The organism is Ketogulonicigenium vulgare WSH-001 (assembly GCF_000223375.1).
GTDB lineage: Bacteria > Pseudomonadota > Alphaproteobacteria > Rhodobacterales > Rhodobacteraceae > Ketogulonicigenium > Ketogulonicigenium vulgare.
Genome location: NC_017384.1, coordinates 1018680 through 1074275, shown reverse-complemented (window position 1 = coordinate 1074275; position 55596 = coordinate 1018680). Strand labels below are relative to the sequence as shown.

Genomic DNA, 55596 nt, shown 5'->3' with positions numbered 1-55596 from the left:
AGTATGCACCTGAGATGTGTAGGATCTTGCCCACAGGGGGGCAGCATCATGTGCGGGCGCCTTGCAGATGCCAATATGCGCATCGAGGGCACGGACACAGCAGCTCTGGCCGCTGCACCCTTCGCCAGCTTCGACCGACTGGTGTTGTGGTCGCTGCGCCGGGGGGGGCAGGGCAACAATTGGTCGTGGTTCGGGGGCATTTACGAGGTGCTGGCGCCAGCATCCGAACCCGATGATATGACCCGCTAAATGATCAAGGGCTGTCTCACCCGTCGCAACGGCTTGGCGGCGCAGCTGCCCCACATGCCCTTACAAAGTCCTTGGGCCGAGGAAACAATGATGCCGACATATTGGACGGGCGCAGCCGCTGCCGCCGCGCTGGTGACGGGCCTGCCGGAATACCGTGACGGGCATAGGTCGCGCCCGAGGCCCGCGTCACCGCCCGCTGGGCCGAGCCGCGCGAAACCGCGGACGCCGGCGCCTTCGCGATCCCCGCCTATCCGGGCATGGATGTGCTCGAAGGGTATGAGGCGGTTGAGGTTGTGGCATGGCCCGAGGTTGAAAACTACGATGAGACGCTTTGAACCCGAAGCTGCCCGTCGGACAGCGTAGACCTCAGCGCGCTTGCACTGGTAACATTTACCAGTGGCCCAAATCCCTCCTGCATCGTTTCAGGTAGGTGATTTTTAACCTCGAGCTGGGCGGTGGCTAAAGGGCCGTCGGGAACGAAGGCAACGTAGGGGCCTTTACTCAGGAGTAAGAAAATCTCCGAATAGAGGCGGTCATTATCAGTGGGTCTATCAATGCAAAGCGTTGTTAGACAATTGTCTTCTATCCATGTGCTCATCTCGAGCGTGACGTCGCATGGAAGCAGATATGCTCCCTTGCTCTCATCCGCCTCGGTCAGTCCGAAGACTGCAAGCGCATCTGCTACGGGCAGTCCGGCAGCCTTTCCGCGATGAAAGCCTGCGACAAATAGTTGGCTGCCCATTGCATACTCCTTGAAGGGGGGATTCACCGCCAGATCACTATTGGTACCAGCGTTAGATACATCCGCACATATGTTGCAAAGAGCTCATTGCCGACTGTGCCGCCATCAGAGGCTCATCAGTTACGCGTAACAAGACACAAGCAGTAGAGGAGGATCGCCCCTCTCAGCGCGGCGCCAATTACAGAAGGCTGTCATCTCTAAGGTCGCCGTCAAAATATCCGGGGCGATGCGCTTCAGTTCGTTTGCATTTGACAGTTCAAGGATCACGATCTCATCTGGCAAGGCCTTGAAATCTGACATGCCATCTTCATCCAGATGGGTCATGCAGTCGATCCACGCATTTAGGTTCCGACCATACCACCCCGGGAACCCAAATGCCTGCTCGAACGCATCATGGAATGTTTCCCAATCTTGGATTGCGAGGCAGTCGATTGCGACTTTCCTTAACAACTAGCACCCCTCCAGAGCCATCTTCGTCAGTACGAGAATAATGCTCTGCCCACAGCTTCGTCCACATAGCTGACAGTCATCCAAGCATTAATTCAACCTCAACCCGCTCTTTGAGGCGGGTTTTCTTTTGCTCCATGCTCATGTGAGGAGTCACCACGGAAGGCGCCTTTCAGAACCATGCCATTGGCATGGTCAGCCCGGCATCCAATGCCGCCAGCATCACGCCCTCGCCACAGATGATCTGCCGCATGTCCCGCGTGCGCTCTATGCGGCTGGGGCAGGGTAATGTGCGGGTGACGATGCGGGACGGTGGTGATCCGGTGGTGCTGCCCATTCTGGCAGGGAGCCCGGCTGGTTGCGCGTGATGCGTCGCCTGATTGGATGCATGCGACGACCGAAGATCCCACGGTGATCGAGGCGGTCGCGCAGGGAGTCGGAGCGCTACCGCTCGCGTTGCAGGTGGTGCGGTAGCACATCGCCCGCCGCAGGCGCTGGGCCACCCGGTGGATTGGCTGATCGGGATGGTCATCGGCGCGCGGGGCGTGTGGAGGAGCGGGCGAAGCAGGCAGAAGCCGATGACCAAACACGCAAGCGCATGGATGACGTGGACATCCCTCGGGATGCTGACCGTGGATGACGCGCCACACCTGATCATGGGCCAGTCGAAAAAAGGGGAGGGGAGGGTTAGTCTGCCGAGCGCGCAAAAGCTGCGGGCGCGGCGGGCGGCAAAATGCGCAGGTCCTGTTCGTCATTGTAACCTGCGGTACGTGCCGCAGTGATAAATGCGTGACGGGCGCCGATAATGCTGCCGATACAATCGAGGGCCGATGAAATAACGGATACCGCATTCGCGCGGTTAAAGTCGTTATTTGGCCATTTTCGTTCAAGCAAATATAGCGCCTGCTCGAATGTCGTGACTTTTATTCTGCTTCCCGAAGTCGGGTGCTGAAGTGTGATGGGTGAACCCATGTGAATTTCTATCATACGATACTTTGCTCCTGTAAAATAAATAGTGGGGGCGAACCACCATTCGCCCCCACTCATTGCTCTCGATTAAAATGAATTAAGCGAGAGTAATGTTGATCGCGTTTTCGCGGCCGTCACGGCCTTCTTCGATGTCGAACGAGACTTTCTGACCATCAGCAAGGTCGGAAATGCCCGAGCGCTGCATGGAAGAAATGTGCACGAATACATCTTTCGAGCCGCTTTCGGGCGCGATAAAGCCGAAACCTTTGGTTGCGTTAAACCATTTAACGGTGCCGTTAGCCATTTTGATGTTCCTGAGAGATATGTCGCCCACGTGGTGCAGCGACCTGGCAAAGCTGAGAAGAGGAGCTGAGCCAGAAGCAACAGGCCGACCAACAGATAATGCTCCGCCAATATATTGTATATATTTGAAGAAGCGAGCGCTAAATATTGGGTTCTCGTGAAATCGTGCTAACAGCATGATAACTATAGGATTATTTATTCCTTAACATCATCATTTGCCGGGGCATCCGCCACGGTTTCGGTGGTTTCGTCGGTTTCAACGCGTTGATTCGTTCTGGTATAGCTTGTCCAGATACGCTTGCGTTTCATGGACTTTTTCGCGGGTTCATTCAGAAATGCAGTCAAATCGAATGGCTTCTTAGGGGTCGAGTATCCCATGGAGGATCCTTTCTTCCGAATTTATAATCAAGCCAAATTGCCCGTTCCCATCACATCATTGCGCGGCAAGAACAGGTCATGAATAAGTTCACATATCTACGATTTAGACGGATTAAGCAGCCGTTTCGCTGACTGATATGGCCCGAATGGATCTTTATGCAGATGCGGCCTAACAGTTAGATGGGGGCTGTATGTGTCAAAGTCAAAGGAATAATGCGAATTAATGTCGTTTGGGCGTGATCGAGCGGACAATAGGCGGTGATTTTGTCAGTGCTGCGGATGCGGATTCCACGGATTTGGCCAATATCCAGTGCCATAATGGACGGCACAGCCCCGGCACTTTGGACCATTATTCTGAGGGTGCGGCAAGATCAGTCAAACGGGGGATGAAACCCGCGTAGGGCATCGCGTCGCCGCATCCACACGCGTTTGCAATGCGATCGTTGCGGGCAAAGCGCTTGGCTGCGCCAATGCGGCGTGGTTTTCGGCGCGGCAGTTCTCCGCGCCGAAAACGGGCGTGTTACATTGCCGGCAAAATGGCGATGTCGCGCACATTCGCGCCCTCGATCATGCCGACTTCGGTGGTCTCGCCGGTCTCGAGGTTCACCGAATGGAAGCCGCCATCAACGACCAGCCAGGCCTCGTTGCCGCCCATGCCGTCGGACATGATGTCGAAACCGGCTTCGGTCGGCATGACGCCGATGCTGCCGATTGCGGTCAGCGTGCCGTCATTCGGCGGGTCCTGCAGCACCAGCCAGCCCGCCGCGCCGTCGATATTGAACAGCTGCGTCGCCTCGGTGCCCGCGTAAGAGTTGGTATAAGCACCTGCGATGATATTTGGCGTGGTGCCGTCGGCATAGGCATGGCTGCCGTCAACCGTGACTTCGCCGGTTTCGACATTGACGCGCAGGCTGGTGCCGTCGCTGCCCATGACGCGCAGGCGGTCGGCGACCGGGTTAAAATCGACCGTGGCCGACACACCTTCGGCCAGCGTGGTCGTCATCGTGCTGACCGGGGTTGCAACGCCGGTCTCAGCATCGATCGTCGCCAGCGTGCCGTCGGCAAAGGCGCCATAGAGCATGCCATCCGCCGGACGCACATCAATGCCCAGCAAGCGGCCCTCGACACCCGAGACCGTCACGCTGCCGGTATGGGTCCAGCTTTCGGTATCCAGCCAATGCAGTTCATTCTCGTCCGAAAGGCCAACAACAGTGGCCGCCATCGCGGGCAGGGCGAAGGCCGAGAGCATCAGCGCGGCTGCCGTGGATTTCATCGCAAACATGGGAATTTCCTTCTTTGATTGGGGTTTGCCGTGACCGGCGTTTAAAGCCGGACCCACGCGGGAGGGACAAAGACCGCGCAGGTCCGGTTCGTCATGATGCGTGCCTAGGCGGCGGGCATCAGAACTTTGTCGATGACGTGGATGACGCCATTCGATTGCACGACATCGGCGATGGTCACATGTGCGACACCGCCGGTCTCATCTGTCAGGGTGATCATGTCGCCATCAACGCGTGCCGTCAGCTTGCAGCCGCCCAGCGTGTCGATGACATGTTCGCCGCTGCCGTCCGCGATCATCTGCGAGACATCTGCGGCCATTGCGGCAGCGCCGACGACATGACAGGTCAGGATCTGGACCAGCATATCTTTGTTTTCAGGCATCAGCAGCGTGTCGACCGTGCCAGCGGGCAGGGCGGCAAAGGCTTCGTTTGTCGGTGCAAAGACGGTGAACGGCCCGTCGCCCTGTAGCGTCTCGACCAGACCAGCGGCCTGAACGGCGGCAACCAGCGTGGTATGATCGGCAGAGTTCACCGCGTTTTCAACGATGTTCTTGTCGGCGAACATCGCCGCGCCGCCAACCATGGGATTATCTTGAGCCGAGGCTGCACCCGCTGTTGCCAGCGCAAAGCATCCTGCGAAGACGGCTTTGGTAAACATCTTCATCTGACTTCCTCCCAGAAGTTCGCCCGATTGTCGGGGAACATGGGAAGACACGATGGCGGCGCGGGAAAGTTTCAGCGCGCCGCAAATATTTTCAAATTAAATGTCCAGCAGGTCGCCGACCGCCAGCACCGGGCCGGTCGGCAGGCCCGTGGGTGATCCGCCCGGCGGCTCGAGACTGATGGCCATATGCGCCGCGCTGGTCATCAGGGCGCGCGTCGCCGCATCCACCGCCACACGGGTCGAGACCGCCGCCGGAATAACGCCAAGCGAGGTCGGCGCCTCGTCGCCGCGCGCGACCCAGAGTTGAAAGGCATGTCCCTCGACCGCATCGCCGCTGAGGTGCGCAAGGCTGACCTCGCCCGTCGCGGAATCATAGACGGCCAGATAGGTGACGCTAGTGCCCTCTGCCGTCAGCGATCCGGCCAGCCGTTCGGGGACAGGTTGTAGGGCTGGCAGCGCCAGCGCAACGATGAACGCGGCGGTTGCCGCGCCCGCAAGCCCGCGCCACAACAGCAAGCTATCCCAAAATCCACGCCGCGCGGGTCGCGCACCAAACAGCCGCTGATCAATGGCGCGTTTGACCGCAGGCGGCAGATGTTCCGGCGCAAATTCGGTTGAGAGCGGGTCAAGCCGCTCCTCCCACTGCGCCACAAGCCGTGCAAAGGGCAGGTCGATTTCCACGCGCCGCGCCAGTTCGGCCCGCTGATCATCAGGCAAAACGCCCAAAGCAAATTCTGCGGCGAGGATGTCGTCGCTGTCCTCATGAATGATGTCGGTGCCGCTCATCGCTGCATGCACTCCTTCAGTCGCATCAGGCTGCGCCGCAGCCATGTTCGCATCGTATTGAGAGGGACAGAATGGCGCGCGGCAAGATCGGCATAGCTGTCGCCATCCAGATAGGCGGCGCGCACCGCATTGGCGCGATCCGTCTCCAGCTCATCCAGACAGCCGTAAAGCTGTCGCCGCTCGCCCGCGGCAACCGTTGCAGCCTCGGGACCTTTGGCGGGGTCGCGCACATCCATTGCGGCATCATCCAGCGCACCGGTGGCATCGCGCCGCAACCGCAGGCGGTCAATCGCGTGATAGCGCGCAACCGCGATCAGCCAAGACATCGGGCTTTGCTGTGTCACAGCAAAGCGATCCGCTTTCAGCCAGATTTTCACATAAATTTCCTGCACGGCATCCTCGGCCTCTGACCTGCTTTTCAAGACACGCAGGCAAGTGCCAAAAAGTTTCGCCGAGGTTGCTGCATAAAGCCTGTCAAACGCATCACGATCGCGCAAAGCGACGTTCATGATCAGCTTTTCAATATCCGCCTGCGCGTCTGCCTGTGCTTGCGTGCGTGGCATGAACCCTCCCGAGGTGCTGTGATCAGCATGCGGGCAAGCGACAAATGAAGCAACCCATCCTATCGCGTATCATAGGGTTTGAGCGGCCCTTATTTGGGTGCTGGCGCTGATCAGCACCTTTGCGTCATGACGGGGCACAGGATCAGCAATTGCAGCTCAGCTCGATCGCGATATCATCCAAAAGCAGTTTCTTTGCCATCGGATGCGACAGGACCAGGGCCTGTCGTAAAATGAACGCTGTTTCATTCACGCCGTCGCCAAGCGCGTCATCAATCACGCCCTCGTCCAGCAAGGTCCCATCCACACGACTGTGCGCCTTAAAGCGATACCTGAGCATGATTTAACTCCAGTTGCTTTGATTTCAGGCTAGCACGGCTGACCTCATTCGCATCATAAAATTTTCTAGATGTTGTGCTGCGCAGTGAAAATGGTCAGAAAACAGGCCATTTGTGGTGTTTTCCAATGCGCGCCGTGGGAAAAGCCACAAAAGACTTTGCGCAGGTCCTGATAACCGTCAGTCAGGGCGCTGCGGGGTCGCCGCGATGGGGGGCCTTGCCGCACCGCGTTTCATTTGCAACAGCGCAGCGTCAGCCTCGGCGATCATGTCTGTAAGCGTTTTGGCAGTCTGCATATCCCAGGCGCTAAAGCCGAAAGTCATGCGCAGATAGATCACATTTTCATTCCAGATCAACGGGTTTTGCGCAACAGCTTGCGCAATCCTATCCGCGACGGCCCGGGCCTCGTCGCGTGATCGGCCGGGCAGCAGGATGCAGAATTCGTCACCGCCAAAGCGGGCGATAATATCCTCGCGCCGCAAAACTTTACGGATAACCGCGCTGATATGGGCCAGGGCGGCGTCTCCGGCGGCATGGCTATAGGTATCGTTGATCGCTTTGAACTTATCCAAATCGGCCATCATGATCGCCATTTTCTGATGCGCGCGCGGGCTGGCGTCGAATGCAGCCATAATCTCGCGCAGGGCGCGGCGATTAAGCAGGCCTGTCAGCTCATCCGTTTTGGCGATCGCGTCTAGATCGCTGCGGAAACGATCCGTCACCATCAGCACAAAGCCAAGATTCCAGATCGTGCCCCCAATGATAGTCGCGACAAGGAACAGCGGTGCGGCCGTATAATAGGCCGCATCCTCAAGATGGCCTGTCAGTCGCAGCAGGTTTGAGAGCGCCTCGCTGCCCTGACCTGCAAGGATCAGATAGCCGGCGCCATTGCTGGTCAGCGCCCCGCTGGTCCGTTGGCCCGATTTGGAGATTGTCATGATGGCGGCTGAAACCGGCATCACCTGCGAGATCGCCGAGATCACGTTCACCGCGCGTTGCTGTCCGGAAAAAACAATCAGGAACAAGAGCGTCGTCACGACAATTCCTGCGGCCTGTGTCCAGCGCGGCGGCAGCCCCAAAAACACGCGCATCCCCAGCCACATCATGCAAAACCCGGCGCAGACCATGGTCAAGGCGAGTGTGCCCAGCGGCGCAAAGGCATCGCTTGCCATCAGCGCCAGACCGCTTGCGCCGGTAAGTGTTAAGGCAAGCAGCCAGTATCGCGCGGCGACCATTGTCGGGTAAGAGGTGACAAAAATCGCCCACACAAAAATAAAACTAAGTGAATTCAGTAGTATGATTGCATAAAGGGTGGCGAAATCCAGCACTTTGATCGTCCGGTTTTTAAGATGCGCAACTATGACTGCGCTGATCGCTGTGCTGTACTCTCTTAGGAATTAAAAGGCACGATTTGCTTGCAGCGCGGCGAAAAAGCCACAAATCCTGCGATGGATTGACCCCGATACCAATGTGGCAGGCTCAGGCGTCGGCATCTTGTGCGGCAAACTTGCGGCGGCTTGCCTCGATCTCATCCACATGATGCGCCGACCAGTGACACAATGTGTAAAGCGGCTGCACCAGTGAGTGCCCCAGCGGCGTCAGCCCATATTCCACCTGCGGCAGGTTGCGATCGCCCGTGACGCGGCGCCAGACCATGCCGTCGCGTTCCAGCCCGCGCAACGTCACCGTCAGCATCCGCTGCGAGATCGACTCAATCTCGCGCCGCATCTGGTTATAGCGCAGCGGGCCGGCGGATAGCACCAGCACCACCAAAACCGTCCATTTATTGCCAACGATGCCCAGAATCGGGGAAATCCGTTCGCAATCACCGGGCACAGACATGTTCCCTAGCTTCATAAATGTGCCTCCTTGAGGTGTTTTTCGCATCCTTTATGTAACCAAGGAACGAAAAGTTCGTTAAGGAGATAACTGAATGTGTGAGCTTTGCAAAGGCGGGTTGAACCTGCATCCGCAGACCCGCAAAATGACCCCCTCGCGCCGTAGCTTTTTGCGTGGCGCAATGGCGTCAGCGGCGGGCGCGGCGTTCCTGCCGGCCTTTATGACGCGTGCCGCAAAGGCGCAGGCCCTGCCTGTTGGCGTGGGCGAGGCGGGCCGCAAGACACTGATCAAGGGCGGCTATATCCTCAGCCAGGACGCGTCAGTCGGCGATTTCATCGGTGACGTGCTGATCGAGGGCAGCAAGATCTTGCAAGTCGCGCCCCAGATCGACGCGCCTGATGCCACCGTGATCGAGGCTGCGGGCCGTGTGGTCATGCCCGGATTCATTGACACGCACCACCACCAGTTTGAAACTAGCCTGCGTTCCTATCTGCCCAACGGCATCATGTTCGCCGACCCCACGCGCGAGGGCGAGCCGAACTATCTTGATGACATCCTTGGCAAATTCTCGATGGTTTACCGTCCGCAAGATGTCTATATCGCGCAGTTGTTCGGCGGCCTCAGCCAGCTTGATGCGGGTGTCACAACCGTTCTTGACGTCTCGCAAATTCACCACTCGCCCGAACATTCCAACGCGGTGATCGAGGGGATGCGCGCGGTTGGCCGCCGCGGCGTGTTCGGCTATTTCGAGGGCTACGGCGATGATCTGCAATATCCGCAGGACGCCCGCCGTATTCGCAACGAATATTTCGGCTCGGACGACCAACTGTTGACCATGCTGATGGGCGGCGAGGCCTATTTGCCGAACGTCAATCCGCTTGATCTGTGGAACATGGGCAAAGAGCTGGATCTGATGGTCGGCCTGCATGTCGTGGGCAGCCTTGGGATGCGCGAGGTGATGGACAACCTGATCCCGCATTACACCGATAAACATTTGTTCATCCATATGACCGGCATGTCGGATGCGGCATGGGAGCGGGCGCGCGATGTGGGGGCGCATATCTCGCTGTCGGTGCCGATTGAAATGCAGATGCGCCACGGCCAGCCGCCCATTCAAAAGGCGATTGATATGGGGATGGCACCCTCGCTGTCGGTCGATGTGGAATGCACGATGACCGCCGATTTCTTTACCCAAATGCGCAGCGCGATCACATGGCAGCGGGCGCTGGCGAACCAAGCGGCGCTGGAAAACGGCCCTGAAAATGCTCCGGCCCTGCTGTCGGTGCGCGAAGTGCTGGAATTTGCGACGATCAATGGCGCGAAAGGCCTGCGTCTGGATCACAAAACCGGCTCGCTGACCCCCGGCAAAGAGGCGGATATCATCCTGCTGGACGCCACCGCCTTGAACGTCGCACCGCTGAACAACGCCCCCGGCGCCGTCGTGACGCTGATGGAGCGTTCGAACGTGGAAACCGTGCTGGTCGCCGGCCAGATCAAGAAATGGCAAGGCGCATTGATCGGTCAGGATATCGCGGCGCTGCGCGATCAGATCATCGCTTCGCGCGATTACCTGTTCGAGGCAGCGGGCGTAGAGGTGCCGCTGTTCGACTAACGGCTGGTCGCAGCCGAAAAAGGGGCGGCCTTCGCGCCGCCCCTTGCTATTGCCGCGCAATCCGCGCCTGATCGGTGCAGGTTTACTGCGGAGATACATATGACCCGTCTGATCTCTACGCTCGCGCTTTGCGCCCTGATCCCCTTTGCCGCCAGCGCCGCGACCGAGGAGGCGTGGGACCAGTTCCGCGCCGATGTCCAAACGGCTTGCGCGGCGCTTGCGCCCGAGGATGGCCAGATCCTGGTCGAGGTGAACCCCTTTGGTTCGGAAAAATATGGCGCGGCGATTGTCTATCAGCAGACCGATGCAGGGCTAGACCGCTATGTCTGCATCTATGACAAACAAGCGCAAACCGCTGAAATCACGCTGGCTTTTCCTGCGGCAGGGAATTGATCGCGATCTGATCATCTGCCCGCAGCGCCGCCAAAAAGGACGGATCGTGGCTGGTTGCAATGATCGCGCCGTCATAATCCGCCAAGGCCTGTTCCAGCGCCGCGATACCGTCCAGATCGAGGTGATTGGTCGGCTCATCCAAGATCAGCAATTGAGGCACCGGACGGCCGCCCATGGCGCAGGCGAGCGCGGCGCGCAGACGCTCTCCGCCGCTGAGATCACGTGCGCGGCGCTGGGACGCGCTTCCGCGAAAGCCGAACCGGGCGAGGGCGCTGTGACGCCCCTCGGCATCGACCGCCGGGTTCAGCCGGGCGAAATTTTCAGCAAGGGTCTGGTCGGGCTGCAAGGCATAGGCGTGCTGATCGAGGTAAGCAAAGGGCACCATCCGCTCGATTTGACCCGATTGCGGCGCGATTGCCCCGGTGATCAGTTTTAGTAATGTCGTCTTGCCGCTGCCATTTGGTCCTGTAATCGCGATACGTTGCGGGCCGGTCAAGGTCAGGGAAAAGCTGCGAATGATCGGGGCGGCGCCATAGCCGCCGGTCACATCCGCCAGACGCAACACCACTTTACCCGCGGCAAGACCGGTGCGCGGGATGTCCATCGCGATGGGTTGCAGCACTTCGATCACGCTGCGCGCTGCAGTTAATGCCTCATCTGCAGCGGCGGCGCGGGCCTCGCGCAGACGGGCACCCGCACCGCCCGAGGCCTCAGAACGGCCTTTGGCGGCGTCCAGCATGATCTTTGGCGCATCACCCTTGCCGCGCGCCGCGCGACCCGCGCTATCCTTGCGGGCCTTCCGCTCGGCCGCTTGCTGGGCGCGTTGGGCGGCTTCGTCCTGGGCCTTTTCGGCATGGGCAAGGCCGCGCGCGGCGGCGGCGAGGGCATGGTCCTTCATCGCGCGGTAAGCGCTGTAATTGCCGCCAAATGTGGTCGCGCCGAGGCTGGAGAGTTCGACAATCGCGTCCATTTCCTCCAGCAGCAGCCGGTCATGGCTGACCACGATCGCGCCGCCGGACCAGTGGCGCAGCATCTGCACGACCGCCGCACGACCATCGGTATCGAGGTTGTTGGTCGGCTCATCCAGCAGCAGCATATCGGGCGCGGCAAAGATCTGTGCCGCCAGCGCCGCGCGGGTGCGCTGCCCGCCTGAAAGCGCAGCCAGAGGCGTCATTGGCGCGCAATCCAGACCCGCTTGCGCCAGCGCATCCGCCAGCCGATCCTCTTGCGTCCAATCAATCTCGGTCAGATCCTCAAGCGTCGCAAGGCCCGCTGCCGCACGATCCAGCCGTGCCAGCATATCGCGCGCGCCAAAGAGGTCCGCGATGGTTTGACCGGGGGTCTCAGCGACTTCTTGGCGCAGATAGCCAATGGTGCGCGGGCGTTGGATCTGTCCGGATTTGGGTGCAACCTCGCCCGCGATCAGGCGCAGCAGCGTCGTCTTGCCGGTGCCATTGCGCCCGACAAGTCCGGTGCGATGCGCGCCGAATTGCAGGTTCAGATTGTCGAAAAGCGCTTGGCCGTCAGGCTTGGCAAAGGACAGATGGGAAAGGGTGATGGATGCAAACATGGGTCAACTCGTCTCGCAGCGAAGCCAAAGGGTTCAGATATGCGAGGGTGAAATCCATGTTTTGCGATACTCCTGTCAGATCAACTTACTATAAGTGCCACGCAGCGCGCGATCAAGTGTCGCCTTTGCCGCTTCGCGATCAAAGCTGTCCGCATCTCCGATCATCACCAACTGGCAACCCGCGGTGGGCGCGCTGAACGGGGTCAGGCTGGCGCGCGGCCCTGCCAGTTGCAGCAACAGCGCGCGGTCGGGGCGGTCGGTAAAGTGCAAGATGCCCTTGGCGCGCAGCAATTGCGGTGCGGTGCGGGTCAGGATTTCCATGAAAGCGGCGCGATCAATCGGATGCTCGGCCGCCCATTCCAAGGCGGTGAATCGTGCGCCGTGGTCGGATTTGGGTTGCGGCACCTTTGCCCGGCGCGGTTGCGCCAGCAGCAAGTCGAACGGCAGCGGGTCGCGTGCATCCAGGACCGGCAGGCGCGCCATCAGCGCGAGCTTTTCGCGCATGTCATCCACGGCCAGATCGGCCTTGGTCACCACCAGCAGATCGGATTGCGCCACCTGCGCCTGCCACAGCGGATCGTGCATCTGCGCGGGCGCAGCGCCGTCAACCACCCCCAGCACCAGATCGAGCGAGACCGCCCCCCAAAGCATCGGGTCCTGCACGACCTCGACAATGCCCTGCGGCTCGGCCACGCCGCTGGCCTCGACGATGATCAGATCGGGTGCGGGGTCTTGGGCCAGCATCAGACGCAGCCCGCGCAGGAAATCACCCTGCAACGCACAGCAGATACAGCCGTTTTTCAGGCCCAGCACCTCGTCCGCCGCATCGCCGAGGATTTCGGCGTCAATATTGATCGCGCCGAAATCATTGACGATCGCCGCGATGCGCAAGCCGTGATCGCCGCGCAGCAGGCTGTTGATCAGCGTGGTTTTGCCCGCCCCCAGAAATCCTGTGACGACGATAACGGGGGTGGGGGCCATTACGCGCTGACCTTGCCGCGCACGGGGCGGCCGGGCGCCGCATCCACGTCCAGCGCACCATCGCGGATCAGCGACACGCCGTTCACCAGCAGCGTTTTCACGCCTGACGCGGGCCGCGTCATATCGGTGAATGTCGCACCATCCGTGATGGTCGCGGGATCAAAGACCACGATATCGGCGCATTTTCCAACCTGCAAACGGCCTTTCAGATGGCCATCCGGTGTCATCTTTTCCAGCAGTTGCGCGGGATATAGCGCGCATTTCGCAATCGCCTCGGGCCAATCGACGGCGCCGCGCTCGCGCGCCCAGATGCGCAAGAAACGCGTGAACGTGCCGGACGAGCGCGGATGCGCCGACAGATCGCGCGGCAAAGGCCAAGCGTCGCCGTCATAGAATGTGCCATCGGGCGCAATCCATGGCATCGCATCCGAGGCGATCAACCCGCCCGGATACAGCACCGAAGCATCCATCATCGCGGAATGGTCGGGGTTCTCGTCCACATCCAGATATTCGGTCAGGATGAACTGGCGCGGGTCGCGTTGCCGCTCTGCGATCAGCGCCTCTTGCGTGCCGAAACGCTTGCCTTCCAGGTTCATGATCGAGCTGTAACCTTTTGGATTACGGCGCATATATTGCGGATCAGTCAGGAATGCAGCGGTGATGGTGGTCGAGGAAATCCCGTAAGGATAGGCCTCGGTCGTGATGGGCAGGCCCGCCGCTTGGGCGCGCTTCAATATCTCGACCGCTTGCAAGATATCTGTGCCCGATGACGAATTCAGGTGGCAGATATGCATATGCGCGCCGGTCGCGGCGGCATAGCCGATGATGCGGATATAGGCCTCGATCGCGCTGCGGGGGTCGTGGACGGCGGTAAAGGCGACATGGGTAAAGGTCGGCGCGCCATGCGCGCCTGCCATTTCGCACAGGGCGACCATTTCCTTGACGCCGCTGCCGGGGGCATAGCCGTTTGGCACGCCGATCCCCAGCGCGCCCTCATGGATACCGGCCTCTACCATGTCAACGATGGCGGTGACCTCATCCCCCTCGGCGGTGCTTTGTTGCCAGCGGTCATTGGGCAGGTTGCGGCCCATGATATTGGGGCCTTCCAGCGTCGCGCCCGACAGCACGACCTGACGCGCCAGCAGCCATGCCGCGCCTGCGCCATAGTTCAGCGCACGGGGACGCTGCGCCTGTTCATCGTACCAACGCGCCACGGGCAGCACGCCGACCTCGAGTTCCAGCGAAGTTGTCACCCCATCAAAGGCCTGCATCCGGTCTGCGGCGAGGGACTGGCCATGGGCGTGAATGTCGATAAAGCCCGGGGCGACGATACAGCCACTGGCGTCCACCGCCTCGCGCCCCGGCGGCAGGCCGGGGGCGATGGCGGCGATCCGATCGCCCGTGATCCCGACATCGGCGATGCCGTCAAAGCCGGTTTCAGGGTCGATCACGCGACCGCCGTGCAGGGTGATATCATACATCAGGCGGCATCCTCGGGTTTGAAATCGCCAATCGCATGGCGGGCGACACGGTGGCCATCGCCGATATCGACCAACGGTGCCATTGGAACCGTTTCCCCAACCGGCAGGATCGCGCCTTTGGGTTCGGACATGTCCAGATTGAACGGCTTGCGCTTGCCCGGCTCGGCAATCGGCACGGCCGACAGCAGGCGGCGGGTATAGGGGTGCTGCGGGTTCTCGAACACCTGACGGCGGGTGCCGATTTCGACGATCTGCCCCAGATAAAGCACCGCAACACGGTGGCTGACCCGTTCGACCACCGCCATGTCATGGCTGATGAACAGCATGGCAATGCCGGTTTCCTTTTGCAGATCCAGCAGCAGGTTCACCACCTGCGCCTGTACCGATACATCCAGCGCCGAGACGCTTTCATCCGCGATGATGATCTTTGGCTCGGCCGCAAGCGCCCGCGCGATACAGATACGCTGGCGCTGCCCGCCCGAGAATTGATGCGGAAAGCGGTCGAACATATCGGCTTGCAGGCCCACGCGTTCCAGCAGCGCCTCGGCGCGTTTGCGGGCCTCGGCACCACTGGCCAAACCGTTGATTTCCATCGGTTCGGTGATCGACTTGCCGATCCGCATCCGCGGGTTCAGCGAGGCATAGGGGTCCTGAAAGATGAACTGGATATGGCGCTGCAGCAGGGCCATGCCAGCGGTATTGCCCGGCAGGATCGCCTGGCCATCGAACAGGATCTGGCCGCCCGTGCGCGGCGCCAGCGACAAAAGCGAGCGACCGGTTGTCGTCTTGCCCGAGCCGCTTTCGCCCACCAGCGCCAGCGTCTCGCCGGGGAACAGATCGAACGAGACCTTTTCGACCGCATGAACCTCGCGCTGGACGCGGCCCATCAGGCCCCCCTTGATCGGGAAGCGGACCTCCAATTCGCGGGCGGACAGGATCGGCGCGCCCTCGTGCTGCGGCGCAGAGACCTCGGCCACTGGCGCGTCGGCCTTTTCCTCGATCAGGTCAAAGCGCAGCGGCAGGTCGGTGCCGCGCGTTGCGCCAAGACGCGGAACGGCGGACAGCAGGCGGCGGGTGTAGTCGGCCTTTGGCGCCTCGAACAACTCGGCAATGCCGGCCTGTTCGACCAACTCGCCGCGGCGCATCACGACGACGCGGTCGGCGACCTCGGCCACAACGCCCAGGTCATGGGTGATGAACATCATGCCCATGCCCATTTCCTTTTGCAGATCGCGCATCAGGCCCAGAATCTGCGCCTGAATGGTCACGTCCAGCGCGGTCGTCGGCTCGTCCGCGATCAGCAGGCTAGGGCGGCAGGACAGCGCGATCGAGATCATCGCCCGCTGCCGCATCCCGCCCGAAAACTCGTGCGGATAACGGGCCAGCGCCGCGCGCGCACCGGGGATGCGCACCAGATCCAAAAGGCGCGCGGCCTCGGTGCGGGCCTCGGCCACCGATTTGTCCTGATGCAGGCGGATTGCCTCGACCAATTGATCGCCAATGGTCATCACCGGGTTCAGCGATGTCATCGGCTCTTGAAAGATCATGGCGATATCTTGGCCGCGCACTTTGCGCATCACCGATTGTTCGGCGCTATCGATATCCAGCACCGATCCGTCGCGGCGGCGCAGTTTGATCGTGCCGCTTTCAATATGGCCACCGGCGAAATCATTCAGGCGCATGACCGCCATCGAGGTCACCGATTTGCCCGAGCCGCTTTCACCCACGATGGCCAGCGTCTCGCCCGCATCCACATGCAGGGAAATGTCGCGTACGGCGGGGCTGGGCGATCCGTCAAAGCGGACGGTCAGGTTCTGCACCTGAAGAAGGGGGAAAGTTGTGGTCATATCAGGCCCTCTTCTTCATGCGCGGATCGAATGTGTCGCGCAAGCCGTCACCGATCAGGTTGATGGCAAGGATGGTCACACTCAGGAATACGGCGGGGATCATCACCAGATGCGGTTTCACCAGCCACAGGGCGCGCCCCTCGGACATCATATTGCCCCAGGTCGGCGTGGTCGGCGGGATGCCGACACCCAGGAACGACAGGCCCGCCTCGAACAGGATCGCCAGCGCGATCTGATAGGTCACGGTGACGATGATCGGCGCGGTGGCGTTCGGCAGCAGGTGTTTGAAGATGATCCGCGTCTTGCTGGCACCCGATGCGGCGGCCACCTCGACATAGGGCTGTTCACGCAGCGACAGTACCGAGGCGCGCACAAGGCGGACAAGGCGCGGCACTTCGGCCAGCGTGATCGAGATGATGACATTGGTTAGCGAGACGCCCGCAACCGCGATCATGGCGATGGCGATCAGAATGGTCGGAATGGCCATCAACCCGTCCATCACGCGCATGATCAGCGGATCAGCCCAGCGGACAAAGCCCGCGATCAGTCCCAGCGCGACGCCGACGACGGTCGACAGAAACGCCACGCCAAAGCCGACGATCAGCGAGACACGCGCGCCATAGATCGCCCGCGAATAGATATCGCGGCCCAGCATATCGCCGCCCAGCCAATGTTCGGCCGAGGGGTTCGCGCCGCGCATTTCCGCGCGGATCAATGAGGGATCAACCGTGCCAAGGAAAGGCGCGAAGATCGCCATCAGCACGATCAGCAGCAGCATGATCGTTCCGATTGTCAGGGTCAGATTACCCCGAAAGACAGAGAGAAACCCGGCCATCAGTATTTGATCCTTGGGTCGAAGAAAGTGTAGGCGATATCAACCGCAAGGTTCACCAGCACATAAAGTGCGCCGAACAGCAGGATAACACCTTGAATAACGGGGTAATCATGGCGCAAGACGGAATCGACCGTCAGGCGGCCAAGGCCCGGAATGGCAAAGACGTTCTCGGTGACGACCGATCCGCTCATTAATACGCCGACACCGCTGCCGATGATCGTGACGATCGGCACAGCCGCGTTTTTCAGCGTGTGGCGGAACAGAACTACGCCCTCGGACACGCCCTTGGCGCGGGCGGTGCGCACGAAATCAAGGCGCAGGTTCTCGAGGATGGACGAGCGGGTGATCCGACCAATCAGCGCGATATAGACCGACGATAGCGCAAGTGCAGGCAACGTCAGGCTGCGCACCGAGGCCCAGAAGCCGTCCGACAGCGGCGTATAGCCTTGCACCGGTAGCCAGCCCAGTTTCAGGCTGATGAACCATGTCAGCACATAGGCGACCACAAAGTTCGGCACCGAGAACAGCAGCACCATGACGACCATGATCGCCTGATCGGTCAGCTTATTCTGGCGCCAGGCGGAAATCACGCCCAGTACGATGCCAAAGAGCACCGAAATGATCAGCGTCAGCAGCATCAGCGAAAAGGTGGGCGCAAGGCGTTGGAAGATCATCTCGGCCACGGGCTGGCGTGTATACATCGACAGGCCAAGATCACCGCGCAGCAAGCCACCCACCCAGGTGACGAACTGGGGAATGAAAGGCTGGTCAAGGCCAAGGTCACTGCGGATTGCGGCGATCATATCGGGCGTTGCATTGTCGCCCGCGATCATGATCGCCGGATCACCCGGCGCCAGACGCAGCACGGCAAAGGCAAAGATCGCGATCAGCGCCATGACCGGAATGGTCGATATCAGTCGTTTCAGGATATAGCTTGTCATCTCGCCCTGCGAAAAAGAAGGGTGATGCTGGCCCGCATTGCGTTGCGGGCCAGCGGATAGGGCGGTTTAGCCGCGCAAAGTGTAGAAGGTCGGCATATTCGTCTGCACGCCGGTCCATTTGTCGGTCACGGCGGTGACGCCATAGATGCAACCAAGCGGGATATAGGGCACGTCGACGAACATCTGTTCCTGCATCTGAGCGGCAATCTCGATCCGCTCGTCTTGCGTCGCGGCGGCCATCCATTGGGCATACAGCTCTTCGATCCGCTCGGATGTCGGCCAGCCGAACCAGCCTGCTTCACCGCGACCACGGATGGCCAGCTGACCGATCGGGTCAAGGTTGTTGGTGCCCGAGATGATGGTGAAGAACACGTTCCAGCCGCCTTCGCTCGGCGCGACGCGCACTTCGCGTTTTTGCAGCGATGCACCCCAGTCCAGCGTCTCGACCTTGACGTCAAAGTCCAGACGGCGCAGCAGATCCGCACCGATCAGCGCCATCGAATGCAGCGAGGCGATCGAGACGGAATCGATCAGTGTGATCGTCGCGCCATAGGCACCGGCCTCGCGCAGCAGCGCTTTTGCGGCTTCCAGATCGCGGGGGCCGTCCAAAGCCGCCATGCCACGGTCGCTGGCCATCGGTGTGCCGGGCACAAAGGCACCGGTATGCACATCCAGATAGTCGGCGTTTTCCGCACCGGCCAAAGCATACATGAAGTCTTGCTGGCTGACGGCCATCTGCACCGCTTGGCGCACACGGATATCGTTGAACGGCGCATGCAGTTGGTTGAAACGCAGCACACCCATTTGCGGCATGGCATTACGATAGAGGGTAAAGCCCGGCATCATTTGCAAGATCGGGGCAAAGTCCAGCGACACGCCCTCGATCCCGTCGACCTCGCCGGCCTGCAAGGCCGCGACCGCAGTGGCGGCATCGGGGATGACCAGCCATTCGATACGGTCGACCATGGCGATCTTGGCGCCGGCGGTGAACACGGCCTCGCCGCCTTCGCGCGGGACGTAATCCTCGAAGCGGGCAAAGACGACCTTGGCGCCCTGCACCCATTCGTCCCAGACCATTTTATAGGGGCCGCTGCCGGTCGGGCGATCAATGCGGTCAGCAGAGGCGGCCTCGGACGCGGGCATGATGGTGCAGCCGTTTTGCGGACGGGCCAGTAGCGCGGGCAGCAGCGGGAACGGCGTGTTCAGCGCGAAGACAAAGGTCTTGTCATCCACGACCGTCACGCTATCGACAGCTGCCGCCAGCGAGGTCGCCGTGCCACCGCGCACGAACCAGCGCTCGATCGAGGCCACGCAATCCGCCGCCGTCACCGCATCGCCGTTGTGGAACTTTAGCCCGTCGCGCAGCGTGATCGTGTGCTGCAGCCCGTCGTTCTCGACGCTATGGCTTTCAGCCATCTGCGGCTGCGCCTCGTAGTTCTCGTCCAGACCAAACAGCGTGTCAAAGGTCAGCAGCGAGTAAAGCTGCGTGATCAGCGCGGTCGAATACATCGGATCGACGACCGACAGATCGGCATGCGGTACCCATTTGAACACGGGGGCGCGGGTGCCGGTCTGAGCCATAGCAGCCTGCCACGGCATTGCAAAAGCGGCCGACAAAAGCGCAGAGCTGCGCAGGAAGTCACGTCTTGTTTGTGTCATTGGAACCTCGATGTTGGTCGTTTGTTATGGTTTTTCAGGCTTTCAGCTCTTGCTCGACCAGCGTCGCCCAAAAGGCGATACCGGGCAGCAGCGCTGCATCGTTAAAGTCATAGCCGGGGTTGTGAACGGCGATGCCGTTGGGGCCTTCGGTGCCGTTGCCCATGAAGAAATAGGCGCCCTTGTTCTTTTCCAGCATGAACGAGAAATCTTCCGAACCCATCATCGGACGGGCGGCGCGCTTGACGTTCGCCTCGCCCAATGCTGCGACAGCGGCGGTGCGGCCGTGCTCGGTCGCCTCGGCGTCGTTGATCAGCGGCGGATAGGGGTTCGGCGCGGCGATGACGGTGGCGGTGCAGTTATAAGCATCCGCGACATCGGTGATCAGCTTGCGCACGCGGGCATTCACCAGCGCGCGCACGGCGGGGGTGTGGGTGCGCAGCGACAGTTTCATCTCGGCCTTTTGGGGAATGACGTTGAACGTCTCGCCCGCGCGGAACATGGCAACTGAGACGACCGCCGAATCCAGCGGATGGACGTTGCGGGAGACGACCGATTGCAGCGCCTGCACGACCGCGCTGCCCGCGACAATCGGGTCAAAGGTGGTGTCGGGCTGGGCCGCATGGCCGCCTTTGCCTTCGATCACCACATCCAGACGGTCGTTTGCGGCGGCAAACGGGCCGGGGGCAAAGGTCAGCTCGCCAACCGGCGTGCCGGGGCCGTTGTGGATGCCGTAGACGGCCTCGCAGGGGAAGCGCTCGAACAAGCCATCCTCGATCATCGCTTTCGCGCCTGCTTTGCCTTCCTCGGCCGGTTGGAAGATCAGGTTCACGACGCCCGAGAAGTTGCGCGTCTCGGCCAGATATTTCGCAGCGCCCAGCAGCATCGCGGTGTGGCCATCATGGCCGCAGGCATGCATCTTGCCGGGCACTTGGCTGGCATAGGGCAGGCCGGTCGCTTCAACGATCGGCAGCGCATCCATATCAGCGCGCAGGCCGATTGCCGTATTGCCGCTGCCCGCGCGCAAGGTGCCAACAACACCTGTGCCACCAATGCCGGTTGTCACCTCGTAACCCCATTCGCCCAGCATCTTGGCCACAAGGGCGGCGGTCTCGAATTCCTCGAACGCAAGTTCAGGATTCGCGTGAATCTGCTGGCGCACCGGCACCATTGCCGTAGCATAAGGTGCGAAACGTTGTTGGCCGTTGTCCATGTGGTGCTCCTTCTGGTCTTGCATCTGAAGAATTTGGGTAGACACCGTAAAAAATTGCGGCAAGACAATAGGCAGCTATCCCGATAACCAGAGGTTTTCATGAAGCTTCATCAACTGCGCGCGTTGGATGCGGTGGCGCGCCTTGGCGGCATCCGCGCAGCGGCCCGTGAAATGCACCTGAGCCAGCCAGCGTTGACCAAGGCCCTGCGCGAGTTGGAGGGGGCTACAGGCTTGAAATTGCTAGATCGTGGCAATGCAGGCGCGATCTTGACCGAGGCCGGATCGCGCCTGTTGCTGCGCAGCCGCGTTGTGTTCCGCGAGTTGGAATATGCCGAGATGGAGATGCGCCAAATGGCCGGGCAAGAACGGGGCCGCGTGTCGGTCGCGCTGTCACCGGTTCTGGGGCAGTTGATACTTTCTAAGGCATACCGCACATTTAATAGGCAGTTTCCAAATATCAGCCTGCGCGTAGAACCAGCTTTTACCCGCACATCGCTGGCCGCGGTGGCGGACGGTCGCGTCGATTTCGCGGTTGTGCTGTTGCAAGGCGTGCATGCGGCCGCGAATGTGGTGGTCGAGCCATGGTTCGATGTCGCGCATCGCGTGCTGGGCCGCGCGGGGCATCCATTGGGTCAGCGCGCCACATTGGATCAGGTGCTGTCGCAAGATTGGGCGCTGACGAACGCCACCGCCGGCGGGCAATTCGATTTGCTGGCCAAGCTTTGCGCCGATAATGGCCATGCGTTGCCCGAAGTGATCCACGAGGCGGCCTCGACCACGTTGCTGGTGGCGCTGGTGTCGGGCACCGAGTTGCTGACCTTTGCGCCCATGCTGAACGCCGCCACCCTCAATTCCGGCGAGACGCAGATCATCGAATGCGAGGAAGTGCGCGGGCTGACCCGAAAATTCGGCCTGCTGCGCCGCGCCGACAGCTATCTCAGCCCCGCCGCAAATGCGCTAAAGGACGAGATTATGCGCCTCAGTCTTGATCATGTCAGCCGTATGCCGCCGGTGCCCTAGGGTTTTCAGGCGCGCCGCACTGGGGTAGATGAGATGGAAAAAGGGGGGGGTGATGCAAAGCATTGATCTACATGCGGTGACATTTGAACATGCGGGGGCAAAGCTGGGCGTTGCGATGACGCAGCCCTTTGGCCCCGGCGCGGATGTGTTCAAGCTGCGGGACAAGATGTTCTGCATGACCATGACCTATCAGGGCGCGCCTGCGGTGACGCTGAAATGCGACCCCGAGCGGTCTCGTTTCCTGCGCGATATTCACCCCAGCATCATCCCCGGTTATCACATGAACAAACAGCATTGGATCACGGTGACGGCGGGGCCCGGGGTGGATGCGGATCTGCTGCGCTTCCTGCTGGACGAGGCCTATACGCTGATCTGGCAGAGCCTGCCAAAGGCCCAGCGCCCGCCCTTGGCGCCAGGCTGATGCGGATTCTGGATGGCGTGATTGCGGATCGCGGCTCGAAATACGCGGTGGCGGGCGGGCCTTGCGCCAGCGAGGATGCGGCCAAGGCCTTTATCAAAGAGTTGAAAAAGAACAAGAAATTCTCCAAGGCAACCCATAACACCTGGGGGCTGCTGCTAGAGGGTGCGCCCATCAAGAATGACGACGGCGAGGCAGGCGCGGGTATGGTCATCTTGCGGATGCTGGAGCGCGAGGGGCTGCAAAACCATATCGTCGTCGTCACCCGCTGGTTCGGCGGCAAACATCTGGGCGGCGACCGCTTTCGCCATGTGCAAGAGGCGGTGCGGATCTATCTGCAAGACCTAAATGAAAACGGCGGCCCCTAAAGGCCGCCGCATTTCATTCCACCAGTGCTGACAGGCGTTTCTTGCGCCGCCCCGACAGGGCCGAATACATCGTCCACAGCAGCAAGATCGCGGTAATCGCCAGCACCGTGGCGGAAATCGGCCGGTCGATGAAGGTGCCGAAATTGCCGCGCGACATCAACATGGCGCGGCGGAAATGCTCTTCCATCAGCGGGCCCAGCACAAAGCCCAGCAGCAGCGGCGCGCCCGGCCAGTCAAAGATGCGCATGACATAGCCCAGCGCGCCAAAGAACAGCACCAGCCAGACATCAAAGGCCGAATTGCTGACCGTATAGACGCCGATACAGATGAACATCAGCACCGCCGGATAGAGCAGGTGATAGGGGATCATCAGCATCCGCACCCAGACCCCGATCAGCGGAATGTTCAGCACCAGCAGCATCAGATTTCCGATCCAGAAGCTCATGATCAGGCCCCAAAACAGCGAGGGCTGCTCGGCCACAAGGCTCGGCCCCGGCGAGATACCGTGGATCATCAGCGCGCCCAGCATCAGCGCCATGGTCGGGCTGCCGGGGATGCCCAGCGACAGGGTCGGGATGAAACTGGTCTGATCGGCGGCATTATTGGCGGATTCGGGGGCCATGATGCCCTCGATCCGGCCCTTGCCGAATTCCTCGGGGTTTTTCGACGACTTCTTTTCCACCGCATAGGCCATAAAGGCGGCAACAGACGGGCCGGTGCCGGGCAGGGTGCCAAAGAACGAGCCGATCGCCGATCCGCGCCCCATCGCACCCCAGGACCGTTTTACATCCTCGCGCGTGGGTTTCATCGCCCGCAGCTTGACGCTTTCGGGGTCGATATCGCCCTTTTTGATGCGGCGCACGGAGGCGATAATCTCGGCCACGCCAAAGATACCCATCGCCAGCGCCACAAGGTTGATGGCATCGGTCAGCTCCAGCTGGCCAAAGTCAAAGCGCGGCATACCGGTATAGATATCCGATCCGACGCAGCCAAACATAATGCCCAGCGTCACCATCGCGAGGCCCTTGACCGCCGATCCGTCCGATATGGTCGATGCGGCCACCAACCCCAACACCATCAGTGCGAAATATTCCGCTGATCCAAATTGCAACGCATAGGATGCGATGACCGGCGCGAACATCATCAGCAGGATGATCCCGATTGAGCCGCCGATGAACGAGGCAATCGTCGTCATGAAAAGCGCGACGCCGCCGCGCCCCTGACGCGCCATCGGATAGCCGTCAAGACAGGTCACCGCATTGGCCGGAGAGCCGGGAATATTCAGCAGGATCGAGGCGGTATTGCCGCCATAGCTCGACCCATACCAGATGCCCGCCAGCATGATCAGCGCGGTGGTCGGATCAAGGTAGAAGGTCAGCGGGAACAGCATCGACATCGCGGCCAGATGCCCGATGCCGGGGATCACGCCGACCAGCGTGCCCAGAAAGACACCGATGAAACAATACAGCAGGTTCTGCCATGTCAGCGCGGTGTCCAGCCCAAGGGCGATATTGGAAAGCATATCCATCTGTCATCCCCCTCAGAACGGCCAGCGCAGCATGGCGATGGGCACATTCAGCCCAACGCGGAAGATCAGCCACGACATGACGCATAGAAAAACAATGCTGATCACCAGAGAGACGGGATAGATCTTCAACTCGGCGCAGGACGAGATCACCACGAGTGCGATGATCGCCGGGATCAGGCCGAACGGAAAGATCAGCGCGGCAAAGGCCGCAACACCGCCAAGGACAAAGATCGGCGACCAGATGCGGATCTCGGGCATTTTGCCGGTGCGGAAAAAGGCAGGCACCGCCTGCAAAACGCCGAAAATGGCAAGGATCACACCCAAACAGGTCGGGAACATTCCCGGCCCCATGCGGGCGATGGTGCCCAGCGGGTAATGGGTCGCGGCATAACCCGCAAAGCTAAGGCCGACGACTATCAGCAGGGCACCGCCGACGATGTCCCTATAATCGCGTGACAGCATGACACACCTAAACGGGCGGCAAGCGCCCAATAATGTTGAAAAAATGGGAAAGGCAGCGCGCCTTTCCCATAGGGCTCGTTTAGTTGGCGAATTCGCCAGCAGCCTCGATCACCGGACCCCACAATGCGATCTCAGAGACGACCTTGGCTTGCAGCGCCTCGGGGGTCGCATCGCTTGCGGGCGAAGGCGCGGTGCCCAGATCGGCAAAGCGGGCGATGACGTTTTCATCCGCCAGCGCGATTTGCAGCGCCTCGGTCAGGCGGGCGACAATCTCGGGCGAGGTGCCCGAGGGCGCATAAAGCCCGTGCCAGATCGAAACCGAAAAGTCCGGCAGGCCAGCCTCGGCCGGGGTCGGCAGGTCAGGCAGGCTGTCAAGGCGGTCGGGCACCGTCACGGCATAGGCCTTGATCGAGCCGTCGCGGATCTGGTTGGTCGTATTGGTGGTCTGGTCGCAGAGCAGGTCGACCTGACCGCCCATCAGATCGGTGATCGCAGGGCCAGTGCCCTGATAGGGGATCACGGTCATCTGGGTGCCGATCGCCTCCATGAACAGCAGGCCGCACAGATGGCTGGCCGCGCCCATACCGGCATTGGCATAGAGCACGCCTTCGCCCTCGGCCTGCACCCATGCGATGACATCGGCCAGCGTTTCATGCTCTAGCGAGGGACGCGCGGCGATCACCATCGGCACCTCGGTCACAAGGCCGACATATTCAAAGTCAGTGGTCGGATCGAACGGCAGGTTTGGATACAGCGACGGCGCGGTCGACATGCCGATATGGTGCAGCAGCAGCGTATAGCCGTCGTTCCTTGCCTGCGCGACGCGCGCCGCGCCCAAGGTGCCACCTGCGCCGCCGACATTCTCGACAACGATGTTCTGGCCAAGCTCGGCACTCATGGACTGGGCGACAAGACGCGTCACCGTATCGGTGGGCCCACCGGCCGAGAATGGCACGACGATGGTAATGGGCTGCGTCGGATAGGCAAAGGCCATCGCGGGCACGGCAATGGCAGCCGCAGTCATCGCGATCGCAGAAATTGATTTACGCATGATGTCCTCCTCAGAACTGGCGTCTAGCTCCTCCAAGCCAGTGCTGATGAACCGATGCGAGAGGGCGGCTGACAACCTGCCATGACGCGCGCGGCGCGGAAAAAATGCGCCACGGGCAAGCGCATGTGTCAGCGGCGGCACAAACCCCCGCCTGCCATGTGTCACGCGTGACACAAACTAGCTGTCGCTTTCGTCAAAGCTGTATTCGCGCCGATCCAGCCCATAGCGGCGGATCTTCAGATACAGCGCCTTGCGCGACAGGCCGAGCGATTCATAAACCGATTTCAGATTGCCGCCATGCGCGACCAGCGCGTTTGCGATCGTCGTGCGTTCAAACGCGGCCATCTTATCGGCCAAAAGGCCAGATCCCGCATCGGGTGCGGCATTGTCGAAGCCGATGCCAAGGCCCATGCCAAAGCGGTCGGCAGCATTGCGCAGTTCGCGCACATTGCCGGGCCAGTCGCGGTCGGTGATCGCGGTGGTGATTTGCGCGGGGACATCAACCGGATCAAGGCGATAGCGCAAGGCGGCCTCTTGCGCGAGCTTCAGGAACAGCAGCGCGATATCCTCGCGCCGTTCCGACAGGGCTGGGACGCGCAGGGTCACGACATTCAACCGATAGAGCAGATCGGCACGGAACCGGCCAGCGGCGACTTCGTCTTCAAGGTTCTCTTTGCTGGTTGCGATAAAGCGCGCGTTCAGCGGCATGGAATCATTGGTGCCCAGACGGGTCGTCGCGCGTTCTTGGATGACGCGCAGCAGTTTGGCCTGCACCTCGAGGGGCATGGCCCCGATCTCGTCCAGCAAGATCGTGCCGCCGCGCGCCAGCTCAAATTTACCAAAGCGCGCGCGCATCGCGCCGGGGAAGGCGCCTGCCTCATGCCCGAACAGCTCGCTTTCGATCAACATCGACGGCAGCGCGGCGCAGTTGATCGCGATAAAGGGCTTGTCTGCGCGCGGTGACATATCATGCAGGGCGCGGGCGGTGACCTCTTTGCCGGTGCCGGTCTCGCCCATGATCAGCACATCGGCCTCGGTCGGGCCGACGGCGCGGATCTTGTCGCGCAGGGCAATCATCGCGGGTGAGCGGCCGATCAGCCGCTGTTCGATATCATCGGGATGACCCGCCGCCGCGCGCAGCAGCCGGTTTTCCAGCACAAGAGCGCGCCTGTCACAGGCCCATTTCACCACATCGGCCAGATGCGAATTGGTGAATGGCTTTTCGACGAAGTCATAGGCGCCCTCTTGCATGGCGCGCACGGCCAGTTGCACATCGCCATGGCCGGTCACAAGGATTACGGGAATATCGCGGTCAAGATCATGGATACGGTTCATCAGCGTCAGCCCGTCCATGCCGGACATGCGGATATCGCTGACGACGATCCCCTTAAAGCCAAAGCCGACCAGATGCAGCGCCTCGTCCGCGCTGGGCAGGGCGCGCACGTCAAAATCGGCCAGCTGCAGGGCGAGGGCGGTCGCCTCGCGCATGTGATCGTCGTCGTCGATCAACAGAACCTGTATCTGTGTCATTGGCCCCCGATATGTTGTTTCAGCCAAATGGTGACCTCGGCGCCGCCATCGATAGTGGCAATTGCCAATTCGCCGCCGAAATCCTTGATGATATTATACGAGATCGACAGCCCAAGGCCCAAGCCCCGACCGACGCCCTTGGTGGAAAAGAACGGATCGAAAATGCGCGCGCGGATCGTGTCGGGCACGCCGATGCCGGTATCGCGCAGCGTAAGGCGGATCTGATCGCCGCTCGCCTCGGCACGGATGGTCAGCCTGCGGGTGGGGCGATCCTCCATCGCGTCCAGCGCATTGGCGATCACGTTGACCAACACTTGTTGCAGCCGCACCCGCCCGCCATGCACGGTCAGCGGGGGCACATCTTGCACAATCTCGACCCCATCCGCGCGGATACGCCAATCCAACAGGGCCAGCGCGTCGGTGATCACTTCGGCCAGGGGAACATCGGTCAACTGCTCGCCCGGTTTGCGGGCAAAGCTGGACAGGTGGCGACTGATCGCCGTCATGCGTTCGGTCAGCCCGTCAATGCGCTGCAAATACTGCGCCGCATCCGCAATCCGCCCGCGCGTGATCAGGGTTTGCGCGCTTTCGATGAACGAGCGCAGCGCAGCCAGCGGTTGGTTGAATTCATGCGACAACTCCGCCGACATCTGGCCCAGCGCGGCGAGTTTCGCGGCTTGGATCAGATCGGTCTGGGTTTTGCGCAATTGCACCTCGGTGCTGCGCCGCTCGGCCACTTCGCGCTGCAGTTGGTCGTTGACCACGGCGAGGTCTTGGGTGCGCTGGGTCACGCGCCGCTCAAGCTGCTCTTGCACCTCGCGTTGATGGGATTGCCGCTCGCGCAGGGCGGCGCGCCGTTGCAGCCACAAAAGCATACCCGCGACCGACAGGCTGAACGCCAATAGCGTGATCGCCACGGCCACGCGGGCTTGCAAACGGGCAGGGCCGGTATCGACCAGCACTTGCACCGTCCAATCCGCCTCGGGCATAGCTTCGCTGGCGACCAGATATTCGATATTCGGGCCCGACCGCACCAACGTCATCAGCGCGCGCCCGCGCCGGGTTTCAGACCGCAGCAGCGGCAGCTCGGTCAGGTCGGCATCGGCATAGCGCCGCGTGGCTTGGGTGCGCACCAACCGCTCATCCGTCAGCGGCAGCAGGGCCGAGAACAACCAATCGGGCCGCCCCGACATAAAGACGATGCCACTGGGATCGGTCACGACGATCTCGTAATCCGCGCCGTGCCACGCGCTTTCAATCGCCTCGACATCGACCTTGAGGGCGATGACCCCCGCAGTGCCGGTATCGGTCTGGATATCGGCGCTGTAATAATAGCCGCGCCGCAGCGAGGTGGTGCCAAGGCCGAAAAACTGCCCGCGCCCGGTGCCGATGGCATCGATGAAATAGGGGCGATAGGCGAAATTCTCGCCCACGAAACTGGTCGGCAGATCATAGTTCGAGGCCGAGATCGTCGTGCCGTCGGTGCGCATGATATAGATGTCCGAGGCCTCGAGCACCTCGGCCGTCGTCTTGAGATAGGCATCCATCTGCGCGATGCGCACGGGGTCATCGGGATTGCCCGCCAGCATCTGGATATTCTGCTGTGCGGCCAGCAGATCGGGCAATTGCCGATAGCGATCGAGCTGGCCTTTCAGCGCCGTGACCGCCAGACCCAGTGTGTTATCGGCGCGCTGGGCGGTCTGTTCCAGATAGAAATCCGTCATCACCCGAAAGGACGCCACCGCTGCCGCAACCCCAAGCGCCGAGACAAGGGTCAGGATAACGGTCTGTTTTCGCAGGCGATTGGGCAATAGGGCAGGTCTCCAGATCGTGACTGCGGCGCGGGCTTGCGCGAGGATGACCCGAAATGCGCCCTTAAGGCAAGCTTGCCTCGATCTCGTCCAGCCGCTGGTTCCACGGTGGCTCGACCCCCACGGCGCGCAGCATCAGCAGCCCCTCGACCGCAAGGAAAGCGATCCGCGCGGCCCGTGCGCCGGGGCTATCGCCCTCTAGCTTTGCCAGCACGCTGATATACCACGCGCGGGTGTCCAGCAGGTTCTGGTGATCTTGATAGAACGCGATCAGCAGGCCGGCCATCTTGCTGTCCATCGCATTTTCCGAGGCGCGCATCGTATGGATATAGCGGCGCACCAGCGCCACCGGGTCGGTCTGTTGATCCAGCTCGAGCAGCGCGTCGATCTGCTCGGTCCAGCGGCTGACCAGCGCGCGGATCAGATCATCTTTGGATGAGAACGAATATTGCACGCCGCCCTTTGATATCCCCGCCGCCTTTGCCAGCGCGTCGATCGTCAGGGCGCGCGCGCCGTCATTGCGTAAAATTTCAGTCGCAACATCCAGCAAGCCTTCGCGCGAGATGGTTGGTTTTCTACCCATTCGAAAGTCCGTCAAAGCTGTAGTGGTGACACATTTCAGTTGAAATCCATACGTATGTATTTATATAGCCGCTTGCAATCAATAGGTGTATTATGTCTGCCCGTCCATCCGATCCGAAACGCTGGTTTATTCTGCTTGCGGTGATGCTGGCATTTTTGCCGGTTGTCATCGATATGACAATTCTGCACATCGCCGTGCCCACGCTGACGCAGGCACTGGGCGCGTCGCATACGCAGGTGCTGTGGATCATTGATATCTATCCGCTGATGATGGCGGGTCTGCTGGTGCCGATGGGCACGTTGGCGGACCGCATCGGCACGCGGCGCATCTTGCTGACAGGGCTGGTCGTGTTTGGTGCGGCCTCGACCCTTGCAGCTTTTGCACCCAATGCGCCGATGTTGATCGCGGCGCGGGTGATGCTGGCGCTGGGCGGGTCGATGATCATGCCCTGTGTGCTGGGGGTGATCCGCAAAACCTTTGACGACCCGGCGGAACGCGCGATGGCACTGGGTCTGTGGGGCACGGTCGGCGCGGCGGGCGCGGCTGTCGGCCCGCTGGTGGGCGGCGCGCTGCTGGCGCATTTCTGGTGGGGCTCGGTCTTTTTGATCAACCTGCCGGTGATGCTGATCGTCGCGCCAGTCGCCTATGCCCTGCTGCCACGGGCCGAGGCGCGCACCCCCGGTGCTTGGCGATTTGGTCAGGCGATCTTGTTGATCATCGGCATGATTTCGGTGGTTTACAGTATCAAAGCGGGCTTTGGCGGCAAGCAATCCATCGGCACCGTGCTGGCGATCCTTGCCTTTGGTGCGCTGATGCTGGGCCTGTTTGCCCGCCAGCAACTGCGCGCTCCGGAACCTATGCTGGATCTGTCGCTGCTGTCGCGCCCGGCGATTGTCGCGGGCATGATCATGGCCGTGGTCGCCACATCCGCGCTGGCCGGGGTCGAGCTGACGCTGGCGCAAGAGCTGCAATATGTGCTGGATCGCACGCCGCTGCAGGCCGGGATTTTCATGATCCCGATCATGCTGGCCTCTGGCGTCGGCGGGCCTGTTGCGGGGTATCTGAGCAACCGGTTCGGGCTGCGCAATGTGGCCACGCTGGCGCTGCTTTCATCGGCGGCCTCGCTGGCAACTTTGGCGCAGCTTGATTTCCACGATCCGGGTTGGGTGGTGCCGATGCTGCTGGCGCTGCTGGGCCTTGCCCTTAGCATCGGGCTGACGGCCTCGTCCATCGCGATCATGGGCGCGGTCGAGGCCGAAAAGGGCGGCGCTGCCGGCGCGCTAGAGGCGACCAGCTATGAGCTGGGCAGCGGCCTTGGGATCACCTTGTTCGGGGTGTTCATGTCCAGCATCTTCACCCGCATGATCGTCCTGCCCGAGGGGATTGCCCCCGATATGGCGGATGCGGCCATGCGCTCGATCGGTGACAGCTATCTTGTTGCGGCGCAGATGGCGGATGGGACGGCGCTGATTGCGGCGGCCAAAGCGGCCTTTACGGACACACATGCCGTGCTGCTGACCACATCGGCGGCCCTGATCGGCGCGCTGGCCTGCCTCGTCTTTGTGTTGCTGGCGCATTATCGGGCGCCCAAACCGGATCATATCGCAGGCTGAACACCTTGCGCTTTGTGCGGGGGCGGCGCAACCTGCCCCCGCAAACAGGAGCCACAGAATGACCAAGCTGACGCATACCCAAGACATCTGGCAGGCGCGTTATGCGCAAAGCAGTCCTCTGTCGCAGATTGATCCTTTGGTAGCGCGGCTGATGGGGCATCGCTCGGTCCGGGCCTATAGTGATCGCGCGGTCGAGGATGATGTGCTGCTGCAAGCCATCGCAGCGGCGCAATCGGCATCGACATCGTCGAATTTGCAGGCCTGGAGCGTGGTGGCCGTCCGTGACCCCGCCAAACGCGCGCGCCTGTCCGCGCTTTGCGGCAATCAGCGCCATATCAATGATGCGCCGGTCTTTCTGATCTGGCTGGTGGATTGGTCGCGTCTGCGCCGCATTGCGGCGACACAGGATCAACCCAGCGACGGCACCGACTACCTTGAAAGCTATACGGTCGGTGTGGTCGATGCCGCGCTGGCCGCGCAGAACGCCGCCGTCGCGCTTGAGGCGCTTGGCCTTGGGCTGGTCTATATCGGCGGCATCCGCAATCACCCCGAGGACGTCGCAGCTGAGCTGGGCCTGCCGTCCGGCACTTTCGCGCTGGTGGGGATGAGCATCGGCTATCCCGATCCGGCGCGCCCCGCCGATATCAAGCCGCGCCTGTCGCAGGCCACGATTTTGCACAATGAAACCTATGACAGCGCCCCAGAGCAGGCGGCCGTCGCCGCCTATGATGCCGCGATGGTCGATTTCCAACGCGCGCAGGGCCGGGGCGATCTGCCATGGTCGGCAACTGCCGTGCAGCGCGTTAAAGGCCCCGGGTCGCTATCGGGGCGTGAACGGCTGCGCGATGCGCTGCAAAACCTTGGCCTGCCGCTGATCTAGCGCGGCGGTTTTTCTCATAGTGGGATGAAATCAAACACTATTCCCCTGCGTGGGCCATAGGTCTTAGCAGGGGCGCACTGTTCTGACGTGATCGTGAATGAATGGCTTGAGCGGGGCCCGCGCCGGTGCCACTATGATGCGAACCCCCGCCGCCCGCGGGGCCGCGCAATATGAGGTGTCGCTATGACTTTCGCTCTTTCCCGTCGTGGTTTCCTGCTCAGTTCCGGCGCGCTGATGGCGCTGGCCCCGCAATTTGCACGGGCGCAGGCAGGCGGGCGCATCACCATCGCCGCCGATAGCGAGCCGCGCCAGTTGAACCCCGCGATTGTCGCCTCGAATGGCGTGTTCTTTGTCGCCTCGAAGGTGATCGAGCCTTTGGCCGAGGCGTCCTATGATGGCGAGGGCCTGACCCCGCTGCTGGCCACCGGCTGGGAGGGCAGCGAGGACGGGCTGTCGATCACCTTCACCTTGCGCGAGGGGGTGACATGGCACGACGGCCAGCCCTTTACCTCGGCCGATGTGGCGTTTTCGGCGCTCGAGGTTTGGAAGCCGCTGCAAAATATCGGCCGCAGCCTGTTCGCCAATCTGGAAAGTGTCGAGACGCCGGATGATCACACCTCTGTCTTCATCTTCTCGCAGCCAACGCCGCTGCAACTGATCACGCTGGCGCTGCCAACGGTCTCCTCGGTGCTGCCGCGCCATATTTACGAGGGCACGGATATCGCCGAAAATCCGGCGAACCGTGCACTGATCGGGACGGGGCCTTATACGTGGGGTGACTATCGCCCCGGCGAATATTTCCTGCTGCGGCGCAATCCGAATTACTGGCAGGCGGATTTGCCGGTGACCGAAGAGCTGGTCTTCCGCGTGCTGCCGGACCGCGCCGCCGCCGCCAACTCGCTCGAGGCGGATGAGATCCAATTGGCCGCCTTCTCTGCCGTACCGCTGGTCGATCTGGCGCGGATCGGGCAGGTGCCCGGCCTGCAGGTGATCACCAAAGGTTACGAGGCGCTTACCTATCAACTGGTGGTCGAGATCAACCACCGCAACGAATATCTGTCGAACCTTTCAGTGCGCCGCGCCATCGCCCATGCGATTGATAAGCAATTCGTGCTCGATACGATCTTCCTCGGCTATGCCGCCGCCGCGACCGGCCCGGTGCCTGCGAATGATCCGACCTTCTACACGCCCGATGTCACCACCTATGATTTCGACGTCGCCGCCGCCAATGCGCTGCTGGACGAGGCGGGCTTTGCCGCTGGCGCGAATGGCGTGCGCTTTGCACTGCGCCTGCTGCCCGCGCCCTATTTCAACGAGACGCGCCAATTCGGCGATTACCTGCGCCAAGCCCTTGCCGCCATCGGGATCGAGGCGACGATCATCGCCAATGACAGCGCGGGCCATCAGCGCGCCGTTTATACCGATCACGCCTTTGACCTTGCCGTCGCGCCGCCGGTTTTCCGTGCAGATCCCGCGATTTCCACGACGAACCTCGTGCGGTCGGGTCTGCCTGCGGGGGTCACATTCTCGAACCAAGGCGGCTATCAGAATGCCGATCTGGACGCGCTGATCGATACCGCGCTGACGACGCTGGATACGGCGACGCGGGTTGATCTGTATCACCAGTTCCAGCAAAAAGTGACCGAGGATCTGCCCCTGATCAACGTCGCCGACTGGTCCTTTACCTCGGTCGCATCCGACCGGCTGCAAAACATCGCGACCAATCCGCGTTGGGCCGTGTCGAACTGGGCTGATTTCGCCTTGGCCGAATGAGCTTCTTGCTGAAACGGATTGCACAGCGTCTGATCGGCAGCATTCCGGTGCTGCTGATCGTTGTCGTTGGGGTGTTTCTGTTGCTCGATCAGGCGCAGGGGGATGCGGTTGACGCTTATCTGGCGTCGATCGGTGGCGGTGATGCGGGCCTGGCTGCCGATATGCGCGCGCGCTTTGGCCTAGACCAGCCGCTGGTCGCGCGGCTGTGGTTTACCCTGTCGCAACTGGCGCAGGGCAATCTGGGCTGGTCGGTAGCGCTGAACCGTCCCGTTGCCGATGTGATACTTGAGCGTCTGCCCAATACATTATGGCTGATGGGCAGTGCGACGGCGCTGTCGTTTGTGTTTGGATCGGGCCTTGGCATTTTGGCAGGGCGCAGGCCCGGATCGGCGCTGGACCGGCTGCTGTCTGGCGGCTCGCTGCTGCTGTATTCGCTGCCCAGTTTCTGGTTCGGGCTGGTGCTGTCGGTGATTTTCGCGGTGCAACTGCGGTGGTTTCCGGTCTCGGGGATCGAGACGATTGCCTCGGGCAAGGCCGGTTTGGCGCGCGCGCTGGATGTCGCATGGCATCTTGCGCTGCCTGTTTCTGCGCTGGGAATGATCTATCTGGCGCTGTTTCTGCGTATCATGCGGGCAGGCATGGCCGAGGCCTGGACACAGGATTACCTGCTGGCCGCCCGGGCGCGCGGGCTGTCAGATCGGCGCCAAGTGCTGAACCATGCTGCGCGCAACGCGCTGATGCCGCTGATTACGATGCTGGGGCTGCAAGCGGCGGCGATGCTGGGAGGCTCGGTTGTGATCGAAAGCGTGTTCGGCATCCCCGGCTTTGGCCGTCTTGCGCAAGAGGCGGTCGCGGGGCGTGATACGGTGTTGCTGCTGGGGGTGATCGTCGTCTCTGCCGTCATGGTCATCATCGCGAACCTGCTGGTCGATCTAACCTATGGGCTGCTCGACCCGCGCGTCAGGCAGGAGGGGTGATGCGGTTTGATTTTGGTGCCATGGCTGGCGGGGTGTTGCTGCTGATCGTGCTGGGCGCGGCGCTGTTTGCGCCCTGGCTGTCGCCGGGCGATCCGCTGGCGATTGTAGCGCGCCCGTTGACACTGCCGTTTCAGGATGCACATCACCCTTTAGGCACTGACAGGTTGGGCCGCGATTTGCTGGCGGGGGTGATCCACGGCGCCCGCACATCCGTCATCGTCGGGCTCTCGGCGGCGATTGTGGCGATTGCGGCAGGGATGCTGGTCGGCACCATCGCAGGTTTCGCCGGTGGCTGGGTCGAGGCTGTGCTGATGCGCGTTGTCGAGGCGTTCCAGATCGTTCCGGGATTTCTGCTTGCGCTGGCCTTTGTCGCGGTCAGCGGGCCGTCCCTTGGGATGCTGGTGCTGGCCATTGCCATCGGGGCATGGACCAGCCCCGCGCGGCTGGCACGGGCGCGTGTCTTGGCGTTGAAACAGGCGGATTTCGTCGCCGCCGCGCGCGTCATCGGGATGCATCCGGCCGAGATCGCCCTGCGCCAGATCATGCCGCTGGCATTGCCGCCGGTGTTGGCGCTGACTGCGGTGATTGTCGCGGGGGCGATCTTGACCGAATCCGCGCTGTCATTTTTGGGCCTCGGCGATCCGAATGTCGTCACTTGGGGCGGGATGATCGCCGAGGGGCGCAACCAATTGCGCGCCGCGCCGTGGCTGTCGATCATCCCCGGCCTTGCGCTGGTGGTGACGGTCATCGCGACCTATCTGCTAGGCGAGGCGATCAGCGACCGCGTCACCGGAAAGGTCAGAAGATGAGCGTTCTGCTGGACATCCGCGACCTATCCGTGCGCTATCCGCGCAGCGCCGCGCCCGCGCTGTCGGGCCTTTCCCTGTCACTGCACGCACAGGAACGCCTGGCCGTGATCGGAGAATCCGGCTCGGGCAAATCGACCTTGGCGCGCGCGATTGCGGGGCTGTTGCCTGCGGGCACCGCCCAAGGCGGCACCTTGGACTGGCAGGGTGATCAGATGCGCCTTGGCCGCGATATCGGCTATGTTTTCCAAGATCCGGGCGGCAGTCTGAACCCGCTGCTGTCCATCGGGGCGCATCTGGATGAGGTGATCAAGGCACATCAGGGCGGCACCCGCGCACAGCGGCAAGCGCGGGCACTTGCGCTGCTGGAACAGGTGCAATTGCCGCAACCCGCGCTTGCGCGGCATGCCTTTCCGCATCAGTTTTCCGGCGGGCAACGCCAACGCATCGCGATCGCGTTGGCCATTGCCGCCGCGCCGCGCTTGCTGATCGCGGATGAGGCAACCTCGGCGCTGGACGTGCTGGTTCAGGCCGAGATTGTCGCGCTGCTGCGCCGCCTTTGCGCCCAGAACCAGATGGCGCTGCTGTTCATCACCCATGATATCGCGCTGGCGGGCAGTCTTGGGCAGCGGATCGCGGTGCTGCATCAGACGCGGTTGGTCGAAATCGGCACGGCGGAACAGGTGATCCATCATCCGTCCCAGATGTATACACGGTCACTGTTGGCGGCGACAATCGACCTGAACAGCCCGCGTCGGGTGTCAGTATGACGTTGCTGACGGTTAACGGTCTGACGAAATCCTATACCGGCGCGCGGGGCGTTCTGGCACTGTCGGATGTGTCGCTGGCCATTGCGCCGGGTGAAACTTTGGGCCTGATCGGGCCTTCGGGTTGCGGGAAATCAACCCTCGCGCGGGTGCTGGCGCGGCTGGTGCCTGCAGATCAGGGCAGCGTCACATTTGACGGGCAGGATTGGCTGGCGCTGCACGGCGGGGCGCTGCGACGCGCCCGCGGGCGCTTGCAAATGGTGTTTCAGGACCCCGCCGCCGCCTTTCACCCGCGCGCCACAGCAGGCGGCGCGATTACGGAGGCGCTGCGCCTGCAATCCCCGCTTGCTGCGCCCGCGCGCCGCCTGCGCATGGCCGAGCTGTTGGCGCAGGTGGGATTGGATGCCGATTTTGCCCATCGCCCGCTGCGCGATCTGTCGGGCGGCCAGCGTCAGCGCGTGGCCATCGCGCGCGCCATTGCAACCGGGCCAAAGCTGATCATTCTGGACGAGGCGGTCTCTGCGCTTGATGCAGGCGTGCGCGGCCAAGTGCTTGATCTGCTTGTCGATCTGCAAAAGCGTCTTGGCCTGTCCTATCTGTTTATCGGCCATGATATCGCGGTCGTGCGCGCCATCTCGCACCGGATCGCAGTGATGGAGGCGGGTCGTATCGTCGAAGAGGCCGACGCCGAGGCGCTGCTGCGCGCGCCGCAATCTGATATGGCGCGCCGCCTGATCGCCGCCGTTCCATCTATAAAGGGGACCATCCCATGACCACGCTGACCGATATTCCGCCCTTTCCGGCGGATGGCTATGCGCCACTTGCCGATCAGATCGCCCAGATTCTGCACACCCAAAACGACGTGCTGCTGATCCAGGCCGAGGCGGTGGTGGCTCTAGAGGCTTGCGCGATGTCACTGGGGCGGCCGGGCGCCAGCGCGCTGAATATCGTGACCTCGATGTATGGGCAGTGGTTTGGTGGCTGGCTGCGCCGCGCGGGGGCGGATGTGGTGGATCTGCAGGCCGCGGCAGGCCAGCCGATTGCGCTTGCGGCGGTGGCTGATGCGCTGGCGCAGGGCGATTTCGATCTGGTGGCTCTGGTCCATGCAGAAAGCGCCTATGGCATCCTGAACCCGCTGCCCGATATCGCGGCGCTGGCGCGTGCGCATGGCGCGTTGGTGGTGGTGGATGCGGTGGCCTCGGTCGGCGGGCACGCGTTGCGCGTTGACGAATGGGGCATTGATCTGGCGGTGATCGGCCCGCAAAAATCCTTGGGCGGGCAGGCGGGCACCTCGGCCATTGCCGTGTCAGATCGCGCCTGGGCCGCTGTTGCGCCGCAGGGCGAGGCGCCGTCGATCCTGTCACTGGCCGATCAGCGCGCGCTGTGGCTGGATAGGGGGCGCGGCGCGCTGCCGGGCACGCCCTCGGCGATCGAGTTTCACGCCTTGCACGCGGCGCTGGCGCGTGTCGCGGATGAGGGGGCGGCGGCGCTCATTGCACGGCACGCCGATACCGCTGATCGCGCGCGCCGCGCGGCCCTGCTGCTGACAGGGCGCGCATGGGTGCGGCCTGATGCGGCGTCCAACCTTGTGACAGCGGTGGCTTTGCCCGATGGGATCAGCGCGGCTGATGTGCTGGCCCTTGCCCCCAAGGACACGGCGCTATCGGCCGGGGTTGGCCCCGCGGGCGATCGGATCATTCGTCTGAACCACACCGGCCCGCGCGCCACGCCTTGGGTGATTGAGCACGATATTTCAGTGCTTTGTGATGTGTTCCTAAAGATTGGCTTACCGGTCGATCGCGCAGCGGTGCTGGAGGCTTTGCGATGAATGCCCGCGCTGTGATCTTTGACCTCGACGACACATTGCTGACCGCTTATCGCACGCCGGGCAAGACCTGGTTCGCGATCATCGCAGAAAATGCCGAGGCTTTGGGCGAGCATGACAGTGCCTGGGTAACGGCTGGCGTGCTGGATAAAGTCCTCAGCTTTTTGGCGCGCGAGGAAGGCCGCAAGCTGTGGCGGCTTGAGGGCGATGCGACGCGGCGCAAGGTCGTGCGCTCGGCCTTTCATCACCTGAACCTTGCACGGCCTGGCGGCTCTGAACCGCTGCATGGGGTTGACGCCGACCGTATTGCGGACCGGTTCGAAAGTTATCTGGAAGAAACGATTTCCCTCAAACCCGGCGCGCATCATGTGCTGGGCCTGTTGCAGCAACGCGGGCTGCGGCTGGCGCTGCTGACCAACGGATCTGGCGCACGCCAACGCGGCAAAATCCAGCGCTTTGATCTGGCGCGCTATTTCGATGCCATCCAGATCGAGGAAGAGGTCGGCATCGGCAAGCCCGAGCCCGCCGCCTATCGGCTGCTGCTGGCGCAGTTGGACCTGTCCGCCGATCAGACATGGATGATCGGCGATGACCCGATTTGGGATATCGCAGCGCCCGCGCGCCTTGGTTTGCAGACGATCTATTACACCGAAGACCGTCGGGCGCGAAAACCCGAAGCGGCGCGCCATATGGTTCATCAGTTGGATGAAATACCTATGTTAATTAACTGATATAATTATATATATTGGTATATTTCAGATGGGGTGAGGGAAAATTTAACTGATTTCGACCCTGAAGCAGTCATTTTCTTCCAAATGCGGCACAAAAGATGGCAGACTGCCTTTATCGACAGGGCATTCCGCCTCGCATATGAAGGTGGGATATTTTCGGCGCTGCACGGAATATGCGGCTAATAACAGGTGGATATCATGCGTCTTGGCACTCGAACGACTTTGCTTTTGGCGACCGCGCTTGTGGCGGCCGGCAGTGCGCAGGCGCAGGACGCGCCCAGTGCCGGCGGGATTTTGCGCGTCGCGACATTCGAGCCGCTCTGCCTCGATCTGAACGAGGGCAGCTCGCGCAACAGCCAGACGGCGATGCAGGATGTCTATGATCGCCTGATCTCGAAGAACCTCGATGGCACGTTCCATCCGTGGATCGCCAGCGCTTGGGAGATTTCCGAAGACGGGCTGACCTATACGTTCACGATCCGCGATGGTGTGATCTTTCACGACGCAACCCCGCTGGATGCCGAGGCTGTGCGCGTCAACCTGCAGCGCTGGGTCGATGACAAGAATGCAGGCGGCGTGCCCGTCGCCTCTGTCGCCGCCGATGGCGCGACCGTGACCCTGACCCTGTCTGAGCCCTACAGCCCGCTGCTGCATGACCTGAGCGAGCCGCAATTGGGTCTCGTCTCGCCCACCTCAATGACGGAATTCTCGAAAGAGGCGCGTTGCGAGGGTGGCCCCGGTGTCACCGCAGGCTCGGGCCCGTTCCGCGTGGCGGCCCGTGCTGTCGGCCAAAGCCTGACGCTGGAGCGCAACCCCGATTATAACTGGGCGCCCGCCGATGCCGCGCATGAGGGCCCGGCCTATCTGGACGGGGTCGAGCTGCGCTTTTTGGCCGAGGATGCGGTGCGCGTCGGCGCGGTTGAATCCGGTCAGGCCGATATCGCGACCGTCATCCCCGCCATCGCCGTCCCCGCGATCGAGGCGAACAGCGCGCTGCAATTGCTGCGCACCGAACAGCCGGGCATCCCGTGGTCGTTTTGGCTGAACCAAAGCAAAGCGCCGCTGGACGACCAGCGCGTGCGCGAGGCGTTGCGTATCGGTGTCGACTTCGCCGGCCTTGTGCAGGCGGTCTTCCTTGGCACGGCAACGCCCGCTTATGGCGCGATCACGCCCGGCATTCCATGGGCCTATGTCCCTGAATTCGAAGGCGCTTGGCGCTTTGACGCCGCCGCCGCACAGGCGCTGCTGGACGAGGCGGGCTGGGTGCCGGGTGCGGACGGCATTCGTGTGAAAGACGGCGTGCGCCTTGCGCTGCGCGATGTGTCGGCTGTGAACTGGAACAACCAGCAGCGCGAGCTGTTCGCCCAAGGCATTCAGGCCGGTCTGCAGGCGATTGGCGTCGAATATACCCGCGATGTGCTGGATTTCGCGTCAGTGGATCAGATCTTCAACAATAATGAATATGATATCGTTGATACCTCGCAGGCGGCAGGCGATCCGAACCTGTTGTTCGGGGCCTTCTTCTCGACGCAGACTTGGGCGGTCAGCAATACGAACTGGGGCTTTGTGAATGACCCCGCGCTGGATGCGGCGCTGGAAACTGGCCTGCACAGCGCAGATCAGGACGCCCGCGCCGCTGCTTACCGCGAGGCGCAGCAGATCATCAACGACAACGCCTATCTGTTGCCGATTGCGAATAACCAAGTGCTCGTCGCCGCGCGTAGCAGCGTGAACGGGGTGATCTTCCACAACTCGGGCCAGATCGGCAGCTATCACGGCACCTGGCTGGCTCCGTAATCTATGCGCGAGATTCTGGTAAGAATTCTTGCCGGTGTCGCGGTCCTTTGGGCCGCGGCATCTTTGGCATTCGTGGTTCTGCAATTACTGCCCAGCGATCCCGTGCAGGTGATCTATGGCGCCGACAGCACCGTCACGCCCGAGATGCGCGACCGTATCCGCGCGGAATACGGGCTCGATCTGCCGGTACATCAGCAATATGCGAATTTTATCAGTCGCTTGGTGCAGGGGGATTTGGGCGAAAGCTATCAACAGCGCCGCTCGGTCGTGTCGATCATCACCAGCGAGCTGGGATCAACCATCACCATGGCGGTGCTGGCGGTGGGCTTTGCGGTGACATTGGCGGTGCTATCGGCGCTGCTGACGGCGGGACGGCGCGGGTTCTGGCGGTGGCTGATCTCGGGGATCGAGCTGGTGGCGATTGCAACGCCTGCCTTTTGGATCGGGATTCTGCTGCTGACGTTCTTTTCGTTTCGCTGGGCGATCTTTCCGGTGATGGGCGATAGCAGTTGGCGCTCTCTGGTGCTGCCGGTCGCGACGCTGGGGCTGTCGCTGTTCGGCACCCTCAGCCAAGTCATGCGGCAAGAGATGGATATGGCGCTGGAACAGCCCTTTGCGCTGACCGCCCGCACGCGAGGCCTGTCGGAATGGGCGCTGCGCTGGCGTCATGCGCTGCGCCATGCGCTGATCCCCGGCCTGACCATTTCGGCCGAGATGTTCGGCGCGCTTTTGGGCGGTGCGATCATTACCGAGACGGTCTTTGGCCGCCCCGGCCTTGGCCGTATCACGCTGCAAGCGGTGCGCAATCAGGACATTCCGGTGGTGATCGGCGTCGTTTTGTTCGCTGCCTTGGTCTTTGTCACCATCAATATTCTGGTTGATCTGCTCTATCGCCTGATTGACCCCCGCGTGCAGAGGGCAGGCGCATGAGCAACCTTGTTCTAGAGGCGACCAGCCTCGACCGTCACCGCCCCAGGGCTATCGGGTTGGGCCTGATCCTGTCGGGACTGGTCTTTGTGTTCATCGTTTTTTGCGCGCTGGCGCCGCAGGTCATTGCCACGCATAACCCGTTGACACCCGATCTTTTGGCCTCGCTGAAAGCACCATCGTGGGCGCATCTTTTCGGCACGGATCAGCTGGGCCGCGATATTTTCAGCCGCACGATCTATGGCGCGCGCCACTCGCTGTATATCGCGGGCGGCGCGACGCTGATCGCGGTTACGGTTGGCATTCTGATCGGCCTTTTGTCGGGCGCGATTGGCGGCGTGGTCGATATGGCGCTGATGCGTGTTATCGACATTCTGATGGCCTTTCCCAGCCTGCTGATGTCGATGGCCGTGGTCGCATTCCTTGGCACCAGCAGCACCAATATCCTGCTGGCCATCGCGATTGCCATGGTGCCGGGCTATGCGCGGATCGTGCGCGCGCAGGTGTTGGTGATCCGCAGCGCGGGCTATGTCGAGGCCGCGCGCATCCTAGGTCAAGCGCCCGCAGTGACACTCTGGCGGCACATTCTGCCCAATACGATCGGGCCGCTGGTGGTGCTGGCCACCTTGGGGGTTGGCAGCGCGATCTTGCAGTCGGCGGCGCTGTCTTACCTTGGCCTTGGGCCAAAACCGCCGACGCCGGAATGGGGCTTGATGCTGTCCGAGGGGCAAAATTACCTGCGCGTCGCGTGGTGGATCGGCGTTTTTCCGGGGCTTTTCGCGACGATGACGATTATTGCGACCACTGTGTTGGGCCGCAGCCTGAAAGCCTTGTCCGAGGGACGCCGCACATGACCCTTTTGGATGTGAAAAATCTGCATATCCGTTTTGCGGGTCGCACGGCGGCTGAGGATGTCCATGCCGTGCAGGGCCTGTCCTTTACGCTGCGGGCGGGCGAATGCCTTGCGATTGTTGGGGAAAGTGGCTCGGGTAAATCCGCGACGGCCCGTGCGCTGGTGGGGTTGTCGGGCGAGACCGCCGAGGTCCGCGCCGATCACATGCGTCTTGGTGCGTCGGATCTGCTCGCGCTGAACCCGCAGGAATGGCGCGGCGTGCGCGGCCGCCATATCGGTTTCGTATTGCAGGACGCGCTGGTCTCCCTTGATCCTTTGAAACGGATCGGCGCCGAGGTGGGCGAGACGCTGCGCGAGCATCGCCTTGCCCCCCGCAGTGCAATCCCCACGCGCGTGGCCGATCTGCTGACCTCGGTCGGTATCCCCGATCCGCGCCCGCGGATGCGGCAGTTTGCGCACCAACTGTCGGGCGGTTTGCGGCAGCGGGCGCTGATCTCCTCGGCCATCTCGGGCGCGCCCGAGGTCCTGATCGCGGATGAGCCGACCACCGCGCTGGATGTGATCGTGCAGGACCAGATCCTGACCCTGCTGGCGCAAATGAAGGCGGCGGGGCAGGCGATCATCCTGATCTCGCATGATTTGGCGGTGGTGGGGCGGTTGGCCGACCATATTATCGTGCTTAAACAGGGCGAAGTCGTGGAATCCGGCCCGCCTGCGCAGGTGCTGGGCGCGCCGCAGGCGCTGTATACACAGCAATTGCTGGCCGCGATCCCGTCCGAGAAAACCCGCGGCAAAGCATTAACTTTGGGGGCCGCTGCGCCCGCGCGGGCGGCGGCTGGCGCGGATGTGGTCATCGCTGCCGATGGTGTCAGCAAGGGTTTTGGCGGCAAGCCCATCGTCAAAAACGTCTCTTTTACCATCCGGCAGCGCGAGACTCTGGGCCTGGTTGGGGCGTCCGGCAGCGGGAAAACAACCCTTGCGCGGCTGGTGCTGGGATTGGAACGCCCCGATAGCGGCACGATCACCCTGCGCGGCGCGGCGTGGTCGGAACTGCCCGAGCGCGCGCGCAGGCCCCTGCGGCCAAAGGTGCAACTGGTCTCGCAAGATCCTGCCAGCGCCTTTGACCCGCGCCACACCGTCGGCCAGATCATGGCCGAGGCGCTGGAACTGGCGGGCGTGCCTGCAAAGGACCGCGCCCCGCGCGCGGGCGCGCTGCTGGGATCGGTTGGGCTGACGGCGGCCTATCTGTCGCGGCGCCCGCGCGCTTTGTCTGGCGGCCAGCGCCAGCGCATCGCCATTGCACGTGCCTTGGCGATGGAGCCCGATATCCTGATCTGCGACGAACCTGTCTCGGCGCTCGATGTCTCGACCCAGGCGCAGGTGCTGGATCTGCTGGAAAAGTTGCGCCATGATCTGCGTCTGACGATGCTGTTTGTCAGCCATGATCTGGGCGTGATCCGCCATGTCAGCGACCGCGTGTTGGTGATGAATGCGGGCGAGATTGTCGAGGAGGGCAGCGTTGATCAGGTATTCAACGCCCCCGCGCATCCCTATACGCAAAGCCTGCTGGCGGCGCTGCCAGATTTACCAAAGTGGGTGTCATGATGAGTTACGACGACTGGCGCGCGGCGCGCCTTGCCGGCCTGCAGGCTGATGCAGGTTGGCTGAATATCACTGACCGCGTGGAATATGGCCAAGGCACGTTCCGCATTGGCCGCGCGGCGGATAATGATCTGGTGCTGTCGGTTGGCCCCGACCACTTAGGCACAGTGACCCGCACGGGCAGCGCGATCAGTTTTGCGAATGCTGACGGGCAGGCGCTGCCGCTTGACCATAACCGCGTAACGATCAGCGACCTGCTGCTGGAATTCACCGCGCTCGAGGGGCATTATGCCATCCGCGTGCGTGACCTTTCGGATCAGGCCCGGTTTGCCTTTGACGGGTTGAGTTATTTCCCCGCCGATCCCGCATGGCGTATCCGCGCGGATTGGGTGGCGCTGGATGCGCCGATCCAGCAACCGATTGATACAGTGGCGGAAATCGCGACATCCGTGACCGTTACCCATAAGGCCGTCTTTCACCATGGCGGGCAACAGGTGGAACTGCTGGCGACCCATGGCAGCGCGGATCGCCCGATGTTCGTGCTGCGTGATCTGACGGCGCGCGACAGCACCTATCCGGCGGCGCGGTTCGTCTTTGGCGAGGATGTGACTGCGGATAGCGTGACGCTGGATTTCAACAAAGCGGTCACGCCGCCTTGCGGCTTTACGCCCTTTGCCACCTGTCCCTTGCCGCCGCCGCAGAACATTCTGCCCTTCCGGATCGAGGCGGGCGAAAAGCGGCCGCGGCTTTAACCTGCTTTAGGCTGGGCAAAAAGCGATGCGATAATCGGGGTGATCCGGGGCAGTCAGATTGTGATCGCGCCGGATCAATGACACCTGACCCGCCATCGCGGCGCAGGATGCGGCAAAGGCGGTTTCAGGTTCGTCGAAATATTCGATGGATAACATGTGGTTGCCATAGGTCTCGCGATAGGCATCGCATTCGTTAAACACCGCGCAAGATTCCGCGATGACGAAATCGAACCCCAGCGCGGGGCCCTCGGCCCCCAGATCCAGCGTGTTTTTCTGGCCGGAGGCCATGCCGAAGCCATGCGCCGCCCCATTGATCATCCGCGCCAGCGCGGCGTTGCCCGCGCGCGACAAAAGGCCGTTTGTGCGGGTGAAACTGTCCAGATTATCGGTCTCGATTGCGTTGAAACCTTTGGCGGCGCAATCGGCGATCCATGGCGCGAGCACCACAAAAATGGCGGCGCGCTTGCCCTCGCTGCGGGTGTCCAGAAAATACTCGCCCGCCCAGTTCGGGTCCTCCATCACATGATCGCCATCGCGCAGCAGCAGATCGGGATGGGTGTTCAACCAAAAGTCCTGATGTTCGGGCTGTGTCTGGAAGCCGTTGATATAGCAGATATTATAAAGACCCGCAGCAATCTGGTCGCGGTAATCGCGGATGACGATCCGTACCTGCGGATCAGGCGCATACGAGGTGCCGATCTGGTAATCAAAGGGCGCGCCCGTAGGGGGCAGCACGATGTCCTGCGCAAAAACGCCAGCGGGCAGGGCGGCGACAATTAGGGCAAGGCACAGACGCATATCATCCACCACTGATGTGTTGCTGCATTCGACCACGGCGGAAATACCCTTGTCCAGCGCGCCATCCAGCGTCTTGGGCATTCATGTCATGCTGATATGGCCCCTATCACATTCATCGCTCTAATCACGGGGCGCAAGACGGCTTAGATCAGGGTCCTGATCGATAAGTATGAGGACAAGATGCTAGGAACAATTCTGCACGCCCCCGGTGATGTCCGCTGCGTGCATTTGCCCGAGCCTGAAATTCTGGCCCCCACCGATGCGATCATTCGCCTGTCGGCCAGTTGCGTTTGTGGCTCGGATCTATGGCCCTATCGCGGCTTGCAGGATATCGGCGCGCCGATGGCGATGGGGCATGAATATTGCGGCGTGGTGCTGGAGATCGGCGCGGCGGTGAAAAACGTCAAGGTCGGCGATTTCGTCGTCGGATCATTCGTGCTGTCGGATAATAGTTGCCCGCATTGCAAACACGGCTTTCAATCGTCGTGTGAGCAGCGCGCGTTTATGACCGGCGCGCAGGCCCAGATCGCGCGCATTCCGCTGGCCGATGGCACGCTGGTCGCGACCCCGACCCATCCGGACGAGGATCTGATCCCCAGCCTGCTGGCGGTGTCGGATGTGCTGGGGACCGGCTGGTATGCGGCCGATGCCGCGCGTGTGCAGGCCGGATCGACCGTTGTGGTCGTGGGCGATGGCGCCGTTGGCCTGATGGGCGTACTGGCGGCCAAACAAAAAGGTGCCGAGCGGATCATTATCATGAGCCGCCACAAGACCCGTCAGGACCTGGCGCTGGACTATGGTGCAACGGATATCGTCTCGGAACGCGGCGATGACGGTGTGACCCGGATCAAGGCATTGACCCAGCGCATCGGCGCCGATGCGGTGCTGGAATGCGTCGGGACGCAGCAGTCGATGACACAGGCGCTGCAGGTCGCGCGGCCCGGGTCAATGATCGGCTATGTTGGCGTGCCCCATGGCGTGCAGTTTGACGGCGCGAACCTGTTTTTCACGCAGGTTGGCATGTTGGGCGGGCCCGCGCCGGTGCGTCGTTTCCTGCCGCATCTGATGGATCTGGTGCTGTCGCGCAAGATCAACCCCGGCAAGGTCTTTGACCTCGAGCTGCCGCTGCAGGATGTGGCCGAAGGCTATAAGGCCATGGACGAACGCCGCGCGATCAAGACCTTGCTGCGGGTCTAATGCTTGTCCGTCCCTGCAATCGCCTTTAACCAAAGCAAAGGGCTTTGCGGGGAGACTGGCGATGAGTGATCTGTTTGACAGCGGCGCGCGCCATTCCCGCGCGCCACTTGCGGCCATTTTGCGCCCGACCTCGCTGGACGATGTGATCGGACAGGACGAGATCACCCGTGCGGGCAGTATTTTGCGCCGCCGTATCGCTGCGGGCGCATTGGGGTCGGTGATCCTTTATGGCCCGCCGGGGGTTGGCAAAACCTCGATTGCGCGGGCGGTTGGGGCGATGCTGGGCAAAAGCTTTCGCCCGCTGAACGCAACGCGCGCTGGCGTATCGGACATCCGCAAGCTGGCGGACGAGGCGCGCATGACCCCGCTGCTGATCTTTGTTGACGAGGTGCAGCGTTTCAGCGCGACGCAAACCGATGACCTGCTGGCGATCTGCGAAGAGGGTCTGGTCGATTTCATGGGCGCGACCACCGGCAATCCTTACCATGTGCTGACACCGGCGCTGGTGTCGCGATCGACCATCCTGAAACTGGAACCGCTTGACCTGACGGCGATGGAACAGGTGTTGCGCCGCGGATTGCAGCATCTGGCTGCGGGCGGCACCGAGGTCGCGATCAGCGATCCGCATCTGCGCATGATTGCAGGACGTGCGGGCGGCGATGCGCGCCGCGCGCTGACGGTGCTGGAAAGCCTGTCGGTTGGGCATAGCGGCACGGTGCAGATCACCGATGCCATGCTGGACGAGGTGTTCGCCGCCGCGCCCGTCAACCATGACCGCACGGGCGATGCGCATTATGATATCATCTCGGCCTTTATCAAATCGATGCGCGGATCGGACCCTGATGCGACGCTTTATTGGTTGGCGCGGCTGATCCATGGCGGCGAGGACCCGCGCTTTATTGCGCGGCGGATGATGATCCATGCCTCGGAGGATGTCGGGCTTGCGGATAATACCGCGCTGCAAACGGCGGTCGCAGCGGCGCAAGCGGTCGAAAAGATCGGCTACCCCGAGGCGCAGATCGTCCTTGCCCATGCCGCCCTGCATATCGCCCGCGCGCCAAAATCGATGTCCAGTTATCGCGGTATCGCGACGGCGCTGGCCTATGTTGCGGCAAATCCTGCGGTTCCCGTCCCGCTGCATCTGCGCGATGCGCATTACAAAGGGGCCGAGGCGCTGGGGCACACGGGCTATCGCTTGCCCCATGATGATCCGCGAGGCTGGCTCGATCAGGATTACGGGCCATTCCCGCCCGGCAGCTTTTACCAAAGCGATGCGCGCGCCGCGGCCACATTCGAAAAACGCGCCGACAGCTATTGGCAAGATGTCACAGGCCGCCCAGCCGCGCGCCGGCTGGACGAGCCATAGGTCACGCAGCCAGCTTGCGGCGCAGGAAGTCACGCACCGTCGCGCGCCACAGATCGGCCTCTTCGACCTGCGGCGAATGGCCGGAGTTTTCGAAAATGACCAATTCGCTGCCTGCGACCAGATCATGGATCTTTTCGCTGCAGGCGACCGGCGTGATCCAATCATGCCGCCCGACAGTGATCAGCATCGGCACATGCAGCTCGCGCAATTTGTCCTTTAGGTCATAATCGCGCAGGTTCACCGAAAAGGCATAATTATGCGTTGCATAGTGATAGGGGGTATGTTCGACCCGCTGGCGCACCTTTTCCATATCCAGATCGTGATCATAAAGCGGCAGGATATGCGCCCAGGCCTTTTTGAAATCATCATTGTCGATGATCTTGCCCTGCATCATACGATCAAACAGCGGCAGGTCGATCTCGATCCGCGATGAGGATTTGGCGTTTTCATTGGCCAGATCTTCGTGGCTGTTGTCGGGGGAGGTATCGCGCAGCACGATGGCGCGCACGCGAGAGGGATAGCGCGTTGCATATTCCATCGACATGAAGCCGCCATAGCTGCCGCCGCCCATGATAATCTGTTCAGCCCCCGCCCATTGGCGCAAAGCGTCGATATCAGCCGCCCATTGTTCATGGGTAAAGGGGCCGATATCGCCGCTTTTGCCCGATCCGCGCGCATCGAACACCAGCACACGATATTCGTCTGCCAGCGCCCCGAACGAGGCCTTGGGTTCGGTGTGACTGCCAAGGCCCGGCGCGCCGTGGTGCGTGATCATCAGCGGTTTTGCAGGGTCATCGCCGCCCAGCATTTCGACATACAGCGGGCAGCCATTGATTTCGACAAACATCAGGTGACCTTTCAGATGTGACGGCGCAGGAAGTCGCGCACGGTGGCGCGCCACAGATCGGCTTCCTCGACTTGCGGCGAGTGACCGGAATGTTCGAAAATCTTCAGCTCGCTGTTTTCCAGCAGCTCGTGCAGTTTTTCGCTGGCGGCCACCGGCGTGATCCAGTCATGGCGACCCACGGTGATCAGCACCGGCACCTTCAGATCTTTCAACTGCGGCTTCAGGTCGAAATTCTTTTGGTTGACGGAAAACGCATAGTTATGTGTGGCATAGTGGTAGGGGGTGGTCTCGATCCGCTCGCGCACTTTGTCCATGTCCAGCTTGTGGTCGTAAAGCGGCAGGATCATACCCCAGGATTTCTTGAACTCCTCGTTATTGCGCACGCGGCCTTCGCGCTGGCGCAAATACAGGTCCTCGTCCTCGGCCGAGATGGTGATCCGGTCAGAGTTGCGCGCCCGCGCGTCTGATCCCGCCCGAAAGCTGTTGTCGGGCGCGGTGTCGCGCAGCACCATGGCGATCACATGTTGTGGATAGCGGATCGCATATTCCATCGACATATAGCCGCCATAGCTGCCGCCGGCGATAATGATGCGTTCCTCGCCCGCCCATTGGCGCAGCGCGTCGATATCGGCGGCCCATTGTTCATGGGTGAATGGGCCTTCATCGCCGCTGGCCCCTGATCCGCGCGCGTCGAACACCAGCACGCGATATTCATCTGACAGCGATCCAAAGGATTTCTTTGGCTCGGTATGGCTGCCAAGGCCCGGTGCGCCGTGGTGAGCGATGATCAGCGGTTTTGCCGGATCATCCCCGCCCAGCATTTCGACATAGAGTTCACAGCCGTTGATGGTCAAAAACATGGGTTTTCCTTAGAGTATCGTGCAGCTTGCCAGATCGCGCGGATAGGTCGTCAGGCGTTCGGGGCCGGCGTCGGTGATCAGGATCGTGTCGGAAATCCGATAGCCGGCGTGACCGGGCACATAGATCCCCGGCTCTGACGAGACGACCATGCCAGCGGCCAGCGGCGTGCTGTCGCCATCCGAAATCCACGGCGCCTCGTGCAGCCAGACGCCGATGCCATGGCCTTGGCGATGGCGGATGAATTTGCCCATGCCTGCGTCGCGGATCACATCCAGACAGATGCGGTTTGCCGCCTCGCATGGCGTGCCGACGGTCAGGGCGTCCGATCCGATCTGCTGCGATCGCATCGCAACGTCGTAATAGTCCCGCTGCTGGGCCGAGGGTTCCCCCAGCACGAAGGTGCGCTCGCTTTCGGCAAAACGCCCGCCCACCGCGCAGCCCAGTGACAGGATGAACGTGTCGCCATGCGCAAGGCGTTGCCCCGATGGCAGGCCGTGCGGATAAGAGGAATTCTCCCCTGTATACACGAGCCCGCCCGACATTGACTTGCCGATCACGATATCCGCGTGTTCGGCGAACATTGTCCGCACACCCACTGCCTTTACATGGGTCGCAAGTTCGGATTCGCTGGGCAGGGGGCTGCCCTTTGCCAGCGCTTCGCGGATCAGCTCGATCCCCGACAGCACCATCAGATCGGAAATCCGCGCCGCCTCGCGGTGCAGGGCGATTTCCTCGGGCAGTTTGATCAGGCGCGCATCACCCACGATATCGGCCATGATCCATTCGGCCGCCGGTGCATAGGATTTGAACTTTGCCACGCGACCCGCCGGTGTTTCGGGCGAATAGGCACAGGTGCCGCGCGGCGCAAGGCGGCGCAGCAGGATCGAAAACGCATCCTCGACCCCGGGAAATTCATCATAGACCACAAAGGTCGCCAGCGCCTTTTGGCGGGCGGCATTGTCGGCCTCAAGCGCGGGCACCAGCATATAGGTCTCGTCCAGCGTCATATAGACGGCGCAGGGGCGTTCATTGGCCGAATGGAAAAAGCCGGTCAGATAGGCGACATCGAAATCACCCTCGACGATCAGCGCATCGACCCCCGCCTTGCGCATACCGTCGCGCACGCGGGACTGGATTTTTTCGTAAACCGCGCGGGATAGCGTTTGGCGCATGGTCAGGACTCTCGTGTTTTGGGGTTGCGGGCGTCGTTATAGGCGATCGAGACAAGCGTTGCCGCGACGACCAGAATGAGGATCGCGATCGAGGGGAAGAACGTCGCCCACCACGCGATGGTCAGCGAGCCAGAGCGTTGCGCGTTATACAGCACCGTGCCCCAGGACCATGTTTCCGGATCGCCAAGGCCAAGGAAGGCGAGCCCGGCCTCGGACAGCACCGCGCGCGAGGCGGTCAGCACCACCGCCACGATAATGATCGGTGCAACAGCGGGCAGGATATGGCGGATGATAATCCACAGATGCGAGCCGCCAATCGTCCGCGCCGCATCGACATAGGGCAGTTTGGTAACCGACAGCGCCTGAGAGCGCACCACGCGCGCAACCTCCGGCCATGAGAACAGCGCGATCACCACGATCAGCGTTTGCAAAGACGGGCCGACCAGCGCCGCGATCAGGATCATCAAGGGCAGGACGGGCAGGGCAAGCGAGACATCGACCAGCATCGACAGCGGCGCATCCAGCCGTTTGGCATAGGCGGCCAGCACGCCCACCGCCACGCCGATCATAATCGCAAGGCTGGATGCGGCAAAGCCGATGGTCATGCTGATCCGGGTGCCCCAGATGATCTGGGCATAGATATCGCGGCCCAGATCATCGGTGCCAAACCAGTTCTCGGGGGATGGCGGCATCAGGATATTGCGGCCATAGCCGCTGGGAAATTTCGCCAGATAGGGTGCTAGGATGGCAATTGTCGCCAGCACCAGCAAAATGATGGCCGATGAGATCCCAAGTGGGTTTTTGCGAAAGGCGCGCCATGTGCGGGCCGCAGGGCGAATATCGGCGGTTGGGGTTATATCACTCATCAGCTGCGCACCCGTGGGTCAAGAATGCCGTAAATCAGATCGGTCAGCAGGTTGGCGACCACGACAGTTGCCGCCAGCAGCACGAAGGCGCCCTGCAGAACGGGAAAGTCCATTTGCCCGACCGCCTCGTAGATCGCGCGACCGATGCCGGGATAGGCATAGATCGTCTCGGTCAGCACGGCGCCGCCGACCAGAAAGCCCAGTTGCAACCCGATCAGCGTGGTCGTCGGCAGCAGCGCATTGCGCAGCGCATGTTTCCAGACGACGCGGCGCTCGCTGGCACCTTTGGCGCGGGCAAGGTCGCAATATTCCTCGCCCAGTGTCTCGATCAGGGTCGAGCGCAGCGTCAGCACGTAACCGGCAAGGCTGGACAGCACCAGCGTCATGCACGGCAGCACCATGTGATGCGCGATGCTAAGATAGCGGTCAAATCCAACAGCGCGGGGGTTTACCGCACCGCCGATGGGAAACAATCCCGCCATCAGGCCCAGCGTATACAGCAGCAAGATGCCGATCGAGGGGACAAAGATAGATTGACCCACGATCCCAACCACTTGGACCGCGCGATCGGCCCATCCCCGCGCACGCGTCGCCGCCAGAACCCCCAATGGAATGCCCAACAGGATCGTGAAAACCAGCGCACTCGAGGTCAGCAGCAGCGTCCACGGCAACCGTTCAAACAGCACTGTCGTCACGGGCTGCGAGCGCAGGAATGACACCCCGAGGTTGCCCTGCGCCAATTCGCGCATATAGGCGACATATTGTGTGGTCAGCGGCTGATCGAGACCGAAATCCGCCAACATTTTTGCACGAATTTCCTCGGTCATCTCCGGGCCGGAGACCACCAGAACGGGGTCCCCGGGCAGAAGGCGCACCAAAAAGAAGGTCACAGTGACCGCGAACCAGAACGTCAACAGTCCGCGGCCAACGCGCCATCCGATATAGCCAAGTATTTGCACGAAGGCCTCAGTTCACGGGCTTGATCGAGGCAAGCGACAGCGGGTTGATGATCGACAGCAGATCCGAGGGCTGCGGCACCACGCCTTCCCAGTTGTCGCTGTTATAGGCGAACTGGAATGTCTGATAATACAATACGTTATCATAGACATTCTCGGCCGCGTAGCGTGCGATTTCATGCGCGATCGGGCGGGCGGCATCGGGGGTCGGGGCGGTTACCAGACGGTCCAGCATTTCCTCGATCACCGGATCGTTGATATTGCCGTAGTTGATATTGCCATTCGCGCGGAAGATCAGCGGCATATACGAGGGCGGCGCCTCCATCACCCCCCACGAGCCGGCATAAAGGTCGAAATCGCGGTCACGGGCGCGTTGCAGATAGGTGTTGCGCTCCATCCCCGACAACTCGATCCGGATACCCGCCTCGGCGCTAGAGTCCTTGACGATCTGCACCCAGTTCGCGACCTCACCCGCGGCCTGATCATAGATGACCGAGAAGGTCAGCCCATCATAGAACCCATCGCCATTGGCATCGGTATAGCCCGCATCCTCGAGGATCTGGCGCGACAGCGCCGGGTCAAAGGCGTATTCCTGCGCGTCGGGATCGGCCCAGAAGGCAAGCGCAGGCGAGATGACCGACGAATTCGTAGATGTGCCAAGACCTTGCAGCGCAATGGCGCGGATCGCATCGTAATCAACCGCATGGGCCAGCGCCTGACGCACGGCAAGTTCGTCCAGCATGTCGCGGCTAAGGTTATATTGCAGATGCGCCCATCCCAGCGAGGGCACCTCGACCAGTGAAATCCCCGGCGCAGTGGCCAATGTGCGACCGATTGCGGGCGGGATCGGGTTCGCGATCACATCCAGCTCGCCCGCGCGCAGGGCAAGAGCTTGGGCGTTCAGATCGGGGAAAACACGGTATTCCAGCTCGTCGACATGGGCCGAGCCATTCTCGACCAGCGGATAATTCTCGACTTTCACAAAGCTATAACGCTGACCGCGTTCGAACCCGGTCATCACAAAGGGGCCGGCAGACACCCAATTGGCGTCATTGGCAAAGTCCTTTACGCCGGTCTCGGGGAAAACATGGCTGGGGACGATGGGCATCCAAAAGCCGATGTAATCCAAAAAGATCGCATCGGGGCTGCGCAAGGTGAATTCGACGCGGGTATCCGAGACGGCGTTGACAGCCTCCATCCCGCCCAGCTTTGCGGCGAGGTTGCCAAGGGATTCGGCCTTCACCACCGTCACAGTATAGGCGATGTCGGCAGCGGTCAGGGGCGTGCCGTCCGACCAGGTCATATCACCCCGAATCTCGAACCAAGCGGTCAGGCCATCCTCGGAATAGCCCCAATCGGTGGCGACCAGCGCGCTGGTCGTGCCGTCATCATGCATTTGCATCAGGCGCGGATACATCAGATTCGTGACCCAGGTGTCGGTTTTACTGTTTCCGACCAGAGGGTTGAAGTTGACGACATCTGTCGTTGTGCCAACCGTCAGCAGGCTTTGCGCCTGCGCCGCCCCTGCAAAGGCCAGTCCCAGCACCGACGTTGCTGCCAGCAGAGCCAACCGGCGGCTTGCTGCATGATTTTTCACAACTTCCATAAAAATTCTCCCGTTGGTTCATCTGTTGAAACATATTTTTATTGAATGCATCGTGCGCTTGAGGAAATGTGGCTGTCAAGCTCCCGTTTGACGCCACGTGATTCACCGCAGCGCTGGAAAGGCTGATTGATGACAAAAACAGCGACGAAAGATCTGGCTTTGCAGGTCGCGGGGTTGAACGTCCGTTTCAAAACCCTGCGCGGCGTGGTCGAGGCGGTGTCAGATGTCTCATTTGATCTGCCATCGGGATCGGTACTGGCGCTGGTTGGCGAATCCGGTTCGGGCAAGTCGGTCACCGCGAAATCCATTATGGGACTGGTGCGTGCAAACCATGCCGAGGTATCGACCCGGACCTTGCAGCTTTGCGGTCAAGATCTGAAAACCATGAGCGAGGAGGGCCGCCGCCGTTTGCGCGGCGCGCAGATCGCGATGGTGTTTCAAGATGCGCTGTCCGCGCTGAACCCGGTCTTGTCGATTGCCGATCAGTTGGGCGAGCTGTTTCGCATTCACCGTCAGGCCAGCCGACGCGAGGCGCGCGAGCGGGCAATCGAACTGCTGCGCCTTGTCCGTATTCCCAATGCGGAAAAACGGGTGGATGACTATCCGCACCAGTTCTCGGGCGGTATGCGCCAGCGGCTGCTGATTGCGGCGGGGATCGCGCTAAAGCCGCAAGTTTTGATCGCCGATGAGCCGACAACCGCGCTGGATGTGACGGTTCAGGCGCAGATCCTTGATTTGCTGGATGAATTGCGCAGCGCCATGGGCATGT

Annotated in this window: 58 protein-coding genes (1 of these 58 cut by a window edge); 25 read left to right on the top strand and 33 right to left on the bottom strand. The window is 61.7% G+C overall.

Annotated elements, in window-relative coordinates; translation table 11 throughout:
- Window positions 1-48 precede the first annotated feature (48 nt).
- Complete coding sequence (locus KVU_RS05350) at window positions 49-249, top strand: hypothetical protein (protein ID WP_013384320.1); 201 nt, start codon at window positions 49-51, stop codon at window positions 247-249.
- 316 nt (window positions 250-565) lie between these two features.
- Here the strand turns inward: KVU_RS05350 and KVU_RS05340 are convergent, their stop codons facing one another.
- Together KVU_RS05340 and KVU_RS05335 are read right to left on the bottom strand one after the other, a co-directional pair.
- The gene (locus KVU_RS05340) at window positions 566-991 is read right to left on the bottom strand and encodes a hypothetical protein (protein ID WP_044008044.1); all 426 of its coding nucleotides are present in this window, start codon (window positions 989-991) and stop codon (window positions 566-568) included.
- Window positions 992-1111: 120 nt separating this feature from the next.
- Entirely contained in the window at window positions 1112-1441 is a 330-nt protein-coding gene (locus KVU_RS05335; protein WP_014537736.1) for a barstar family protein, read from the bottom strand.
- Between the two features lie 188 nt (window positions 1442-1629).
- Here KVU_RS05335 and KVU_RS16115 point away from each other — a divergent pair, with 188 nt between their 5' ends.
- Window positions 1630-1806 carry a hypothetical protein gene (locus KVU_RS16115; RefSeq protein ID WP_013384319.1) on the top strand — a complete coding sequence of 59 codons (177 nt, stop codon included), beginning with the start codon at window positions 1630-1632 and terminating at the stop codon, window positions 1804-1806.
- A gap of 319 nt (window positions 1807-2125) precedes the next feature.
- Here KVU_RS16115 and KVU_RS05330 read toward each other — a convergent pair whose 3' ends face one another.
- The 9 genes from KVU_RS05330 to KVU_RS05295 form a co-directional block, all read right to left on the bottom strand.
- Window positions 2126-2410, bottom strand: coding sequence for a DUF982 domain-containing protein (locus KVU_RS05330; protein WP_162467584.1), 285 nt, complete (start codon window positions 2408-2410; stop codon window positions 2126-2128).
- Window positions 2411-2504: 94 nt separating this feature from the next.
- The gene (locus KVU_RS05325) at window positions 2505-2711 is read right to left on the bottom strand and encodes a cold-shock protein (protein ID WP_013384317.1); all 207 of its coding nucleotides are present in this window, start codon (window positions 2709-2711) and stop codon (window positions 2505-2507) included.
- 194 nt (window positions 2712-2905) lie between these two features.
- Window positions 2906-3088 carry a hypothetical protein gene (locus KVU_RS05320; RefSeq protein ID WP_013384316.1) on the bottom strand — a complete coding sequence of 61 codons (183 nt, stop codon included), beginning with the start codon at window positions 3086-3088 and terminating at the stop codon, window positions 2906-2908.
- A gap of 520 nt (window positions 3089-3608) precedes the next feature.
- The gene (locus KVU_RS05315) at window positions 3609-4370 is read right to left on the bottom strand and encodes a DUF4394 domain-containing protein (RefSeq protein WP_013384314.1); all 762 of its coding nucleotides are present in this window, start codon (window positions 4368-4370) and stop codon (window positions 3609-3611) included.
- A gap of 104 nt (window positions 4371-4474) precedes the next feature.
- Window positions 4475-5032: a fasciclin domain-containing protein gene (locus KVU_RS05310; RefSeq protein ID WP_013384313.1), complete on the bottom strand. Its 558-nt coding sequence runs from the start codon at window positions 5030-5032 to the stop codon at window positions 4475-4477.
- Window positions 5033-5128: 96 nt separating this feature from the next.
- A complete protein-coding gene (locus KVU_RS05305) occupies window positions 5129-5818 on the bottom strand; it encodes an anti-sigma factor (protein WP_065739321.1) in 690 nt (229 codons plus the stop codon).
- Window positions 5815-6381, bottom strand: a complete 567-nt coding sequence (locus KVU_RS05300; protein WP_013384311.1) for a sigma-70 family RNA polymerase sigma factor — start codon at window positions 6379-6381, stop codon at window positions 5815-5817. Before KVU_RS05300 ends, KVU_RS05305 begins: the two co-directional genes overlap by 4 nt.
- Before the next feature lie 142 nt (window positions 6382-6523).
- Window positions 6524-6685, bottom strand: coding sequence for a hypothetical protein (locus KVU_RS16110; protein ID WP_013384310.1), 162 nt, complete (start codon window positions 6683-6685; stop codon window positions 6524-6526).
- 210 nt (window positions 6686-6895) lie between these two features.
- On the bottom strand, window positions 6896-7654 hold the full coding sequence (locus KVU_RS05295) for a GGDEF domain-containing protein (RefSeq protein ID WP_162467583.1): 759 nt from the start codon (window positions 7652-7654) through the stop codon (window positions 6896-6898).
- On the opposite strand from KVU_RS05295, the gene KVU_RS05290 reads away from it, so the two are divergent.
- The gene (locus KVU_RS05290; RefSeq protein ID WP_162467582.1) at window positions 7653-7961 is read left to right on the top strand and encodes a hypothetical protein; all 309 of its coding nucleotides are present in this window, start codon (window positions 7653-7655) and stop codon (window positions 7959-7961) included. The genes KVU_RS05295 and KVU_RS05290 overlap by 2 nt on opposite strands.
- Before the next feature lie 234 nt (window positions 7962-8195).
- Here KVU_RS05290 and KVU_RS05285 read toward each other — a convergent pair whose 3' ends face one another.
- On the bottom strand, window positions 8196-8573 hold the full coding sequence (locus KVU_RS05285) for a winged helix-turn-helix transcriptional regulator (RefSeq protein WP_013384307.1): 378 nt from the start codon (window positions 8571-8573) through the stop codon (window positions 8196-8198).
- A gap of 76 nt (window positions 8574-8649) precedes the next feature.
- Between KVU_RS05285 and KVU_RS05280 the strand changes: the two genes are divergently transcribed.
- Both KVU_RS05280 and KVU_RS05275 read left to right on the top strand, forming a co-directional pair.
- Window positions 8650-10167, top strand: coding sequence for an amidohydrolase family protein (locus KVU_RS05280; protein WP_014537730.1), 1518 nt, complete (start codon window positions 8650-8652; stop codon window positions 10165-10167).
- Between the two features lie 99 nt (window positions 10168-10266).
- Window positions 10267-10560: a hypothetical protein gene (locus tag KVU_RS05275; RefSeq protein ID WP_013384304.1), complete on the top strand. Its 294-nt coding sequence runs from the start codon at window positions 10267-10269 to the stop codon at window positions 10558-10560.
- On the opposite strand, the gene KVU_RS05270 is transcribed toward KVU_RS05275, so the two are convergent.
- From KVU_RS05270 to KVU_RS05235, 8 genes are all read right to left on the bottom strand, one after another.
- Entirely contained in the window at window positions 10529-12130 is a 1602-nt protein-coding gene (locus KVU_RS05270; protein WP_013384303.1) for an ABC-F family ATP-binding cassette domain-containing protein, read from the bottom strand. The genes KVU_RS05275 and KVU_RS05270 overlap by 32 nt on opposite strands.
- A 75-nt stretch (window positions 12131-12205) precedes the next feature.
- On the bottom strand, window positions 12206-13111 hold the full coding sequence (locus KVU_RS05265; protein ID WP_013384302.1) for a CobW family GTP-binding protein: 906 nt from the start codon (window positions 13109-13111) through the stop codon (window positions 12206-12208).
- Window positions 13111-14592, bottom strand: a complete 1482-nt coding sequence (locus tag KVU_RS05260; RefSeq protein WP_013384301.1) for an amidohydrolase family protein — start codon at window positions 14590-14592, stop codon at window positions 13111-13113. Before KVU_RS05260 ends, KVU_RS05265 begins: the two co-directional genes overlap by 1 nt.
- Entirely contained in the window at window positions 14592-16439 is a 1848-nt protein-coding gene (locus KVU_RS05255; protein WP_013384300.1) for an ABC transporter ATP-binding protein, read from the bottom strand. Before KVU_RS05255 ends, KVU_RS05260 begins: the two co-directional genes overlap by 1 nt.
- Before the next feature lies 1 nt (window position 16440).
- On the bottom strand, window positions 16441-17274 hold the full coding sequence (locus KVU_RS05250; RefSeq protein ID WP_014537729.1) for an ABC transporter permease: 834 nt from the start codon (window positions 17272-17274) through the stop codon (window positions 16441-16443).
- Entirely contained in the window at window positions 17274-18215 is a 942-nt protein-coding gene (locus KVU_RS05245) for an ABC transporter permease (RefSeq protein WP_013384298.1), read from the bottom strand. Before KVU_RS05245 ends, KVU_RS05250 begins: the two co-directional genes overlap by 1 nt.
- Before the next feature lie 66 nt (window positions 18216-18281).
- Window positions 18282-19874, bottom strand: a complete 1593-nt coding sequence (locus KVU_RS05240) for an ABC transporter substrate-binding protein (RefSeq protein WP_013384297.1) — start codon at window positions 19872-19874, stop codon at window positions 18282-18284.
- A gap of 34 nt (window positions 19875-19908) precedes the next feature.
- Window positions 19909-21084: a M20 aminoacylase family protein gene (locus KVU_RS05235; protein WP_013384296.1), complete on the bottom strand. Its 1176-nt coding sequence runs from the start codon at window positions 21082-21084 to the stop codon at window positions 19909-19911.
- A gap of 99 nt (window positions 21085-21183) precedes the next feature.
- Here KVU_RS05235 and KVU_RS05230 point away from each other — a divergent pair, with 99 nt between their 5' ends.
- From KVU_RS05230 to KVU_RS05220, 3 genes are read left to right on the top strand one after another with little or no spacing between them, the layout of a single operon-like run.
- Entirely contained in the window at window positions 21184-22104 is a 921-nt protein-coding gene (locus KVU_RS05230) for a LysR family transcriptional regulator (protein WP_013384295.1), read from the top strand.
- A 52-nt stretch (window positions 22105-22156) separates the two neighbouring features.
- Complete coding sequence (locus tag KVU_RS05225; RefSeq protein ID WP_013384294.1) at window positions 22157-22525, top strand: MmcQ/YjbR family DNA-binding protein; 369 nt, start codon at window positions 22157-22159, stop codon at window positions 22523-22525.
- The gene (locus KVU_RS05220) at window positions 22525-22890 is read left to right on the top strand and encodes a YigZ family protein (protein WP_013384293.1); all 366 of its coding nucleotides are present in this window, start codon (window positions 22525-22527) and stop codon (window positions 22888-22890) included. Before KVU_RS05225 ends, KVU_RS05220 begins: the two co-directional genes overlap by 1 nt.
- A 13-nt stretch (window positions 22891-22903) precedes the next feature.
- Here KVU_RS05220 and KVU_RS05215 read toward each other — a convergent pair whose 3' ends face one another.
- From KVU_RS05215 to KVU_RS05190, 6 genes are all read right to left on the bottom strand, one after another.
- A complete protein-coding gene (locus KVU_RS05215; RefSeq protein ID WP_013384292.1) occupies window positions 22904-24418 on the bottom strand; it encodes a tripartite tricarboxylate transporter permease in 1515 nt (504 codons plus the stop codon).
- A gap of 12 nt (window positions 24419-24430) precedes the next feature.
- Window positions 24431-24880, bottom strand: coding sequence for a tripartite tricarboxylate transporter TctB family protein (locus KVU_RS05210; RefSeq protein WP_013384291.1), 450 nt, complete (start codon window positions 24878-24880; stop codon window positions 24431-24433).
- Window positions 24881-24959: 79 nt separating this feature from the next.
- Window positions 24960-26072 carry a tripartite tricarboxylate transporter substrate-binding protein gene (locus tag KVU_RS05205; protein ID WP_014537727.1) on the bottom strand — a complete coding sequence of 371 codons (1113 nt, stop codon included), beginning with the start codon at window positions 26070-26072 and terminating at the stop codon, window positions 24960-24962.
- A gap of 36 nt (window positions 26073-26108) precedes the next feature.
- Entirely contained in the window at window positions 26109-27461 is a 1353-nt protein-coding gene (locus tag KVU_RS05200; RefSeq protein WP_013384289.1) for a sigma-54-dependent transcriptional regulator, read from the bottom strand.
- Complete coding sequence (locus tag KVU_RS05195; protein ID WP_013384288.1) at window positions 27458-29272, bottom strand: sensor histidine kinase; 1815 nt, start codon at window positions 29270-29272, stop codon at window positions 27458-27460. Before KVU_RS05195 ends, KVU_RS05200 begins: the two co-directional genes overlap by 4 nt.
- Before the next feature lie 64 nt (window positions 29273-29336).
- Window positions 29337-29855 (bottom strand): TetR/AcrR family transcriptional regulator, encoded by a 519-nt coding sequence (locus KVU_RS05190; protein WP_013384287.1) that lies wholly within the window; start codon window positions 29853-29855, stop codon window positions 29337-29339.
- 92 nt (window positions 29856-29947) lie between these two features.
- Between KVU_RS05190 and KVU_RS05185 the strand changes: the two genes are divergently transcribed.
- The 14 genes from KVU_RS05185 to KVU_RS05120 all read left to right on the top strand — a co-directional run bounded on the left by KVU_RS05185 (window position 29948) and on the right by KVU_RS05120 (window position 45158).
- Window positions 29948-31468 (top strand): MFS transporter, encoded by a 1521-nt coding sequence (locus KVU_RS05185; RefSeq protein WP_014537726.1) that lies wholly within the window; start codon window positions 29948-29950, stop codon window positions 31466-31468.
- A 58-nt stretch (window positions 31469-31526) separates the two neighbouring features.
- Window positions 31527-32348, top strand: coding sequence for an NADPH-dependent oxidoreductase (locus tag KVU_RS05180; RefSeq protein WP_013384285.1), 822 nt, complete (start codon window positions 31527-31529; stop codon window positions 32346-32348).
- A 183-nt stretch (window positions 32349-32531) separates the two neighbouring features.
- The gene (locus tag KVU_RS05175) at window positions 32532-34121 is read left to right on the top strand and encodes an ABC transporter substrate-binding protein (RefSeq protein ID WP_013384284.1); all 1590 of its coding nucleotides are present in this window, start codon (window positions 32532-32534) and stop codon (window positions 34119-34121) included.
- Window positions 34118-35098 (top strand): ABC transporter permease, encoded by a 981-nt coding sequence (locus KVU_RS05170; RefSeq protein ID WP_014537725.1) that lies wholly within the window; start codon window positions 34118-34120, stop codon window positions 35096-35098. Before KVU_RS05175 ends, KVU_RS05170 begins: the two co-directional genes overlap by 4 nt.
- Window positions 35098-35907 carry an ABC transporter permease gene (locus tag KVU_RS05165; RefSeq protein WP_013384282.1) on the top strand — a complete coding sequence of 270 codons (810 nt, stop codon included), beginning with the start codon at window positions 35098-35100 and terminating at the stop codon, window positions 35905-35907. The genes KVU_RS05170 and KVU_RS05165 overlap by 1 nt, the downstream gene beginning before the upstream one ends.
- On the top strand, window positions 35904-36674 hold the full coding sequence (locus tag KVU_RS05160) for an ABC transporter ATP-binding protein (protein ID WP_013384281.1): 771 nt from the start codon (window positions 35904-35906) through the stop codon (window positions 36672-36674). Before KVU_RS05165 ends, KVU_RS05160 begins: the two co-directional genes overlap by 4 nt.
- On the top strand, window positions 36671-37444 hold the full coding sequence (locus tag KVU_RS05155; protein ID WP_013384280.1) for an ABC transporter ATP-binding protein: 774 nt from the start codon (window positions 36671-36673) through the stop codon (window positions 37442-37444). Before KVU_RS05160 ends, KVU_RS05155 begins: the two co-directional genes overlap by 4 nt.
- Complete coding sequence (locus KVU_RS05150) at window positions 37441-38499, top strand: pyridoxal-phosphate-dependent aminotransferase family protein (RefSeq protein WP_014537724.1); 1059 nt, start codon at window positions 37441-37443, stop codon at window positions 38497-38499. The genes KVU_RS05155 and KVU_RS05150 overlap by 4 nt, the downstream gene beginning before the upstream one ends.
- Window positions 38496-39227 carry an HAD family hydrolase gene (locus tag KVU_RS05145; RefSeq protein ID WP_013384279.1) on the top strand — a complete coding sequence of 244 codons (732 nt, stop codon included), beginning with the start codon at window positions 38496-38498 and terminating at the stop codon, window positions 39225-39227. The genes KVU_RS05150 and KVU_RS05145 overlap by 4 nt, the downstream gene beginning before the upstream one ends.
- A 198-nt stretch (window positions 39228-39425) precedes the next feature.
- Window positions 39426-41024 carry an ABC transporter substrate-binding protein gene (locus KVU_RS05140; RefSeq protein WP_236953045.1) on the top strand — a complete coding sequence of 533 codons (1599 nt, stop codon included), beginning with the start codon at window positions 39426-39428 and terminating at the stop codon, window positions 41022-41024.
- 3 nt (window positions 41025-41027) lie between these two features.
- On the top strand, window positions 41028-41954 hold the full coding sequence (locus KVU_RS05135) for an ABC transporter permease (RefSeq protein WP_013384277.1): 927 nt from the start codon (window positions 41028-41030) through the stop codon (window positions 41952-41954).
- Window positions 41951-42805 (top strand): ABC transporter permease, encoded by an 855-nt coding sequence (locus KVU_RS05130; RefSeq protein ID WP_014537723.1) that lies wholly within the window; start codon window positions 41951-41953, stop codon window positions 42803-42805. Before KVU_RS05135 ends, KVU_RS05130 begins: the two co-directional genes overlap by 4 nt.
- Complete coding sequence (locus tag KVU_RS05125) at window positions 42802-44409, top strand: dipeptide ABC transporter ATP-binding protein (RefSeq protein WP_013384275.1); 1608 nt, start codon at window positions 42802-42804, stop codon at window positions 44407-44409. The genes KVU_RS05130 and KVU_RS05125 overlap by 4 nt, the downstream gene beginning before the upstream one ends.
- Window positions 44406-45158, top strand: coding sequence for a DUF1684 domain-containing protein (locus KVU_RS05120; protein ID WP_013384274.1), 753 nt, complete (start codon window positions 44406-44408; stop codon window positions 45156-45158). Before KVU_RS05125 ends, KVU_RS05120 begins: the two co-directional genes overlap by 4 nt.
- Before the next feature lie 6 nt (window positions 45159-45164).
- On the opposite strand, the gene KVU_RS05115 is transcribed toward KVU_RS05120, so the two are convergent.
- On the bottom strand, window positions 45165-46037 hold the full coding sequence (locus tag KVU_RS05115; RefSeq protein ID WP_013384273.1) for an endo alpha-1,4 polygalactosaminidase: 873 nt from the start codon (window positions 46035-46037) through the stop codon (window positions 45165-45167).
- Window positions 46038-46136: 99 nt separating this feature from the next.
- Here KVU_RS05115 and KVU_RS05110 point away from each other — a divergent pair, with 99 nt between their 5' ends.
- Window positions 46137-47153 carry a zinc-dependent alcohol dehydrogenase family protein gene (locus KVU_RS05110; protein WP_013384272.1) on the top strand — a complete coding sequence of 339 codons (1017 nt, stop codon included), beginning with the start codon at window positions 46137-46139 and terminating at the stop codon, window positions 47151-47153.
- A 61-nt stretch (window positions 47154-47214) separates the two neighbouring features.
- Window positions 47215-48519, top strand: a complete 1305-nt coding sequence (locus KVU_RS05105) for a replication-associated recombination protein A (protein WP_013384271.1) — start codon at window positions 47215-47217, stop codon at window positions 48517-48519.
- Window position 48520: 1 nt separating this feature from the next.
- Here the strand turns inward: KVU_RS05105 and KVU_RS05100 are convergent, their stop codons facing one another.
- The 6 genes from KVU_RS05100 to KVU_RS05075 are packed head-to-tail and all read right to left on the bottom strand — an operon-like array spanning window position 48521 to window position 54827.
- The gene (locus KVU_RS05100; RefSeq protein ID WP_013384270.1) at window positions 48521-49366 is read right to left on the bottom strand and encodes an alpha/beta fold hydrolase; all 846 of its coding nucleotides are present in this window, start codon (window positions 49364-49366) and stop codon (window positions 48521-48523) included.
- An 11-nt stretch (window positions 49367-49377) separates the two neighbouring features.
- On the bottom strand, window positions 49378-50226 hold the full coding sequence (locus KVU_RS05095) for an alpha/beta fold hydrolase (RefSeq protein WP_013384269.1): 849 nt from the start codon (window positions 50224-50226) through the stop codon (window positions 49378-49380).
- Between the two features lie 9 nt (window positions 50227-50235).
- Window positions 50236-51399 (bottom strand): M24 family metallopeptidase, encoded by a 1164-nt coding sequence (locus KVU_RS05090; protein ID WP_013384268.1) that lies wholly within the window; start codon window positions 51397-51399, stop codon window positions 50236-50238.
- A gap of 2 nt (window positions 51400-51401) precedes the next feature.
- The gene (locus KVU_RS05085) at window positions 51402-52265 is read right to left on the bottom strand and encodes an ABC transporter permease (protein ID WP_014537722.1); all 864 of its coding nucleotides are present in this window, start codon (window positions 52263-52265) and stop codon (window positions 51402-51404) included.
- Window positions 52265-53224, bottom strand: a complete 960-nt coding sequence (locus KVU_RS05080; RefSeq protein ID WP_014537721.1) for an ABC transporter permease — start codon at window positions 53222-53224, stop codon at window positions 52265-52267. Before KVU_RS05080 ends, KVU_RS05085 begins: the two co-directional genes overlap by 1 nt.
- A gap of 7 nt (window positions 53225-53231) precedes the next feature.
- Window positions 53232-54827, bottom strand: coding sequence for an ABC transporter substrate-binding protein (locus KVU_RS05075; protein ID WP_013384265.1), 1596 nt, complete (start codon window positions 54825-54827; stop codon window positions 53232-53234).
- Window positions 54828-54956: 129 nt separating this feature from the next.
- Here KVU_RS05075 and KVU_RS05070 point away from each other — a divergent pair, with 129 nt between their 5' ends.
- On the top strand, window positions 54957-55596 hold the 5' portion of the coding sequence (locus KVU_RS05070) for an ABC transporter ATP-binding protein (RefSeq protein WP_013384264.1). Its footprint extends 359 nt past the window's final position; only the first 640 of its 999 coding nucleotides appear in the window; its start codon is at window positions 54957-54959; its stop codon lies beyond the right edge, outside the window.

Excerpts from the sequence above, each read along its gene's own strand:
- KVU_RS05200 (WP_013384289.1), bottom strand. The coding sequence starts at position 27,461 with ATGACACAGATACAGGTTCTGTTGATCGACGACGACGATCACATGCGC.
- KVU_RS05235 (WP_013384296.1), bottom strand. The coding sequence starts at position 21,084 with ATGGACAACGGCCAACAACGTTTCGCACCTTATGCTACGGCAATGGTG.
- KVU_RS05350 (WP_013384320.1), top strand. The coding sequence starts at position 49 with ATGTGCGGGCGCCTTGCAGATGCCAATATGCGCATCGAGGGCACGGAC.
- KVU_RS05125 (WP_013384275.1), top strand. The coding sequence starts at position 42,802 with ATGACCCTTTTGGATGTGAAAAATCTGCATATCCGTTTTGCGGGTCGC.
- KVU_RS05145 (WP_013384279.1), top strand. The coding sequence starts at position 38,496 with ATGAATGCCCGCGCTGTGATCTTTGACCTCGACGACACATTGCTGACC.
- KVU_RS05090 (WP_013384268.1), bottom strand. The coding sequence starts at position 51,399 with ATGCGCCAAACGCTATCCCGCGCGGTTTACGAAAAAATCCAGTCCCGC.
- KVU_RS05215 (WP_013384292.1), bottom strand. The coding sequence starts at position 24,418 with ATGGATATGCTTTCCAATATCGCCCTTGGGCTGGACACCGCGCTGACA.
- KVU_RS05130 (WP_014537723.1), top strand. The coding sequence starts at position 41,951 with ATGAGCAACCTTGTTCTAGAGGCGACCAGCCTCGACCGTCACCGCCCC.
- KVU_RS05280 (WP_014537730.1), top strand. The coding sequence starts at position 8,650 with ATGTGTGAGCTTTGCAAAGGCGGGTTGAACCTGCATCCGCAGACCCGC.
- KVU_RS05270 (WP_013384303.1), bottom strand. The coding sequence starts at position 12,130 with ATGTTTGCATCCATCACCCTTTCCCATCTGTCCTTTGCCAAGCCTGAC.
- KVU_RS05315 (WP_013384314.1), bottom strand. The coding sequence starts at position 4,370 with ATGTTTGCGATGAAATCCACGGCAGCCGCGCTGATGCTCTCGGCCTTC.
- KVU_RS05170 (WP_014537725.1), top strand. The coding sequence starts at position 34,118 with ATGAGCTTCTTGCTGAAACGGATTGCACAGCGTCTGATCGGCAGCATT.
- KVU_RS05290 (WP_162467582.1), top strand. The coding sequence starts at position 7,653 with ATGATGGCGGCTGAAACCGGCATCACCTGCGAGATCGCCGAGATCACG.
- KVU_RS05340 (WP_044008044.1), bottom strand. The coding sequence starts at position 991 with ATGGGCAGCCAACTATTTGTCGCAGGCTTTCATCGCGGAAAGGCTGCC.
- KVU_RS05190 (WP_013384287.1), bottom strand. The coding sequence starts at position 29,855 with ATGGGTAGAAAACCAACCATCTCGCGCGAAGGCTTGCTGGATGTTGCG.
- KVU_RS05180 (WP_013384285.1), top strand. The coding sequence starts at position 31,527 with ATGACCAAGCTGACGCATACCCAAGACATCTGGCAGGCGCGTTATGCG.
- KVU_RS05160 (WP_013384281.1), top strand. The coding sequence starts at position 35,904 with ATGAGCGTTCTGCTGGACATCCGCGACCTATCCGTGCGCTATCCGCGC.
- KVU_RS05260 (WP_013384301.1), bottom strand. The coding sequence starts at position 14,592 with ATGTATGATATCACCCTGCACGGCGGTCGCGTGATCGACCCTGAAACC.
- KVU_RS05250 (WP_014537729.1), bottom strand. The coding sequence starts at position 17,274 with ATGGCCGGGTTTCTCTCTGTCTTTCGGGGTAATCTGACCCTGACAATC.
- KVU_RS05175 (WP_013384284.1), top strand. The coding sequence starts at position 32,532 with ATGACTTTCGCTCTTTCCCGTCGTGGTTTCCTGCTCAGTTCCGGCGCG.
- KVU_RS05220 (WP_013384293.1), top strand. The coding sequence starts at position 22,525 with ATGCGGATTCTGGATGGCGTGATTGCGGATCGCGGCTCGAAATACGCG.
- KVU_RS05310 (WP_013384313.1), bottom strand. The coding sequence starts at position 5,032 with ATGAAGATGTTTACCAAAGCCGTCTTCGCAGGATGCTTTGCGCTGGCA.
- KVU_RS05150 (WP_014537724.1), top strand. The coding sequence starts at position 37,441 with ATGACCACGCTGACCGATATTCCGCCCTTTCCGGCGGATGGCTATGCG.
- KVU_RS05140 (WP_236953045.1), top strand. The coding sequence starts at position 39,426 with ATGCGTCTTGGCACTCGAACGACTTTGCTTTTGGCGACCGCGCTTGTG.
- KVU_RS05230 (WP_013384295.1), top strand. The coding sequence starts at position 21,184 with ATGAAGCTTCATCAACTGCGCGCGTTGGATGCGGTGGCGCGCCTTGGC.
- KVU_RS05095 (WP_013384269.1), bottom strand. The coding sequence starts at position 50,226 with ATGTTTTTGACCATCAACGGCTGTGAACTCTATGTCGAAATGCTGGGC.
- KVU_RS05325 (WP_013384317.1), bottom strand. The coding sequence starts at position 2,711 with ATGGCTAACGGCACCGTTAAATGGTTTAACGCAACCAAAGGTTTCGGC.
- KVU_RS05245 (WP_013384298.1), bottom strand. The coding sequence starts at position 18,215 with ATGACAAGCTATATCCTGAAACGACTGATATCGACCATTCCGGTCATG.
- KVU_RS05305 (WP_065739321.1), bottom strand. The coding sequence starts at position 5,818 with ATGAGCGGCACCGACATCATTCATGAGGACAGCGACGACATCCTCGCC.
- KVU_RS05085 (WP_014537722.1), bottom strand. The coding sequence starts at position 52,265 with ATGAGTGATATAACCCCAACCGCCGATATTCGCCCTGCGGCCCGCACA.
- KVU_RS05265 (WP_013384302.1), bottom strand. The coding sequence starts at position 13,111 with ATGGCCCCCACCCCCGTTATCGTCGTCACAGGATTTCTGGGGGCGGGC.
- KVU_RS05155 (WP_013384280.1), top strand. The coding sequence starts at position 36,671 with ATGACGTTGCTGACGGTTAACGGTCTGACGAAATCCTATACCGGCGCG.
- KVU_RS05285 (WP_013384307.1), bottom strand. The coding sequence starts at position 8,573 with ATGAAGCTAGGGAACATGTCTGTGCCCGGTGATTGCGAACGGATTTCC.
- KVU_RS05210 (WP_013384291.1), bottom strand. The coding sequence starts at position 24,880 with ATGCTGTCACGCGATTATAGGGACATCGTCGGCGGTGCCCTGCTGATA.
- KVU_RS16115 (WP_013384319.1), top strand. The coding sequence starts at position 1,630 with ATGGTCAGCCCGGCATCCAATGCCGCCAGCATCACGCCCTCGCCACAG.
- KVU_RS05275 (WP_013384304.1), top strand. The coding sequence starts at position 10,267 with ATGACCCGTCTGATCTCTACGCTCGCGCTTTGCGCCCTGATCCCCTTT.
- KVU_RS05115 (WP_013384273.1), bottom strand. The coding sequence starts at position 46,037 with ATGCCCAAGACGCTGGATGGCGCGCTGGACAAGGGTATTTCCGCCGTG.
- KVU_RS05295 (WP_162467583.1), bottom strand. The coding sequence starts at position 7,654 with ATGACAATCTCCAAATCGGGCCAACGGACCAGCGGGGCGCTGACCAGC.
- KVU_RS05300 (WP_013384311.1), bottom strand. The coding sequence starts at position 6,381 with ATGCCACGCACGCAAGCACAGGCAGACGCGCAGGCGGATATTGAAAAG.
- KVU_RS05320 (WP_013384316.1), bottom strand. The coding sequence starts at position 3,088 with ATGGGATACTCGACCCCTAAGAAGCCATTCGATTTGACTGCATTTCTG.
- KVU_RS05185 (WP_014537726.1), top strand. The coding sequence starts at position 29,948 with ATGTCTGCCCGTCCATCCGATCCGAAACGCTGGTTTATTCTGCTTGCG.
- KVU_RS05330 (WP_162467584.1), bottom strand. The coding sequence starts at position 2,410 with ATGGGTTCACCCATCACACTTCAGCACCCGACTTCGGGAAGCAGAATA.
- KVU_RS05165 (WP_013384282.1), top strand. The coding sequence starts at position 35,098 with ATGCGGTTTGATTTTGGTGCCATGGCTGGCGGGGTGTTGCTGCTGATC.
- KVU_RS05120 (WP_013384274.1), top strand. The coding sequence starts at position 44,406 with ATGATGAGTTACGACGACTGGCGCGCGGCGCGCCTTGCCGGCCTGCAG.
- KVU_RS05225 (WP_013384294.1), top strand. The coding sequence starts at position 22,157 with ATGCAAAGCATTGATCTACATGCGGTGACATTTGAACATGCGGGGGCA.
- KVU_RS05135 (WP_013384277.1), top strand. The coding sequence starts at position 41,028 with ATGCGCGAGATTCTGGTAAGAATTCTTGCCGGTGTCGCGGTCCTTTGG.
- KVU_RS05240 (WP_013384297.1), bottom strand. The coding sequence starts at position 19,874 with ATGACACAAACAAGACGTGACTTCCTGCGCAGCTCTGCGCTTTTGTCG.
- KVU_RS05110 (WP_013384272.1), top strand. The coding sequence starts at position 46,137 with ATGCTAGGAACAATTCTGCACGCCCCCGGTGATGTCCGCTGCGTGCAT.
- KVU_RS05100 (WP_013384270.1), bottom strand. The coding sequence starts at position 49,366 with ATGTTTGTCGAAATCAATGGCTGCCCGCTGTATGTCGAAATGCTGGGC.
- KVU_RS05105 (WP_013384271.1), top strand. The coding sequence starts at position 47,215 with ATGAGTGATCTGTTTGACAGCGGCGCGCGCCATTCCCGCGCGCCACTT.
- KVU_RS05255 (WP_013384300.1), bottom strand. The coding sequence starts at position 16,439 with ATGACCACAACTTTCCCCCTTCTTCAGGTGCAGAACCTGACCGTCCGC.
- KVU_RS05075 (WP_013384265.1), bottom strand. The coding sequence starts at position 54,827 with ATGGAAGTTGTGAAAAATCATGCAGCAAGCCGCCGGTTGGCTCTGCTG.